At 51.1% G+C, this 57671-nt stretch carries 55 protein-coding genes and 1 other annotated feature (2 of these 56 cut by a window edge); of the genes, 35 read left to right on the top strand and 20 right to left on the bottom strand.

Features of this window, described 5'->3' with window-relative positions; translation table 11 throughout:
- Positions 1–169 carry the 3' portion of an arginase gene (gene rocF / locus ADU23_RS03650; protein WP_053372507.1) on the top strand. 734 nt of this gene lie to the left of the window's left edge, so only the last 169 of its 903 coding nucleotides appear in the window; the start codon falls outside the window, past its left edge; its stop codon occupies positions 167–169.
- Positions 170–218: 49 nt separating this feature from the next.
- Positions 219–1766: an L-glutamate gamma-semialdehyde dehydrogenase gene (gene pruA / locus ADU23_RS03645; RefSeq protein WP_053372506.1), complete on the top strand. Its 1548-nt coding sequence runs from the start codon at positions 219–221 to the stop codon at positions 1764–1766.
- 3 nt (positions 1767–1769) lie between these two features.
- On the opposite strand, the gene ADU23_RS03640 is transcribed toward pruA, so the two are convergent.
- Positions 1770–3122 carry an aminotransferase-like domain-containing protein gene (locus ADU23_RS03640; RefSeq protein ID WP_053372505.1) on the bottom strand — a complete coding sequence of 451 codons (1353 nt, stop codon included), beginning with the start codon at positions 3120–3122 and terminating at the stop codon, positions 1770–1772.
- Positions 3123–3235: 113 nt separating this feature from the next.
- On the opposite strand from ADU23_RS03640, the gene ADU23_RS03635 reads away from it, so the two are divergent.
- Entirely contained in the window at positions 3236–4213 is a 978-nt protein-coding gene (locus tag ADU23_RS03635; RefSeq protein ID WP_053372504.1) for a DMT family transporter, read from the top strand.
- 458 nt (positions 4214–4671) lie between these two features.
- On the opposite strand, the gene ADU23_RS03630 is transcribed toward ADU23_RS03635, so the two are convergent.
- Positions 4672–5574, bottom strand: a complete 903-nt coding sequence (locus ADU23_RS03630) for a LysR family transcriptional regulator (protein ID WP_053372503.1) — start codon at positions 5572–5574, stop codon at positions 4672–4674.
- A gap of 194 nt (positions 5575–5768) precedes the next feature.
- Between ADU23_RS03630 and ADU23_RS03625 the strand changes: the two genes are divergently transcribed.
- Together ADU23_RS03625 and ADU23_RS03620 are read left to right on the top strand one after the other, a co-directional pair.
- The gene (locus ADU23_RS03625) at positions 5769–6242 is read left to right on the top strand and encodes a DinB family protein (protein WP_053372502.1); all 474 of its coding nucleotides are present in this window, start codon (positions 5769–5771) and stop codon (positions 6240–6242) included.
- A gap of 147 nt (positions 6243–6389) precedes the next feature.
- A complete protein-coding gene (locus ADU23_RS03620; RefSeq protein WP_053372501.1) occupies positions 6390–7874 on the top strand; it encodes an amidase family protein in 1485 nt (494 codons plus the stop codon).
- Between the two features lie 64 nt (positions 7875–7938).
- On the opposite strand, the gene ADU23_RS03615 is transcribed toward ADU23_RS03620, so the two are convergent.
- Genes ADU23_RS03615 through ADU23_RS03610 form a run of 3 tightly spaced genes read right to left on the bottom strand, consistent with a single transcriptional unit; the run spans position 7939 to position 9697 of the window.
- Positions 7939–8583 (bottom strand): metal-dependent hydrolase, encoded by a 645-nt coding sequence (locus tag ADU23_RS03615; protein ID WP_053372500.1) that lies wholly within the window; start codon positions 8581–8583, stop codon positions 7939–7941.
- A gap of 48 nt (positions 8584–8631) precedes the next feature.
- Positions 8632–8793 carry a hypothetical protein gene (locus ADU23_RS32635; RefSeq protein ID WP_157265580.1) on the bottom strand — a complete coding sequence of 54 codons (162 nt, stop codon included), beginning with the start codon at positions 8791–8793 and terminating at the stop codon, positions 8632–8634.
- A 16-nt stretch (positions 8794–8809) separates the two neighbouring features.
- Positions 8810–9697: an AraC family transcriptional regulator gene (locus ADU23_RS03610; protein WP_053372499.1), complete on the bottom strand. Its 888-nt coding sequence runs from the start codon at positions 9695–9697 to the stop codon at positions 8810–8812.
- Positions 9698–9914: 217 nt separating this feature from the next.
- Here ADU23_RS03610 and ADU23_RS03605 point away from each other — a divergent pair, with 217 nt between their 5' ends.
- The 6 genes from ADU23_RS03605 to ADU23_RS03580 all read left to right on the top strand — a co-directional run bounded on the left by ADU23_RS03605 (position 9915) and on the right by ADU23_RS03580 (position 19075).
- Positions 9915–12575, top strand: coding sequence for a glycoside hydrolase family 78 protein (locus ADU23_RS03605; RefSeq protein ID WP_053372498.1), 2661 nt, complete (start codon positions 9915–9917; stop codon positions 12573–12575).
- A gap of 220 nt (positions 12576–12795) precedes the next feature.
- Positions 12796–13848: a LacI family DNA-binding transcriptional regulator gene (locus ADU23_RS03600; RefSeq protein ID WP_053372497.1), complete on the top strand. Its 1053-nt coding sequence runs from the start codon at positions 12796–12798 to the stop codon at positions 13846–13848.
- Positions 13849–13889: 41 nt separating this feature from the next.
- Positions 13890–14444, top strand: coding sequence for a glycerol-3-phosphate responsive antiterminator (locus ADU23_RS03595; protein WP_053377445.1), 555 nt, complete (start codon positions 13890–13892; stop codon positions 14442–14444).
- A 29-nt stretch (positions 14445–14473) separates the two neighbouring features.
- Positions 14474–15964, top strand: a complete 1491-nt coding sequence (glpK, locus tag ADU23_RS03590; RefSeq protein ID WP_053372496.1) for a glycerol kinase GlpK — start codon at positions 14474–14476, stop codon at positions 15962–15964.
- A gap of 187 nt (positions 15965–16151) precedes the next feature.
- Positions 16152–17837 (top strand): FAD-dependent oxidoreductase, encoded by a 1686-nt coding sequence (locus ADU23_RS03585; protein WP_053372495.1) that lies wholly within the window; start codon positions 16152–16154, stop codon positions 17835–17837.
- Between the two features lie 269 nt (positions 17838–18106).
- Positions 18107–19075, top strand: coding sequence for a cation diffusion facilitator family transporter (locus tag ADU23_RS03580; RefSeq protein WP_053372494.1), 969 nt, complete (start codon positions 18107–18109; stop codon positions 19073–19075).
- A 72-nt stretch (positions 19076–19147) separates the two neighbouring features.
- Here the strand turns inward: ADU23_RS03580 and ADU23_RS03575 are convergent, their stop codons facing one another.
- From ADU23_RS03575 to ADU23_RS03565, 3 genes are all read right to left on the bottom strand, one after another.
- The gene (locus ADU23_RS03575) at positions 19148–20269 is read right to left on the bottom strand and encodes an ABC transporter permease (RefSeq protein ID WP_053372493.1); all 1122 of its coding nucleotides are present in this window, start codon (positions 20267–20269) and stop codon (positions 19148–19150) included.
- Positions 20270–21199, bottom strand: a complete 930-nt coding sequence (locus ADU23_RS03570; RefSeq protein ID WP_053372492.1) for an ABC transporter ATP-binding protein — start codon at positions 21197–21199, stop codon at positions 20270–20272.
- A 444-nt stretch (positions 21200–21643) separates the two neighbouring features.
- Positions 21644–23698, bottom strand: a complete 2055-nt coding sequence (locus ADU23_RS03565) for a beta-galactosidase (protein ID WP_053372491.1) — start codon at positions 23696–23698, stop codon at positions 21644–21646.
- A 157-nt stretch (positions 23699–23855) separates the two neighbouring features.
- Here ADU23_RS03565 and ADU23_RS03560 point away from each other — a divergent pair, with 157 nt between their 5' ends.
- Complete coding sequence (locus ADU23_RS03560) at positions 23856–24710, top strand: helix-turn-helix transcriptional regulator (RefSeq protein ID WP_053372490.1); 855 nt, start codon at positions 23856–23858, stop codon at positions 24708–24710.
- Here the strand turns inward: ADU23_RS03560 and ADU23_RS03555 are convergent.
- A complete protein-coding gene (locus tag ADU23_RS03555; protein ID WP_053372489.1) occupies positions 24707–25579 on the bottom strand; it encodes a VOC family protein in 873 nt (290 codons plus the stop codon). The genes ADU23_RS03560 and ADU23_RS03555 overlap by 4 nt on opposite strands.
- A 223-nt stretch (positions 25580–25802) precedes the next feature.
- Here ADU23_RS03555 and ADU23_RS03550 point away from each other — a divergent pair, with 223 nt between their 5' ends.
- Together ADU23_RS03550 and ADU23_RS03545 are read left to right on the top strand one after the other, a co-directional pair.
- The gene (locus tag ADU23_RS03550) at positions 25803–26273 is read left to right on the top strand and encodes a hypothetical protein (RefSeq protein WP_053372488.1); all 471 of its coding nucleotides are present in this window, start codon (positions 25803–25805) and stop codon (positions 26271–26273) included.
- On the top strand, positions 26270–26896 hold the full coding sequence (locus ADU23_RS03545) for a hypothetical protein (protein WP_053372487.1): 627 nt from the start codon (positions 26270–26272) through the stop codon (positions 26894–26896). Before ADU23_RS03550 ends, ADU23_RS03545 begins: the two co-directional genes overlap by 4 nt.
- Before the next feature lie 52 nt (positions 26897–26948).
- On the opposite strand, the gene ADU23_RS03540 is transcribed toward ADU23_RS03545, so the two are convergent.
- Positions 26949–28133, bottom strand: coding sequence for an acyltransferase (locus ADU23_RS03540; RefSeq protein ID WP_053372486.1), 1185 nt, complete (start codon positions 28131–28133; stop codon positions 26949–26951).
- A gap of 239 nt (positions 28134–28372) precedes the next feature.
- On the opposite strand from ADU23_RS03540, the gene ADU23_RS03535 reads away from it, so the two are divergent.
- The 4 genes from ADU23_RS03535 (at position 28373) to ADU23_RS03520 (ending at position 32368) form a co-directional block, all read left to right on the top strand.
- Positions 28373–29317 (top strand): EamA family transporter, encoded by a 945-nt coding sequence (locus ADU23_RS03535; protein WP_053372485.1) that lies wholly within the window; start codon positions 28373–28375, stop codon positions 29315–29317.
- 184 nt (positions 29318–29501) lie between these two features.
- Complete coding sequence (locus tag ADU23_RS03530; protein ID WP_053372484.1) at positions 29502–30596, top strand: ArsR/SmtB family transcription factor; 1095 nt, start codon at positions 29502–29504, stop codon at positions 30594–30596.
- A 21-nt stretch (positions 30597–30617) separates the two neighbouring features.
- Complete coding sequence (locus tag ADU23_RS03525; protein WP_053372483.1) at positions 30618–31577, top strand: ABC transporter ATP-binding protein; 960 nt, start codon at positions 30618–30620, stop codon at positions 31575–31577.
- Positions 31574–32368: an ABC transporter permease gene (locus ADU23_RS03520; protein WP_053372482.1), complete on the top strand. Its 795-nt coding sequence runs from the start codon at positions 31574–31576 to the stop codon at positions 32366–32368. The genes ADU23_RS03525 and ADU23_RS03520 overlap by 4 nt, the downstream gene beginning before the upstream one ends.
- Before the next feature lie 100 nt (positions 32369–32468).
- Here ADU23_RS03520 and ADU23_RS33105 read toward each other — a convergent pair whose 3' ends face one another.
- From ADU23_RS33105 to ADU23_RS03515, 3 genes are all read right to left on the bottom strand, one after another.
- Positions 32469–32636 (bottom strand): hypothetical protein, encoded by a 168-nt coding sequence (locus ADU23_RS33105; RefSeq protein WP_176707739.1) that lies wholly within the window; start codon positions 32634–32636, stop codon positions 32469–32471.
- A gap of 59 nt (positions 32637–32695) precedes the next feature.
- Positions 32696–32857 carry a hypothetical protein gene (locus ADU23_RS33100; protein ID WP_176707738.1) on the bottom strand — a complete coding sequence of 54 codons (162 nt, stop codon included), beginning with the start codon at positions 32855–32857 and terminating at the stop codon, positions 32696–32698.
- A 99-nt stretch (positions 32858–32956) separates the two neighbouring features.
- Positions 32957–33817, bottom strand: coding sequence for an AraC family transcriptional regulator (locus ADU23_RS03515; protein ID WP_053372481.1), 861 nt, complete (start codon positions 33815–33817; stop codon positions 32957–32959).
- Between the two features lie 146 nt (positions 33818–33963).
- On the opposite strand from ADU23_RS03515, the gene ADU23_RS03510 reads away from it, so the two are divergent.
- The 15 genes from ADU23_RS03510 to ADU23_RS03440 all read left to right on the top strand — a co-directional run bounded on the left by ADU23_RS03510 (position 33964) and on the right by ADU23_RS03440 (position 51552).
- On the top strand, positions 33964–34794 hold the full coding sequence (locus ADU23_RS03510; protein ID WP_053372480.1) for an amidohydrolase family protein: 831 nt from the start codon (positions 33964–33966) through the stop codon (positions 34792–34794).
- On the top strand, positions 34791–36290 hold the full coding sequence (locus tag ADU23_RS03505; protein ID WP_053372479.1) for a tagaturonate reductase: 1500 nt from the start codon (positions 34791–34793) through the stop codon (positions 36288–36290). Before ADU23_RS03510 ends, ADU23_RS03505 begins: the two co-directional genes overlap by 4 nt.
- Complete coding sequence (locus tag ADU23_RS03500; RefSeq protein WP_053372478.1) at positions 36283–37782, top strand: UxaA family hydrolase; 1500 nt, start codon at positions 36283–36285, stop codon at positions 37780–37782. The genes ADU23_RS03505 and ADU23_RS03500 overlap by 8 nt, the downstream gene beginning before the upstream one ends.
- Before the next feature lie 22 nt (positions 37783–37804).
- Complete coding sequence (locus ADU23_RS03495; protein WP_053372477.1) at positions 37805–38749, top strand: aldo/keto reductase; 945 nt, start codon at positions 37805–37807, stop codon at positions 38747–38749.
- A gap of 15 nt (positions 38750–38764) precedes the next feature.
- Positions 38765–39778, top strand: coding sequence for a zinc-binding alcohol dehydrogenase family protein (locus tag ADU23_RS03490; protein ID WP_053372476.1), 1014 nt, complete (start codon positions 38765–38767; stop codon positions 39776–39778).
- 235 nt (positions 39779–40013) lie between these two features.
- Entirely contained in the window at positions 40014–41876 is a 1863-nt protein-coding gene (locus ADU23_RS03485; protein ID WP_053372475.1) for an ABC transporter ATP-binding protein, read from the top strand.
- Positions 41863–43572 carry an ABC transporter ATP-binding protein gene (locus tag ADU23_RS03480; RefSeq protein WP_053372474.1) on the top strand — a complete coding sequence of 570 codons (1710 nt, stop codon included), beginning with the start codon at positions 41863–41865 and terminating at the stop codon, positions 43570–43572. The genes ADU23_RS03485 and ADU23_RS03480 overlap by 14 nt, the downstream gene beginning before the upstream one ends.
- 71 nt (positions 43573–43643) lie before the next feature.
- Positions 43644–43924: a binding site (T-box leader), on the top strand.
- 146 nt (positions 43925–44070) lie between these two features.
- Positions 44071–45072, top strand: coding sequence for a tryptophan--tRNA ligase (gene trpS, locus ADU23_RS03475; protein WP_053372473.1), 1002 nt, complete (start codon positions 44071–44073; stop codon positions 45070–45072).
- Positions 45073–45365: 293 nt separating this feature from the next.
- Positions 45366–46319, top strand: coding sequence for an ABC transporter permease (locus tag ADU23_RS03470; RefSeq protein ID WP_053372472.1), 954 nt, complete (start codon positions 45366–45368; stop codon positions 46317–46319).
- Positions 46309–47250 (top strand): iron chelate uptake ABC transporter family permease subunit, encoded by a 942-nt coding sequence (locus tag ADU23_RS03465; protein ID WP_053372471.1) that lies wholly within the window; start codon positions 46309–46311, stop codon positions 47248–47250. Before ADU23_RS03470 ends, ADU23_RS03465 begins: the two co-directional genes overlap by 11 nt.
- The gene (locus ADU23_RS03460) at positions 47247–48005 is read left to right on the top strand and encodes an iron ABC transporter ATP-binding protein (RefSeq protein WP_053372470.1); all 759 of its coding nucleotides are present in this window, start codon (positions 47247–47249) and stop codon (positions 48003–48005) included. Before ADU23_RS03465 ends, ADU23_RS03460 begins: the two co-directional genes overlap by 4 nt.
- Positions 48006–48070: 65 nt before the next feature.
- Positions 48071–49051, top strand: a complete 981-nt coding sequence (locus ADU23_RS03455; protein WP_082310981.1) for a siderophore ABC transporter substrate-binding protein — start codon at positions 48071–48073, stop codon at positions 49049–49051.
- A gap of 153 nt (positions 49052–49204) precedes the next feature.
- A complete protein-coding gene (locus ADU23_RS03450; protein WP_053372469.1) occupies positions 49205–49957 on the top strand; it encodes an ABC transporter ATP-binding protein in 753 nt (250 codons plus the stop codon).
- Entirely contained in the window at positions 49945–50706 is a 762-nt protein-coding gene (locus ADU23_RS03445) for an ABC transporter permease (RefSeq protein WP_053372468.1), read from the top strand. The genes ADU23_RS03450 and ADU23_RS03445 overlap by 13 nt, the downstream gene beginning before the upstream one ends.
- Positions 50707–50712: 6 nt before the next feature.
- Complete coding sequence (locus ADU23_RS03440; RefSeq protein WP_053372467.1) at positions 50713–51552, top strand: MBL fold metallo-hydrolase; 840 nt, start codon at positions 50713–50715, stop codon at positions 51550–51552.
- A gap of 11 nt (positions 51553–51563) precedes the next feature.
- Here the strand turns inward: ADU23_RS03440 and ADU23_RS03435 are convergent, their stop codons facing one another.
- Positions 51564–51992, bottom strand: coding sequence for a DMT family transporter (locus ADU23_RS03435; RefSeq protein WP_053372466.1), 429 nt, complete (start codon positions 51990–51992; stop codon positions 51564–51566).
- A 27-nt stretch (positions 51993–52019) separates the two neighbouring features.
- A complete protein-coding gene (locus ADU23_RS03430) occupies positions 52020–52718 on the bottom strand; it encodes a Crp/Fnr family transcriptional regulator (RefSeq protein ID WP_053372465.1) in 699 nt (232 codons plus the stop codon).
- Between the two features lie 229 nt (positions 52719–52947).
- On the opposite strand from ADU23_RS03430, the gene ADU23_RS03425 reads away from it, so the two are divergent.
- On the top strand, positions 52948–53412 hold the full coding sequence (locus ADU23_RS03425) for a divergent PAP2 family protein (RefSeq protein WP_053372464.1): 465 nt from the start codon (positions 52948–52950) through the stop codon (positions 53410–53412).
- A 139-nt stretch (positions 53413–53551) separates the two neighbouring features.
- A complete protein-coding gene (locus ADU23_RS03420) occupies positions 53552–54346 on the top strand; it encodes an alpha/beta hydrolase (protein WP_053372463.1) in 795 nt (264 codons plus the stop codon).
- Between the two features lie 14 nt (positions 54347–54360).
- Here the strand turns inward: ADU23_RS03420 and ADU23_RS03415 are convergent, their stop codons facing one another.
- From ADU23_RS03415 to nirB, 5 genes are all read right to left on the bottom strand, one after another.
- Positions 54361–55314 carry a TRM11 family SAM-dependent methyltransferase gene (locus tag ADU23_RS03415; protein ID WP_157265578.1) on the bottom strand — a complete coding sequence of 318 codons (954 nt, stop codon included), beginning with the start codon at positions 55312–55314 and terminating at the stop codon, positions 54361–54363.
- Positions 55315–55418: 104 nt separating this feature from the next.
- A complete protein-coding gene (gene cobA / locus ADU23_RS03410) occupies positions 55419–56195 on the bottom strand; it encodes a uroporphyrinogen-III C-methyltransferase (RefSeq protein ID WP_053372462.1) in 777 nt (258 codons plus the stop codon).
- On the bottom strand, positions 56192–57058 hold the full coding sequence (locus tag ADU23_RS03405; RefSeq protein ID WP_053372461.1) for a formate/nitrite transporter family protein: 867 nt from the start codon (positions 57056–57058) through the stop codon (positions 56192–56194). The genes cobA and ADU23_RS03405 overlap by 4 nt, the downstream gene beginning before the upstream one ends.
- A 13-nt stretch (positions 57059–57071) precedes the next feature.
- Positions 57072–57386 (bottom strand): nitrite reductase small subunit NirD, encoded by a 315-nt coding sequence (gene nirD / locus ADU23_RS03400; RefSeq protein ID WP_053372460.1) that lies wholly within the window; start codon positions 57384–57386, stop codon positions 57072–57074.
- 20 nt (positions 57387–57406) lie between these two features.
- Positions 57407–57671, bottom strand: partial view of a nitrite reductase large subunit NirB gene (gene nirB, locus ADU23_RS03395; RefSeq protein WP_053372459.1) — the 3' end only. It continues 2177 nt past the right edge of the window; 265 of the gene's 2442 nt are visible here — the last part of the coding sequence; its start codon lies off the right edge, out of view; its stop codon occupies positions 57407–57409.

Here is a 57671-nt window from a genome sequence, read left to right as displayed (position 1 = left end):
CGGCTTAAGCTACCGGGAAGCGCATCTTGCCCTTGAGCTTCTCTATCAGTCCAATCTCGTTACATCGGCGGAAGTCGTGGAAGTAAATCCAAGTCTCGACCATCATGACCAGACGGCTAAGCTTGCCGTGGAATTGATAGGCTCGCTGCTGGGCGAGCAGATTTTGTGAGGACAACGAGCATTCAGCGTTGATTCGAATGGGCAGGAGGGATTAGGCTATGCGGGAGCCATTTCAGAACGAGCCATTTACCGATTTTTCGGTAACCGATCATATTCATGATTTTCAGGAAGCGCTGCGCAAGGTGGAGTCGGAGCTTGGCAAGGAATATACGCTGAAGATTGGTCCGGACCGCATCGAAACGATTCAAAAGCGCAAATCGATTAACCCTTCCGACGTGAAGCAGCTGGTTGGCATCGTATCGCAGGCGGACACGGGGCTTGCGCATAAAGCGATACTTGCCGCTGCGGCAGCCTTTGAGGATTGGAAGAAGGTAACGCCGCCTGCTAGGGCGAGGGTGCTGTATAAGGCTGCGGCGCTGCTGCGGCGGCGCAAGCATGAGTTCTCGGCGTGGCTCGTATACGAAGCAGGCAAAAGCTGGGCCGAGGCAGATGGAGATACGGCGGAGGCCATTGATTTCCTTGAGTATTATGGACGCGAAATGGAGCGGCTCTCGGAGCGCCAGCCGATTGTGGCGACAGCCGGCGAGGATAACGAGCTCGTTTACATTCCGCTCGGAGTTGGCATCATTATTCCGCCGTGGAATTTCCCGCTTGCGATATTGGCGGGCATGACGATGGCGGCGGTCGTTGCCGGCAATACGGTCGTGCTTAAGCCAGCGAGCGCGACGGCGGTCATCGCCGCCAAATTCGTTGAGCTGCTGGAGGATGCCGGGTTGCCCGATGGCGTCGTCAATTTCTTGCCAGGCGCCGGCAGCGAGGTGGGCGATTTTCTGGTAGAGCATCCGTTAACCCGCTTTATTTGTTTTACAGGCTCGCGAGAGGTTGGTTTGCGCATTAATGAGAAGGCCTCGTTCAGCCAGCAGGACCAGAAGTGGATTAAGCGCGTGGTCGCCGAGATGGGCGGCAAGGATACGATCATCGTTGACGAGGATGCGGATCTTGATCTGGCAGCCGATGCGATTACAGCATCCGCTTTCGGCTATGCCGGCCAAAAATGCTCCGCTTGCTCGCGTGCGGTCGTGCATGAGCTTGTCTATGACGAGGTAATCGAGAAGGTGGTCGAGCGGACGAAGAAGCTGAAGCTCGGGAAGGCAGACGAGCAAATCACCTACGTCGGTCCGGTTATCGATGAGCGGGCATACCTTAGCATTTTAAAATATATCGAGGTTGGGCGCAGCGAAGGCATCATTGTGCAAGGAGGGAGAATTGGAGACAGCAGCGGTTATTTCATTGAGCCTACGATCATCAAGGATGTCGCTCCGTATGCACGGATCGCGCAGGAGGAAATATTCGGCCCCGTGCTTGCGTTTATTAAGGCAGCCAACTTCGACGCGGCGCTTGATATCGCTAATAATACCGAATACGGATTGACGGGAGCAGTCATCTCGCGCAACCGCAGCAGATTGGAGCAAGCCCGCGAGCAGTTCCACGTCGGCAACCTTTATTTTAACCGCAAGTGCACAGGTGCCTTGGTCGGCGTTCACCCGTTCGGCGGCTTTAATATGTCCGGTACGGATTCGAAAGCCGGCGGGCGTGATTATTTGCTGCTCTTTACGCAGGCTAAGCTAGTATCGGAAAGGTTCTAAACGTTATTTGCGGGCGGATTGGATGAGTAAAGCGCCAATCCGTTCAATTCCTCTTTCTATATCTTCCTCGCTTACATTAGTCGCATTTAGCTTCAATATATTTTCCCTCTGGAAATTGCTCAAATAATCTCTATCCAATGAGAATAGATGAATCGATTCCTTCTTTAATTTTGCAATAATCTGCGGGACGGACAGCGTTTTATCCAGCAAAATATGCGTATGAATGGACGGATGTTTCGGGCGCTCATAGGTAAATGCCCCACCGCTGCGAGCGGCTTCCTTCACCAGCGCAGCATCAAGGAGCTTGGCCTTAGCCGTATAGCTGCTGCGGATTTTGGCGCGGTGACGGTCGAACATGCCGCTGCGCAAATAGATTTCGAGAGCGGCTTGCGACAGCATGGAGCTGTCGATGTCGTCCTGTTTTTTATACAGCCGAAACGATCCAGTGAGCAGATCAGGGATGACGGCAATGCCGATGCGCAGGCCGGGAAATATGATTTTGGAGTAGCTCTTCAAATAGATGACATGCGAGGAATCGTCATGGGCGTAGATCGGATCGGCCTTGCTGTCCTGCTCGAAATCGGCGAGGAAATCATCCTCCACGATGTATACGTCGTATTTGGCGGCAAGCCTCGCGAGCCGCTTCTTTTCTTTGTTCGTGTAAGAGCAGCCAAGCGGATTGTGAAAACGCGGCATCGTATAAAAAAACTTAATGTCCTCCGTACGAAAGATTTCCTCCAGCCTGCCAAAATCTATACCCGAGAACCGGCGTTCTATCCCGATAACCGGGATGCGACGCGTCTCCAAATATTCGATAAACAGATGATAGCCCGGCTGCTCGATCAGCACCTTCTGCTTGCCGCTTGGGAAGGGGATTGCGGCAAGCAACGAAAGGGCTTGTTGAACCCCGGACACCACAAATATATTCCGCTCCTCGGCGAACACTTGATAGCTCGTTAATTGCTTGCGGACGACATCGATAAGCGAAGTCATCCCTTTGGCAGTGCCATATACGAATAAGTCCTTCTGGTAAGTGTCGATCGCTTTATTGATGCAGTGCTGAAAATCCAAATAGGGGAATACATTCGGATCAGGTGCGGAATCGGCAAAGTTTAAAATTGGCGACGCTTCGCCTTGGACAGAATCCGTCCCTTTTACAACGTAATAGCCGCTCTTTGGCATCGCATAAATAAGATGGCGCTTCTCGAGCTCATCGAGCGCCTTAATGATCGTGCTCTTGCTGCAGCCGTACTGCTCCGCCAAAGAACGGATCGAAGGGAGCTTCTGCCCATCCTTATAAGGCTGCTTTAAAATCAGTTCTTCTAGCTCGTTCATAAGCTTTAAATAGATATACATCGGACAGGCTCCTCGCGAATCTGTATCGGTACAGATAGCCGTTTTCCTTATTGTAGCATGCACGGCGGGGAGATACGATATACGTAACATAAACATTCATTAGGAGGTGCGTCATGCCAGCAGCACAATTAGACGCCAAAACGAAGCGCTTCGCCTATTCGGCGATCGTTATTTATTCGGCCATAGTAGGGCTCTCTTTTCTATTTGGAAAATTAGCCTTAACGGTTGCAACTCCGCTCGATAGTCTCGCTCACCGCTTTACCGTTTCCCTTATCGCGGCAACTATTCCTGTCCTATTCGGGTGGGCGAAGCTCCAAATCACACCGCGGGATGTACTGGCTGTTCTTCCGCTTGCGGTCTTATACCCCTCGATGTTTTTTGCTTTTCAAGCCTTTGGCTTAAAATTCACATCCTCCGCGGAGGCTGGCATTATCCATGCTACTGTGCCGATCTTCACGATGATTGCGGCAGCGTATTTCTTGAAGGAGCGGACAACGAGGCTGCAGCAGCTTTCGACGCTTCTCTCTGTGGCAGGCGTCATCTTCATTTTTGTCATGAAAGGTACGTCGATTAATCTGGCAAATATGAAAGGGACGCTGCTTATTCTTTTGTCAGCCCTCGCGTTAGCCGGCTATAGCGTGTTAGCAAGGAAGCTTACTTCTCGGATGAAGGTAATGGCCATGACCTATGTGATGACGGTAATCGGCTTCCTTGTTTTCAACCTGATGGCGGTCGGCAAACATGTGGCAGAAGGGACGTTATCGCTTTATTTTGAACCGTTTGCAAGCCCTGTGTTCCTATTGTCGGTTTTATATTTGGGCGTGCTCTCCTCGCTCATTTCCAGCTTGCTCAGCAACTATGCTTTATCGAAGCTGGAGGCGTCCAAGGTTAGCGTGTTCAATCATCTTGCGACATTGGTTTCGATTATTGGAGGTTTCGTTTTCTTAAACGAGCAGCTTGCGTATTACCACATTATCGGGGCAGCTGTCATCATCGCGGGCGTGCTAGGCGCGAATGCGGGGACATGGGGAAGGAGGAAGGCGGCGCTTCCTCCCAAAGTATCTGATCAAGCGATGAATAAGAACGGATAACGATAGCCTATCTGAAAATAACGCTAAACCACCGGCGCGCAGGCTTCATAGCCAGCGCAGCGGGTAATAGATGGCTCACCGCCATTTCTCGTATTGTATATGCTTGTTGGCAAATTGATGTTTCAAGCACGGCAATGCTGGGAGAGCGCCGTTTGTGGCGAGTCGTATTATGTTGAGAGAGTGTCATGCGAGTGAGCAGAAGCAGTCTGTGATGTGATGGGAGTGTGCGGGGCGAGCAAAGTTTGTGGTGGGAGAGTATCGTGCCAAATAGAGTTAGCATTCCGGTTATCAAAAATCGGCTGCGTTTATCGTATTGCCCGGACTGTACATGGGGATGCTCCTGCTCCATCGTAGGAACATTTTTGTCTATATGCTGGCGTTTCCCCACAGTTTGTTTGAAGACAGGCGCATCAAACCAATTGTGGGGAACACCGCACTACAGTCAAGCTGCGTGTTATTTAAGAAGACTTCGCATGATGGATCGCGGACTCTATATAGGCTCTTAGAATCTTTATAAACGTGCGCATGGCATGTCCGATATATCGGTCGCTGCGATAGATGAGACAAATGTCTTGAGAAGGCGTAGGATTTTTTAGAGGCAGCACCTTGATGTCGGGATAAGGAAGATTATCGAGCAGCAGCCGCGGCAGAACACAGGCGCCAGCTCCGCTTTGCACCATCTGGAGGAGGGATGATAAGGTTGTCGTCACCATATGCGGACGCAGCGTAAAACCTTTATCCATGCAGAAGCGGTCGATCAGCTTGCGGCACTGATGGTCGGATGGGAACATGACGAGCTTCAAGGTGTCCAGTCTGCTCAAGGAGATGAAGCTCTCCGCGGCAAGGGGATCATTGATGCTGACCGCCAATGAGAACTCTTCATGAAACAAAGGAATGGACGTGAGACGATCATCGATAACAGGCCCGGTCGTTACGCCAACATCGATGCTCCTATCCAGAACTTGTTCGGTTACTTTGGTGGTTTCCAAAAGAGACAGCGAAATGGTGGGATAGGTTTGATGAAAGTTTAGCAGCAAGGCATTAAACATCAGATCCGCGTCACCGGGCAAGACACCGATCGATAACGATCCGCCTTGCATTTTTTTTAAATCCGCAATCGCATCGCTCGCTTGCTGCAGATGCCCGAACACGGCAGCGCCATGCTCATGAAGAATCGCTCCGGCTTCTGTGAGGACGATTGTTTTACCTACACGATCGAACAGCAAAACCTCTAATTCTTCCTCCAATTTCCTTATCTGCTGGCTGACGTTGGGCGCGCTGACGCCCATCTTATCGGCTGCTCTCGTGAAGTGAAGCTCCTCACAAATCGCCATAAAATACTGCAGCTGCCTTAACTCCATAACGCACACCTGCTTTCAATAGCATCGCTGATTGCCTTGCATCATTATTGTCACTTCATCCTCTTTTTCTGTCAATGAATAATCGTTAACTTACACTTAACGTTCCGGTAATGTGCACTGCATTGATGAAAATTTCCAGGAGATCTACACTTGGAACATATCAAGCGCGTCACATTATAAAGGAGGAAATCAACATGTCAGAAATGATGATCAAAACGGCTCAAACGGTTCGTCAATTGGTGCTTCAGCAGGTGCAGGCGATCCCTGAGGAACTGTTCGACATTCAGCCTGATGCCTATAACAACACGGTGCGCTGGAACGTTGGACACATGATTTATTGGATGGATGTCTACATGTCGCTTGGCTTCTCGCGACAATCGGCCATTCCCGCAGCTTACGCATCGTTTTTCAAATCCGGCACGGCGCCAGCGAACTGGACGGACACCCCTCCTTCGAAGGAAGAGCTAATCCAGCAGCTGTCCGATCAGCTTAGCTTTATATCTGAGTTGGCTCCAGACAGCTTGAAGGCAACTCTCACACCGCCGATTCAATTGGGACCGCTCACCTTCAACCGGGCGGGGGAGCTGTTGAACTTTGGATTAGTCCATGAAGGGATGCATCTTGCAACCTGTGGCTGCTTGCTTAAGGTCATCCAAAACAAGCAATAAAGCTTGCGTCGAAAAAAATCGCCATCCCCACCGCTCTAATAGAGGAAAGTTTGGCTATATCTATTTATTACGATGACACGCTTCCTGAAATTGGATATTATGGAGAGAAGAAAATGCTGGAAGCAGGGCGTGTGGGGGATGGTTCTAATGAAGGTAAATATGGAAGAGTGGATTATAGAGGCGGATATAGCGAGCATGCAAGCGGCAATGGAAGCAGGCTGGTTAAGCTCGGAAGAGCTTGTGAAGGTTTATCTGGGGCGTATTAAACGACATGATGGGGTGCTTCGCTCCATTTTGGAAGTCAACCCGGACGCGATTGAAATCGCAAGGGATTTGGACCAGGAACGAGTCGAGCGCGGAAGCAGGGGCAACCTGCATGGCATTCCGATTATTTTGAAGGACAATATAGATACCCATGACAACATGCACACGAGCGCAGGCTCAGTTGCTTTAGCGAACTCCTACGCCGCAGCGGATTCCTTCGTTGCATCGCAGCTGCGCGCCGCCGGAGCTGTTTTTCTCGGAAAAGCGAATATGACGGAGTGGGCCAATTTTATGTCCGGCTCGATGTGGGCGGGCTATAGCTCAAGAGGAGGGCTTGTGCTTAATCCATATGGGCCGGGAGAGCTGTTTATTGGCGGCTCCAGCTCGGGATCAGGCGCTGCGGCTGCCGCGAATTTAGCAGCGGCTGCGATTGGAACGGAAACCTCCGGCTCCATCATTAGCCCTGCAAGCCAAACGAATCTGGTGGGAATCAAGCCGACGATAGGACTCGTAAGCCGAACCGGCATTATTCCGATTACGAGCAGTCAAGATACGGCAGGACCGATGGCAAGAACGGTGACGGATGCTGCCATCGTGCTTGGGGCGCTAACGGGTGCGGATGAGCTGGATGAAGTAACGGTAGCGGGGGCGAAGCATGCTTACAAGGATTATACGCCTTTTTTGAATACGGATTATTTGAAGCAGGCAAGGATCGGAATTCCGCGTTTTTACTATAAGGATTTAGACGAGGCTAGGCTCGCCGTTATCGAAGAGGCCATCGGGGTCTTGAAGCAGGCAGGCGCCACCATTATTGACCCCGTTGAACTGCCGTGCGAGAAGGTCGAATGGGATTGGCATGTGCTGCGTTATGAATTCGAAAAATACATCAACGATTATCTAGGGAAGCTGGATGAATCGGTTCCCGTACATTCCTTGCAGGAGCTTATCGCCTATAATGCAGAGCATGCCGATATTGCTTTAAAATATGGTCAAGATACGCTCATATCGGCAGAGGAAACGAGCGGGACGCTGACCGAGCAGGAATATGTGGATAGTCTCATTAGAAATAGAGAGCTGGCGGGCAAAGGCGGGATCGATCACGCTTTGGAGGAGCATCAATTAGATGCGCTGCTGTTCCTTGGCAATGACGATGGCGATGATCTTGCCGCCAGGGCAGGTTATCCCGTCATTACGGTGCCAGGCGGATTTGCGGAAACCGGTATTATCGCAGAAGGCGGCTATACGACTAAAGGTCCGCAGGGCATATCCTTTATCGGCACAGCCTTCAGCGAGCCGACACTCATTAAGCTGGCTTACGGCTTCGAGCAAGCGACCAAGCATCGTTTTCCTCCAACAGACTTCAGTTGAAAAATAAAAGGCGCAAGCAGCAGGCATTATAGCCCGTCGCTTGCGCCTATTCTCTTATAAAAACCTACAGCCGGATTTTAAATGATTTTTTCGTCAGCGGATAAAGCCATTTCACACCGCTCGGCGTGAGCGTATCCGCTACGAGATGAGATAAATAACCGAGCATCGAGACGATTGCGATGCCGTCAATTTGCAGCTGATTCTCGAGTCCCCAGCCAATCGCGCCCCAAATCGGGACGGCCCATATCGTATGCGTCATGCCGCGATGCTTCAGCCACGGTACCCAAGCGGAAAACAGGCCGAAGCCGATCAGCCAGTTCATATGATAGTAATAGCCGGCGTACATAACGATGCATCCGACGGCGCTCGCGAGCACATTTCGGATGACGCCCTGCTTCGCCACGAGGCCAAGCAGGAAGACGGCCGCTGCTACGCCTATGTATAGCGGTGAAGGCGATTGGTCGGTGAAAAAATAATAACAAATGATGGCGGCAAGCAGGAAGCCCGACCATAGCGTAAGCTCGCGGATCAGCTTGGAAACCTTGCTGAGCTTGGAGCTGAGCATGCTAGGGCCGTCAAGGTCCGCGCTTAACGCGGAGAAGCCGGCTACGGCAATGTACAAAGCGGCATGCTCCAAAGTGAACGGGTAATAGATCGATGCGGCTGCGCCAACGGCTGCCCCGATCGCTAGATGAGTCTTTCCTGTCATAAATCCTCCTGTGACTGACGATGCGTGTGCATGAATGATGACAGCCTATTATAGTTGTTCTCGGTTTACCTGCTCATTGCGAACCATTTGCTCAAGCTTCTCTACAAGCCGGTCGTGAGCCGGGTCTTTTTTGCCAAAGCTTAGAAGCCGTTTGCGATTTTGTTTTTTGAGCAGCTCTAGCAGGTAGAGCTTTTCCTTTAACGTAAACATGCTGACGAAGAACCTCCTATCGATTTGACATATCGCCTGGGTCCGATTCTTTGCGATATACGCTTGGCGTCATTCCGGTGCATCTTTTAAACAAGGTGTTAAAAGAATGAATATCCTTGTAGCCGACCATCTCGGCAATCGTGCTGATTTTGAGCTGGGAGCCGCGAAGCAGCTCTTGGCTCTTTTGGATGCGTACATTTTGCAGGTAGCGGTGGAAGCTTTGGTTCGCATGCTGCCGGAAGAGACGCTGCAGATGCCGTTCGCTCCAGCCGCTTGCCTCAGCCAGCCTAGCTAGCGTCAGCTCCTGATCATAATGCTGCTCGAGATCATTTAACAGCTTGATAAAAACCGTTTGCCTCGGAGCGGGGGACGGGCGGGATTGCTCCATCGATCGCTGCAAAGCGATGATCAGCTGCAGCAGCAGGGAATGCAAGTAATCAGAGGAGCCCGTTTGCGGAAGCTCATATTCTCTGTGCAGGGCTAGAAAGAGCTTCTCGAACTGGTCATGCGTATCCATGCAGGAATAGTAGGGAGAATGTCCGCTTTCCATGTCACTCATAAACTGGACGATGCTGTAATCGGAGGCGAATGCACTAAGCTTATGCAGCAGCAGCGGAGAAAAGACACAATTGAATACGCTCAAAGGGCTCACTGCCTTATTTGCGGAGATTGGCCTGAACACATGCGAAGTGCCGATAGGAATGAAAAAAACCTGCCCCTTGCGAACCTTATGAACCTGATCCCCGATATGATGGTAGCCGGCTCCCTCTGCGATATAGACGCATTCAAGAAAATCGTGATCATGATAGGGGCTCGTAATGTTCTCTGTGGCGCGATTAACGTATAGCAGCTGATTTTTTTGGAAAAAGTGCTCTCCGCGGAACGTTTCTACGTGATGATTCATCGTTTGCGCTCCCAACGCAGATTTCTCTGCCTTTTGTGAAAATGTCCGGATTACCGCATCAAGTTGTCCGTTATACCTGCATTTTTATCGCTCTGCTTTTTTATAATTATAGAGGAAAGCGTAGAGGCAAGGAAGGCGAACACGCAATAAATATCGGCATTTTCGAGCGCAAGGCTATGGAAGCTTAATTCCGTTATACCTGAAGGAGGATAACTTAATGCTAGAGATTAGAGAACTGCGCTGCGAATATCAGAAAAATCCGATCGGAATCGGTGCGGCAGCACCACGTTTGGGCTGGAAGCTTCATTCAGAAGAGAGAGCGGTAAGCCAGTCTGCTTATGAGATTGAGCTTGCTTCGGATGATCGTTTTGCTGACGTGATCTGGCAATCGGGCCGCATGGAATCGGAGCAATCCACGCATGTGGAGCTAAAGTCGTTTACGGCTGAATCTTGTAAGCGTTATTACTACCGTGTCCGGGTATGGAATCAGCGGGGCGAGCAGTCTGCTTGGTCAGAGACGGCTTTCTGGGAGATGGGCATTCTAAGTCCTAAGGAATGGGTGGGGGAATGGATATCAGCGCCGCTTGACCTGCTGCAAGTTGAGTCCGAGCCATCCCCGATGCTGAGGAAAACCTTTGCTCTCACAGGCGCTGTGAAGGAAGCCCGCTTGTACGCGACTGCACTTGGGCTCTACGAGCTTGAGCTTAATGGACAACGGGTGGGCGACAGCTACTTTACGCCGGGCTGGACGAGTTACAGCCATACGCTGCAAACACAAACCTATGATATAACCGAGCTCCTTGCGCCAAGCGGAAATGCGATTGGCGCTTACCTCGGAAATGGCTGGTACAAAGGGAATTTGGCTTGGAGTGAGCAGCGCTGCTTGTACGGCGATCGTCTAGCTCTGCTGCTGCAAATACGTATCGTGTATGAGGATGGAAGGGAAGAGCTGATCGTAACCGACAATAGCTGGAAAGCGGCGATCAGTCAGGTTCAGCTTTCGGAAATCTATCATGGCGAAACGTATGACGCACGCCTGGAACGAGAGGGCTGGAGTACGGCAGATTATGATGACGGCGAAGGAGGCTGGCAGGCGGTAGAATTGCTGCAGCATGGGAAGCAAATGCTGACGCCGCAAATAAACGAGCCCGTACGCAAGCAGGAGAGGCTGAAGCCGATAGCGTTCTTTACGACGCCAAAAGGGGAGCGGGTGCTTGATTTTGGCCAAAATATGGTCGGATGGGTGCAATTTGCGCTGCAGGGAGAAGCGGGGGCTGAAGTAACGCTGCTGCATGCCGAGGTGCTCGACCATGAGGGTAATTTCTACACCGATAATTTGCGTGCGGCAAAGCAGACGATCAAGTATGTGCAAAAGGGCGCCGAGCGTGAAATGTATGAGCCGCGATTTACGTTTCAAGGCTTTCGGTACGTGCAGCTCATCGGATTTCCCGAGAAGCTGGAGCTGGACGATTTTACAGGCGTGGTGCTCCATTCCGATATGGAGGATACCGGCTTGTTCGAGTGCTCGGAGCCGCTGGTCAATCAGCTTCAGCGCAACATCAAATGGGGCTTGAAGGGCAATTTCCTCGACGTGCCGACCGACTGTCCGCAGCGGGATGAGCGGCTTGGGTGGACCGGAGATGCACAAATGTTCATCCAAACGGCGTCTTACTTATCGAATGTAGCGCCTTTTTTCGCCAAGTGGCTGCGGGATTTGGAGGCTGATCAAGGCGAAGACGGAAGTGTGCCTTTCGTTATTCCGCAGGTGCTTGGCGAGAACGACAGCTCCTCGGCGGCATGGGGGGATGCGGCAGTCATTTGCCCGTGGACCATTTATGTTTGTTACGGCGATAAGCGAATATTGGAGGAGCAGTATGACAGCATGAAGGCTTGGGTGTCCTACGTCCGGCGTCAGGGGGATAACGAGTTTTTGTGGAACACCGGTTTTCATTTTGGCGATTGGCTTGGGCTTGATGCCAAATCCGGCGATTACGTGGGAGCGACCGATCGGGACTTTATTGCGACAGCCTTTTACGCGTATTCGGTATCGCTTGTCCAGAAGACGGCAGCCGTGCTGAATGAGACAGAGGATGCGGCGACGTATCAGGAGCTTTATGCGCAAATTCTAGCCGCTCTGCGCGAGGAATTCGTGACCGCTACGGGCAGGCTGGCCGTGCCGACCCAAACGGCTCAAGTGCTTGCCCTCATGTTCGGGCTGCTGGATGAAACGGCAGAGAAGCGGGCGATTGCCAAGCTTGCCGAGCTGCTCGAGCAAAATAAGTTTCACCTGACGACAGGATTTGTTGGTACGCCGTATTTGAATCATGTGCTTAGCGCATTTGGCCAGAACGAGGCGGCTTATAAGCTGCTGCTGCAGCAAACTTATCCGTCATGGCTCTATCCGGTAACGAAGGGTGCAACGACGATATGGGAGCACTGGGACGGCATCAAGGAGGATGGCAGCTTCTGGAGCAAAAATATGAACTCCTTCAATCACTATGCGTATGGCGCCATTGGCGATTGGATGTACCGCACAGTCGCAGGCATTCAAACGGTTGAGTCGGCGCCTGGCTACAAGCAAATCTTGATTGCGCCGCAGCCGGGCGAGGGGCTTAGCTGGGCGGAGGGAAGCTTGCAAACGTTGTACGGGAAGGTCAGCTCCAAATGGGTGAAGTCGGAGGACGGAGCCATTACGCTAGATGTAACGATTCCGCCGAACACGGCTGCGGAGATTCGGTTGCCGGGGGCGTCTGCCGGGGCAAAGGTAACCGAGAGCGGAGGCTCGCTTAAGGGAGCTTTGGGCGTAACGGCTGTATCGGAAACGGAAGCTGGCGTTTCCATTCATGTCGGATCAGGCAGCTACCAGCTTGCATGGTAGGATGCACGTTTTTTACTTATGCACGTATGCATCGAAATAATGCATAAAAGGTCAAGCAAGGCTGCTCTACAGGTGCTGACACCTAAGGGCAGCCTTTTGCTTTTTGCGGTGAAATCGATAAATTGTTCTTGATTTTTAGTAAAAACAACGTATAATTTTACCCATAAAAGAGAAATCGCTTACATCACGTATTCCATGCCTTGCAGGAAGGAACGGTAGTATGGCTACGATTAAAGAAATTGCGCAAAAAGCAAATGTATCGATCGCAACGGTATCACGGGTGCTTAATTATGATCCGGGCATTTCGGTGGCTGATGAAACCCGCAAACGCATTTTCGAGGCAGCACAGCAATTAAATTACAAGACGCTGCGACAGCGCAGCGGCATTGCTGTCAAGGAGCGGTACCGGGTTGGGCTTCTGAACTGGTATTCCGATCAGGAGGAAATGCTTGATCCGTATTATTTGGCGATCAGGCTCGGCATTGAACGTGAATGCTTCCAACGGAAGATGGATTTGGTTAAATTGTATATGCAGCCCAAAGGGAATTCGGACAGCAAGGACTGGCCCGGCGAGTCGCTCGACGGCATGATTGCGATTGGGCGGTTCGAGAAGGAGGATTTGGATCGTTTTCCGATCGGCCTTAGCAGCATCGTCTTCGTCGATTCCTCTCCTGACGACAACCGCTTTGATTCCGTAGTCATTGATTTGCGCAAGTCCGTTTCCGAGGTGGTCGATTATCTGATTGGCTTAGGCCATGAAACGATCGGTTATATCGGCGGGCATAATAAGGTGAACAATAAGCGTGTGCGGGATGAGCGCGAGAAAGTATTTATGGACCAGTTGGCTGCCCATGGGCTGTTCGATCCGGAGCTGGTGTATACGGGCAACCATTTATATTCCGAGGACGGCTATAAGCTGATGAAGAAGGCTTTGTCGGGAAATAAGGTGCCAACGGCCTTTTTTATTGAAAATGATTCCATGGCAGTGGGCGCGCTGCGGGCGCTGCATGAAGCGAAGTTGCAGATCCCGCATGATATTTCGATCATTGGGTACAACGACATCGCCATAGCTGAGTTTTTGCAGCCGCCGCTCACAACCGTTAAGGTTCATATGGAGCATATGGGCGAAACCGCGGTTGAGCTGCTGGCCGATCGCTTGGTCGCCAAGCGGGAAATTGCCAAAAAAATCGTATTGCCTACCCGTTTGAAAATACGCGAGAGCAGCGGGGCGCCAGCCAAGAAGAACGGTGCGGCACCTATTAACCACGAATAAGTTAAGTTATCCGAATACGCGCGGAGGTGGCAGGCTTGTCTTTGTTGCTGAACGGTCAGAACGTATTGCCGGCTGTGCATAAGCTGAAGGATGTGGAGGCGGTGCTTGCTTCGCCTTATGCTTTTATGGTGCTGCTCGGAGGACATTTGGGGCAGTTGAAAAATATAGTTGATCTGGCGAGGCAGCATGACAAAAAGGTACTGCTGCACGCGGATCTGATTGACGGACTTAAAAATGACGAATACGCAGCCGAGTTTCTCTGCCAGTCCATTCGACCCGCGGGCCTTATATCCACTCGCTCCAGCGTCATTGGCCGCACGAAGCAGAACGGGCTGATTGCCATTCAACGGCTGTTCCTTATCGATTCGGATGCGCTGGAGAGAAGCTATACGGGTCTGGACAAAAATCGCCCTGATTTCATCGAGGTGCTGCCGGGCGTCATACCGGATATCATCAGCGAGGTTAAGAGGCGGAGCGGCATTCCGATTATTGCGGGTGGGCTTATACGGACGCAGGAGCATGTAAAGCAGGCGCTCGAAGCCGGCGCAACGGCGATCACGACATCGCGGAAAGAGCTGTGGAAGGCTGCGGATTAGCCCTTTGGCATGTGAAGGAGGAGGTTAAAATGGATAAATATATACTATCGCTCGATCAGGGCACGACAAGCACGCGCGCGCTGCTCGTGGATCGAAGCGGGACTATTATAGATATGGAACGGGAAGAGCTTCCTCTGCATTACCCGCACGCAGGCTGGGTTGAAGCGGACGCTATGTTTATATGGGAATCAACGAAGAAGGTGATGGCGGAGCTTCTGGAAAGGTCTGGCGTAACGGCTGAGCAAATCGCTGGAATCGGAATTACGAATCAACGGGAGACGACGGTTGTCTGGGATAAGAAGACCGGTCACCCCATTCACCATGCGATTGTATGGCAGTCGCGCCAAACCGCAGACATCTGCGAAGCGCTGAAGCAAGGCGGATATGAGCAGCTGTTTCACTCGAAAACGGGACTGCTGATCGATGCTTATTTTTCAGGGACAAAGGTGAACTGGCTGCTGGACCATGTCGATGGCGCCCGTGAGCGAGCGGAGAAGGGCGAGCTGCTGTTTGGCACGATTGATACTTGGCTCATATGGAATTTAACCGGCGGGCTGGTGCATGTAACGGATGTCTCGAATGCATCGCGGACGCTGATGTTCAACATTCATGAGCGGAGCTGGGATGATGAGCTTTTGCATATTTTGAACATTCCAAAAGCGATGCTGCCAGAGGTACGCTCTTCCTCCGAGGTGTATGGCCGGCTTGATACCGGGCTGCTGGGGGGCGCAATACCGGTAGCGGGAGCGGCGGGCGACCAGCAAGCGGCGTTATTCGGGCAAAATGCGTACGATGAGGGAAACACAAAAAATACCTATGGAACGGGCTGCTTTATGCTCATGAACACGGGTGTTAAAGCAATCGTATCCGAGAGAGGGTTGCTCACCACCATTGCATGGGAGGTGGACGGCAAGCTCGAATATGCGCTCGAAGGCAGCGTATTTGTTGCGGGAGCTGCAATCCAGTGGCTCCGCGATGGGCTTGAGCTTATCGAATCGGCATCCGAGACCGAAGGTCTGGCGGAGCAGGTCGAATCGACGGATGGCGTCTACGTCGTTCCGGCATTCGTAGGACTTGGCACGCCTTATTGGAACAGCGATGTCAGAGGCGCGGTATTTGGTCTGACGCGCGGAACGTCGAAGGCGCATTTTATCCGCGCCGTGCTCGAATCTTTGGCTTACCAGACGAAGGATGTCCTATCGGCTATGGAGGAAGAATCGGGATTGCCGCTGCAATCGCTGTCCGTAGACGGGGGAGCGACGCTGAATAATTTGCTTATGCAATTCCAAAGCGACTTGCTGGGCGTACCGGTAGAGAGACCGGTAGTCAATGAATCGACGGCGCTTGGAGCCGCTTATTTGGCGGGTCTTGCTGTCGGCTTCTGGGAAAACCGCGAGGAGCTTGCCAAGCTGCGGAAGGTGGATCGGTTGTTTGAGCCATCGATGGCGGATGAGACACGTGAGGATTTATATAAGGGCTGGCACCGCGCGGTCAAAGCGGCCATGGCTTTTGCGCAATAATGATGTTATAATGTCGATAAGTTAATAACGGTTGGAGACTAGGAGAAACCACGAAGACCGCTTCCAAACCCTTTTTTAAGGGCTAGGAAGCGGTTTGAGTGGTTTTTTTGTTTATATTTGTTAAATGAGGAGTAACCAGACCAATTTGGCAGAACATTATATGGATAGAGAATCGGAGGAAATCATAATGAACAATCATAAGGGCAAGGAAATTTTTGCAGCGCAAAATCGTGAGCAGGTGCTGGCGGACATGCAGTCTTCACCCATTGATGTGCTGGTTATTGGCGGCGGCATCACGGGAGCGGGTATTGCGCTTGATGCTGCTGCGCGCGGGATGAAAGTGGCGCTGGTTGAAATGCAGGACTTTGCGGCGGGCACATCGAGCCGTTCCACGAAGCTTGTGCACGGAGGCTTGCGCTACTTAAAGCAATTTGAAGTAGGCGTCGTCGCCGAGGTGGGCAAGGAGCGGGCCATCGTATACGAGAATGGACCGCATGTGACTACGCCCGAATGGATGCTGCTACCGCTGTACAAAGGAGGCACCTTCGGCAAGTTCTCGACTTCGATCGGGCTGCGTGTTTATGACTTTTTGGCGGGAGTCAAAAGAAAAGAGCGCCGCATGATGCTGAGCGCTGCGGATACGCTGGCGAAGGAGCCGCTTTTGAAACGCGAAGGCTTGAAGGGCGGCGGCTATTATGTGGAATATCGGACGGATGATGCGCGGCTGACGATTGAAGTGATGAAGAAAGCGGTGGAAACCGGCGCTTTGTCTGTCAATTATGCGAAGGTGGAGACGCTGCGCTACGACAAGTCTGGCAATATAACAGGCGCACTCGTTAAAGATACGATCAGCGGTACAGAATATGAGATTAAAGCGGCCAAAATCATCAATGCAACCGGCCCTTGGGTCGATGATATACGTGAAATGGACGGTTCCAAAAAAGGGAAAACGCTCCGTTTGACGAAGGGCGTCCATCTTGTGTTCGACAAGAGCCGTTTCCCGCTGCGTCAAGCGGTTTACTTTGATACGCCGGATGGACGCATGGTGTTCGCGATTCCACGCGCCGGCAAAACTTATTTTGGCACAACCGATACCAATTACAAAGGCAACACCGTAAATCCCGTTATGACGCTGGAGGACCGTATCTATTTGCTGAATGCCGTCAACTTTATGTTCCCGAAGCTGAAGCTTATTGAAGCGGATGTGGAATCGAGCTGGGCAGGACTGCGCCCGCTCATCCAGCAGGAAGGCAAGTCGCCGTCGGAAATATCGCGCAGAGACGAAATTTTTGTATCGCAGTCCGGCCTCATTTCAATCGCAGGGGGAAAGCTGACCGGCTACCGCAAGATGGCTGAAACGGTCGTTGACAAAGTAGTCGAGCTGCTGGGGCAGGAGGGCAGTGCCGCTCGCTTTGCCAAAAGCGCAACAAAATCGATACCGATGTCGGGCGGAGACTTAGGCGGATCGGCTGGCTTTGAACTATTTTTGCAAAAGAAAACGGCTGAAGGCGCTCATTATGGCTTTACGAAGGAAGAGTCGGCTTATTTGGCACAGCGTTACGGCTCCAACGTGGATCAGCTGTTCGCGATGGCTCAAGGGACGGCGGAATGGGCGGCTGCCTATGGGCTGCCGCTTGTGCTGGCGGTGCAGCTCCGTTATTCGCTTGAAGCAGAAATGACGGTGAAGCCGGTGGACTTCTTTATCCGCCGGACAGGTGATTTGTTCTTCCGCATTGGCTATGTTCAGCAGTGGAAATGGCAGGTCATTGCCGCGATGGCGAATCGGCTTCATTGGAGCGAGGAGCAGCGGGCTGCTTATACAGCGGAGCTGGAAGAGAAGCTGGTTGAAGCGGTAGAGCCGCTGAGGAGCTAAAGGTATATTTTGAAATCGAGAATTTAATGGTCGAGTGAGTGTGAAAAGAGGCGCGGAGATGCGTCTCTTTTTGTTTTGGTGCGCACGGGTTGAAGCGAAAATTTGTGTGTAAATATGCTGTTGCAATTTTAACCAGTTGTACATATAATCAATATATGAGCAACTATTCATATGTTATTGATCGTTATCCATCCAGCGGAATGGAATAGAGCTTATGAAATAATTGGTTATGACACAGACTAGTAGGGTTAAATGAGGAGGCTGCACCAATGAGCAACAACGCAAATGACAAGAAAGAAGATCAACATTCCCACGGCCACCACCATGGTCACTCACATAGCCATCATGGTCATCATGGTCACTCACATGCTCCAAATAATAAAGCAGGCTTGCTGATCGCACTTATTATTACTGCGGGTATTATGGTACTGGAGTTTGTCGGGGGGTTAGTGACGAATTCTTTGGCGCTGCTGTCCGATTCCGGGCATATGCTGAGCGACAGCGCGGCGTTAGCGCTAAGTTTACTGGCAATGTGGTTCGCGGTGCGTCCGAAGTCCCCGAATCGAACCTATGGCTTTCATCGTTTTGAAATATTAGCCGCGTTGCTGAATGACGTTACGTTATTTGTCATCGCGGCTTTCATCATCGCCGAAGCGATCAAACGTTTCGGAGAGCCGCCAACCGTGGCGAGCGGTACGATGATGATTATCGCGGGCATTGGTTTGCTGGCTAACATCGCAAGCGCGTGGTTCCTTATGCGCAAAGGCGACGTTAAGGACAACTTGAATGTACGAAGCGCTTATCTACATGTCCTTGGGGATGCGCTTGGCTCGGTTGGTGCGATTATAGCTGGTATTTTAATGTCTTTGTTCTCCTGGTATATCGCCGATCCGATCATAAGCGTAGTCGTTGCGATTCTTATTTTGAAAAGCGCATGGGGAATCATTAAATCTACCGTTCATATTTTGATGGAGGGAACGCCGGCTAACGTGGATGCTGGACAGGTCGAGGAGACACTGCTCCGCATCGATGGGGTAAAAGAGGTGCATGATCTCCATATTTGGACGATTACGTCCGGGCTGGACGCTTTAAGCTGCCACCTTGTTGTCGAAGACAACGTGGATTGCCAGAAGGTGCTGCAGGAAGCGATTCAGCAAATCGCGGCTGATTTTCACATCGAGCATACTACGTTCCAAATCGAAAAATCGGAGCTGAAGCATTCCGCATTTAAGGTGTAAATATGCAAAAACAGCAGGTCGCGCGATGCGTTGGTGAAGCATCGCTGCCTGCTGTTTTTTTTGCGCGAGAGTCTACCTTGTAGCGGCAATTGATTTGGCTTTGTATACCTGCGAGCCGACTAAGAAGGAAACGACGCCCCATAACATCATAATGCCAATACCGATCCAGAAGGAGCTTGAGGCTACGCCGGAGGCGTAAATGAGGCCGTCACGCATGCCATCCACAAAGTAGGTGAGCGGAAGCATCTGCGTAACCGGCTGCAGCCAGGTTGGGAGCGTTTCGAGTGGGAAAAACACGCCGCTTAAGAACATCATGAGCATGCTTGCAATGTTGGCCATCCCCATGTAAGCCTCCATCGACTTGCTGAACGAGGAGAATAAATACCCCATTGCATTAAACACCAATCCGCCTGCAAAAAAAGCAACAACCAAGCTGAACACGTTAATATGAAGGTTCGCGCCAAATCCGAATACGCCGATCAACGACAAAATGACGATTTGGATAATTCCGAGCACGAGCCGCACGACCATGCCGGCCAGCCCGTAGAGACCCATTTTGGCAGGAGTCATGCGAAGCCGCTTCATTAAGCCTTTTCTGCGCATCTCGACAAGATCAACCATACCGAACAGTCCGCCTTGGGCAACGGATAGTCCGATCATGCCGGTGAGCAGGAAGTCCGCATAATTTAAATCGTCTGCGCCCGAGGAGACGGAGCTTTTCGTTAAGCTAAACGTAGGTGTTGCTCCGGCAGCCGACCAGTTCGCCTGCTGAATAAATTGATCTAAAATGCCGGCTATTGCTTGTGTCGTTGCCCCTTGTTCATCCGCCTTGTTCACAATGAGCTGCATCGTGGCGGCGCCTTCTGACTCAGGTAAAATAATTAGGGCGTCAATATCTTGCTTCTCCACGAGCGTATTGCCGGCTTCTTTCGTTACGGGCTGCTCCTCTTTGAACTCTAGTACAGGTATTTGCCGCAGCTGTTCCAGCAGCATGCTTGAGGTTGCGTTAGGCTGTGGATCAACAACTGCGATTTTGGCTTTAAAGCTGTCTCCCGAGCCGCCTCCGAAAATAATCATAAATAACACCATCAAAATAACGGGGAAAAAGATATTCCAAAACCATACTTGTTTCTCGCGGAACATCATCTTAATCTGCGCGGTGAACATTTTGGAAAATTGCTTGGCGCTGTTCATTTAATCCCTCCATTCCTTGCCGGTGAAGGCGATGAATACATCTTCGAGGCTCATTTCGCGAATCGAAATTTGCTCGACCCGGAAGCCTCGGTCTTTCGTGAAGCCGAACAGCTCATAGAGCGTTTCTTCGGGCTGCGTCGTCCAAAGCTGGAGCGAAGCGCCCTCGCGATTCGTCCGCACGACTGTAGGCTGGAGGGTCGCTACCTTTTCGGTTTCGATCGCGGCGTCGGCGCCGTCAAGAAAGGTGAGCCGTACCTCGCGTTCCTTCGTAAGCCGATCGATTAGGGCGGCAGGCGTATCGAGCGTGACGATTTTTCCTTGGTCGACGATGCAGACACGGTCGCTTAGCTTCTCCGCCTCTTCCATGTAATGCGTCGTCAAAATGGTCGTTTTGCCAAGCTCCTTCAGCTTGAGAATGATGTCCCATATGTTGCGCCTTGCCTGCGGATCAAGTCCGGTTGTCGGCTCATCAAGGAAAATGATCGTCGGATCATTAATCATCGCAAGCCCGATTGCAAGCCGCTGCTTTTGTCCGCCGGACAGCTTTTTGACATGCTTATCTCGCTGGTCCGTAAGGTTAATCATTTCGAGCACGTCTGATGCCGGCCTTGATTTCGGATAGAAGGTCGCAAACAAATCCAAATTTTCTTCTACCGTCAATAGATCGAACAACGCGCTGGATTGGGGCTGCACGCCGATGGACACTTTGATTTGCTCGCTATTCCTGGTCCAATTTAAAGCGCCAAACGTGATTTGGCCCGCGTCCGGCGATTGCAGCCCTTCAATCATTTCAAGCGTAGTCGTCTTGCCTGCGCCGTTTGGTCCTATAATGGTGAACACCTCGCCGGCTTCTACCGTGAAGCTGATGTCTTCTACCGCGTGGACTGAGCCATAGGTTTTCTTCAAATTACGCACTTCCAAAACGGGCATTATGTAACCTCCTTAACGTTTTTTGAAGCAAAATTGCTTTGTTAAACAAATTGGCATTGGATGCAAAGCTGAATTTGGAAGAGGAGCTTTAGAAGTGAGGGAGCGAAGGCGCTGGCAGTTTGGTTCCGTGCTTCTTATGAGCTGCTACCGTCATTTTAACCGTATCCATTTTATGAGAGTACCGCCTGCAGCATGCTTTTCATCTCAGTCTGGAGGCGGAGTGGGCGGGTGACGCTCGAATGCTGGTACAAGAGCAAAAGGAGGGAGGGGGAATGTTGGGCGGCGGAAGGATGAAGCGCAATTTGCCGCAGTTTGAGCGTGATCGGAGATGATAAGGCTAATAATAGCCTTATTTGTGCCATTTTGTTAGTTTGGAGAAAATAGAGCGAGCTGCACAATCCCAAAAGAAGCCGGGCTCTATGCGAGCCCGGCTTCGGAAATGCTTTAGCTTAATACTACAACGCCATAGCCTTCAAGCGTTACGGTGCCGCTTAGCCGGTTGCCGGTGAGAAGGTCGGTTTTCGCTTCGCTGAGCGTAATCGTCGCAGGCTGCTCGCTGTAGTTGAGCAGGAAGTGGAGCGCTCCTGCTTCATCCTCGCGGATGGCTAGCTCAACCTCGGCCGGAAGCGTCATCCAGCCGGCTGACGGTGATACGAGGCCAAGCCGATCGATGATTTGGTTGGCTGAGGCTTCGTTAAATACGGCGCCGAAGTACCAGGCCTGCCCTTCGCCGAACTTGTTTTTCGTTACGGCTGGCTTGCCTGCATAATAGTCGGAGGCGTAATGGGCGACAACCTGGGCAGAGTCGCTCTCTACGCAGAGGACATCGTTGAAGGAGTCCGCACCGGTCAAAGCTTCGCTGCCGCCGCTCCATTTCATCGAAGTCGCTTCGCGCGTGCCTTTGACCATCGTAAACTCTTCAACGGAAATGCCGCACAGTCCCGCAGCCGCTCCCGGGAACGGGCGCATGTAGCAGTGGCCATGTTCATCTTTGTAGCCGGTTCGGCAGCCAAAAATAACAATGCCGCCCTCGCGCGTATATTGTTCAAGAAGCGCAGCCGTCTCATCGCGCATAATGGCTGGATGCGGGTAGACGAGCACCTTGTAGCGCCGCAAATCGTCGATCGTAGTGCCGCTGCGCATGTACAACGTATCGTTAGGGATATGGCGGCGGTTCAGCGCCTTAAACCATGCTTTGCCGCTTTGCCACGCGAATGGGCCATGCCAAATATCGTATTCGCCATCCCATTCATTATCGTAGTCGCGAAGCAGCGCGATCTCCGCTTTAAAAGAAGTAGCTGCGATGCGGTTCCCTGCTTGCGCAAGCTCGGCACCGATCTGACCGGCCTCGCGGACGCGGCGGTTCGGCTTATTGTGGTAATCGTTGATGCCATGCCAGTAGATTTCGTTGCCGAACGTCGCGGTCCGCCAGCGGAAGTAGAGCACCATATTCGCGCCGTGAGCGATCGATTGATAAGTCCAAAGGCGCATTTGCCCAGGCTTAGGCGAAGGCATATCCATCCGGTTAACCCAACCGCCCGGGCCTGACTGCTGCTCCATAATGGCGAAGTTCGGCGAGATCGAGCGAACCGCTCCAAGCGTCTGGCTCCAGCCTCTGTCTGCAAGCGGATTTACCTCATCTTTATCGTAATAGATGGTGGAGAACTGCGGATACGAGTCATAGCTGAAAAAGTCGAGCAGCTCATCATTCATCCGGTGGCTGTCCAAATGCCCGAACAGGCCGTTCGTCGTAACCCAGTGATTAGGGGCGGTCTCACGCAAAATATCTCCCTGTACTTTAGCGTATGAAATCGTGTTATCCGATATAAAACGTTTCTCGTCCAGCGCTTGATGCGGATTGGGCTGCTTCTGCGCTGGCGTTGGACGGGGCAGGAAAACTTGCTCCCAGTCCGAATAAGTTTGGCTCCAGAAGACGGTGCCCCACGCTTCGTTAAGCCGCTCCAGCGAGCCGTATTTCTCCTGCAGCCAAGCGCGGAACGCATCATGATCGGCAGGCGCATAAAACTCGCTGATCTCGCAGTTGAATTCATTGTCGATCTGCCAGCCGATAACGGCGGGATGATTTTTGTAGTGTTCAGCCATTTGGCGCGTAATGGTCGCAGACAGCTCGCGGTATTTTTGACTGCTGTAGTTATAATGGCGGCGCAGGCCATGGTGCAACGTTACGCCGTCCTGCGTGACGTTCAGCACCTCAGGATATTTATGGGTCAGCCAAGCCGGCGGTGTAGCAGTCGGCGTACCGACGATCACCTTCAGTCCGTGCTTATGGGCTAAATCCAGCGCGCGATCGAACAGGTCGAACGAAAAAACGCCCTCCTGCGGCTCAAAAATCGACCAAGCAAATTCCGCTACGCGAACGATCGAGAAACCAAGCTCGCGCATCCGGCGGAAGTCATCCTCCCACAAGGTTTCTGGCCAATGCTCCGGGTAATAACAGACGCCAAGGCGAAACTCTTTTAACGCTTCGGTATGCTTCACAACATGCTCCTCCTAGTGTTCGAATTTATATTTATGCTAATATATTGCGAAAGAATAGTCTCGATTTCTATTTTAAAATCAATCATATTAACCGTAAATGACAATATCCTGCGATTCATGATACAATATTGCGAACTTGAAGAAAGGGGCGGGAGCGATGCTTAAGCACTATATCGTACCGAAACCGGCTTTTTCGCAGTATGTCTGTTATCCCGACCTATTCGGAAGGTACTATTCGTTTCCGCAGCATGCCGAGCGCAGAGAGCAAGGGCAGCTGAATGATTATAATTTGCATCTGATTTTTGAAGGAAGCGGTTATGTGATGAATGGAAGCAGCGGCGAGCGGCTGGAGCTAAAAGCGGGTGACGGCTTTTTGTTCCCGAAGCATGCCTTTCAGCAGTACGGCTCAAGCACGGATGATCCGTGGGATGTGCGGTGGATACATTTTGAGACGAATATTCCGCTGCCGATGTTAAGGGAGGCCGATGATTCTGGAGGGTGGCTGTTCACGTTCTCCAACCGCGAGCGGTTCGAGGTGCTGACGGAGGAAATGTATGCGCTGTGCAGCCCGTTCGAGACGAGCAATGAACCGCGCCTGTCTGCGCTGCTTTATGAAATATTAGTGGAGCTGGTGCAGCATTCGGTAAGGCTGGAAGGTTCTGCGGTACTGGAGAAGCAAAATGGGATCCGGGCAGCAGCCGATCAAATCCGGCATCGATGCAAGGAGCCGTGGAGCTTGGAGCGAATGGCGGAGCTTGCGGGCTACAGTCCTTATCACTTTCTTAGACTGTTCCAGCAGGTAATGGGGAAAACGCCGAATCACTATGTCACGGAATGCCGCATCGATGCAGCGAAGCTGCTGCTGGCGACTACGGCTTTATCCGTGACAGAGGTTGCGGCGATGTGCGGCTTCGCACAAGCGAGTTATTTTATACGTGTGTTCCGATCATCCGAGGGCGTTTCTCCGAAAATGTACCGTACCATCTATGGACAAAGCGCGACGCTTCATTAATCGGCTTTGACGGCTGCATGGATCGTTATGCCGGATGGATCTTGGATCACATATGCGTTTCCAAGCGCAGTAGCCTGAACCCCTTCGCTGCGCAGATGCGCAAGCCATGCTTCACGGGAAGAAGTTGTCGGAAATACGATTGTATAATAAGACAAGCCTACCGTATTAGCCGGCGGCAGCACAGCGCCAACGCCTGCCCAAATGTTCATTCCGATATGGTGATGGTAGCCGCCTGCCGATACGAATACAGCGGACATTTGCGCATAGTCGCCAACCACATCAAAGCCAAGCTTGCCTTCATAGAAAGCGCGCGAGCTCCGCAGATCGCCAACATGAAGATGGATATGCCCAATGACGGTGCCTTGCGGCAGGCCGCTCCATTCCAGCCCTTCGCTTGCGGCGAGCAAGCTTTCGATGTTAAGCGGATCGGTTGCCATTACATAATTGCCTCCGGCATCGCGCTTCCACTCCGAACGCGGACGGTCCGCATAAATTTCGATGCCGTTGTTGTCCGGATCTGCAATGTAGAGCGCCTCGCTAACCAGATGATCGGCCTGCCCAATATGAATGCCCGTCTGAATCAAGTTGCGCAAAGCAAGCGACAGGGAGGGGCGGTCCGGCAGCAATAGGGCAAAATGGTACAACCCTGCATGGGATCTTCTTTGCGGCGCAACTGCATTCGGAACCTCCTCGAGAATGAGCAGCGTATGCTTCCCATCGGCAGTAAAAGCAGCCGAGCGCTTCTCCTCGTCATGCGCCAGCACCTTTAACCCGACAACTTCCTCATAAAACCGAATCGACCGATCCAATTGGCTAACCTTGAGCTTTACTTCGCCGAGCGAAATATGCGGGTCCAAAATCGTTGACATCGTAATTCCTCCTCTATATCTGGTTGAGAAGCAGCCATGCTACAAACGCGCAAACCTCTAATGCAGCTCCTAATGTTTATATCTTGTACAAAATACTGGAAAATACTTCGTTTCATGCTCATACTATAGAAAGTCGTCATTTATCGTAGCATATATTTAAAATTAAATAAAGTAACTAATTAAAAGTAATCAACTTATACGTTTGCATGAACAGGAGGGCGGTATGAGAAAAGCTTTGTTTTTGGCGGAATGGATGCTGCTTGTTGGGATAGGAGGGATGGCGCTTATTATGGTGCTGCCGGTCTCTGGCCTATTCGACCGTGATACGGAGCTTAGCGCAGCTAAGAAAAAGGGCTACTATTACGAAGTGAATGCGGATAAGCAAACCTATTTTAATAAAAAGGTAAGCGTTGATGGTGTTGTATATGGCGAGGGTGAGCTGGTCGTCTATATGACAGCGAAGGGATTATTTGCGATTCCAAATTTACCTCAGCATATTCAGGTGAAAACCGATTCCGGCCAGGTGTTTGATCATCGCAGCTCCAGCGCATCAAGCAACATCTATCAATCAAGCGGACAATTTACGTTCAAAAATGTGCCGCCAGGCATCAAATCCATTACGGTGTTTAAAGAAGCCTACGGCGAGTCCCTCTCTTTTCACATATCGTTTGGGGGAGGGAACGGAAACGAATGAATGCGTCCAACAAACGTTTGCTTGGTCATTGGATTAGGTGGATGCTCATCCTTTTGTCCAGCTGTATCGTCTTTATAGCTATGTTCTCGCAAAGCTCTATTCACTTGGAGAAAGTCGTGCGAAACGCTATGAACGTGGCAGAGGTGCCGAACGCGCCTATCGCGATCAGAACAAAGATCGGTCAAAGCTATGAGCTTCTGAATATCGTCGACCGCAAAAATGCCATTTATCATCAATTATTCGTAAACCGCACGCTCGGACTATTATGGAATTACCGCGGGGGCAGCTTTGGCATGAAGCTGGAGCCGCAAGTGCTGCTTAGCTTTCAGGGCGGGATGTCTACGTTTGGAAAGCATCGCCATTATTATTATGTTGGACAATTCAACGATCCTAAAATAAGCCGGCTGCATGTGGTATGGTGGGACGGCTACGAGCAGGACGCAGCCATCAGTGACGGCGTATACCAAGCAGCACGCTCTATTCGAATCTCAGAGGAGTCGCAGCAAAATTTTTCCGCTATGAATAAGCTTTTCGCATATGACGCGAATGATCGGTTGCTCTACGAGCTTAGCGACGAGAATCGGGAAATCAGATCGGATACGGTGACTGAGGAAGCCTCCTGAAAAAAAAAAAGAGCCGTCCGCGCATAATGAAGCGGTGGAACGGCTCTTCTTATTAGGCTTGTATGCTTGGCTGGCTTGGCGCCGCAGGCTGCTTCTTCTTGGATGGAAGCGGACCAAACAGCAGCCAGTGCCACTTGAACGGGGCGCAAAGCGATACGATTGCCCACGGGACGAGCAGGGCGATCATGAACCCGCCTGCCGCCCAAACATGATACAGAAGGGGTTCGCCGCTAACGTTTATTTTGCGGTATAGAAACAAGATGACGGGATGAACCAAGTAAATGCCAAATGATGTGGCTCCGATATGCAGTAGCGCTCTGACCGCCCATTTGTTCCATGATGTATAGATCCAGAAGGAAACTTGAAGCAGCACAATGCCCGCAGTCACGCAGCGCAGCTCGTCTACCAGCTCCAATAGATCCGTATTTATTATCGATATTTTATGTACCCGGCTCTCGTAATAAAAATAGACCATAACCAAGCTCGACGATAAAAACAACAGCCATAACGCAATCGTTGCGATTATTTTTTGCGGCGTAATATTTTTTCTTGTGAGGTTGATCCACTCAGCCAGCTTCAAGTAATAAATGCCGATAAACGCGCCAGCCGTAAAGTAAAACATATAAGTAAACGAATAGCTGCCCGGGCTCTTGAGATGAAGCAGCGCGATTAGCTTATAAATAAATAGCCATTGCACTAGCAGACCGATCCAGACGATATGTTTGCCGAGCGACGGAAAACGTTTGACGGCAAACAGCATGAGCGGCGCAAGCGCATAAAATTGAATGATAATAACGACGAAATAAAGATGAGTGTACGTTTTGCCGATGACCAGCATCTTGAGAAATTTAGTCGTCGTAAAGTAGCCGATAAAGGTTTGGACATCGGTGAAGCCGAACTGGGCCAGCCTCGTAAAACCAAAATATAAAAAAGAGAATATGAGAAACGGAAGCAATATTTTGGACATTCTTTTTTTGTAAAATTGACCGATGGTTTTTGCCGTGAAGGGTTTGTCGTAATAGTTGTAAAAAAGCACGAAGCCGCTTAAAAAAATGAACACGGGAACCGCAAACTTAGTAAAGTTGTTTAAAAAAATGTAAAGCGGATAAAGCGTAGCTTGGTGATCGTAGCCCGCTACGATCGATGATGTAGCGTGAATCATGATGACCGCGAAAATGCCGAAGGCCCGGACGATGTCCAGCTCGGGTAAATACGGTCTTTTTGCAGCGTGTGCCATTAAAATCCCCTTGTTTTTTATAGGATGCTAGCATGGTTATCAAGGCTATAAAAAGTCCTCTATCGATATTATAAGGTCAGTGCTAATTTCAGCCAATACTTTTATTTTTTTGCAAGATCTTCCCGCTGCAGGTAAGCCATATTTCGTACAGACAAAATGGATTCGACTTGATATGATAGGTCCAACTAAATGTTTATCGTCCCTTTGGGATGGATCAAGGAAAGGGGCTTCTTGCTCTTATGTGGCTTACTTATTCGGTGTTCGCTGCGCTATTGTTTGGCGTGCGGGGCATTCTGTATCATTGGACGAGTCAAAAGCCGCTCAACCGTAATTTATTGCTCTTCGGAACATTCAGCATGGGTTCAATTATAAACGGCATTTGTGCGCTGGTTTTCTCGTCGAACTGGACGATGGCGGCGCTTATCGGGATACAAATGGGATTGTTCTCCTTCGGCGGCAATGCAAGCATGTTTAAAGGTTTTGCGGTGGGCAAAGCTTCGCTCGTCGCGATTTTAACGGCGCTGCCTTCGGTCGTTGTGGTCATCGTTGCTTTTGGACTGTGGAACGAGAGGCTTCATGCGATGCAGCTTATTGGGTTTGTCGTCATTATAAGCGGCGTGCTGCTGGTCCGGATGTCGAACGACATCTCGCTTCGGAATTTGCAAGGGGCGCAGTGGGGCTTGCTTGCGATGCTGCTCTTCGCGGCAAATGACTTGTCAGGCAAATGGTCAACGATGATGGAGGCGGATTTGTTTCCGACGATGTTTTTTGTATTCGTGACGGGGGCTGTCTGCTTTGGCTTATGGTGGCTTCGGGATTGGCAGCGCGCGCGGGGCCGGCGGGTGGTGGCGCTTCAAACGACAAACTTAGCAGTCGGCGAAGTGCGTGTGTCGCAGCATGCTGCCGGTTATAGCGATGGCGGCCTTCCCGTCGCATGGAGCGGCAAAAGGACCTATCTCGTCGGCCTCGCGATCGGGATCACAAACGGCGTTGGCTTGATGCTCATCGTAACGGCATTCTCCTTAGGCAAAGCCGGACTCGTATCCGCGGTTGCCGCCTTAAATGTGTTGATCGTGCTTCTATACACGCGCTTCTTCGTTAAGGAGAAGTTTAAACGGGTGGAGGTTATCGGCATCTCGCTTGCATTCGCCGGTATTCTGCTATTGCGCTTGTTTGGGACTTAATCGTTAAAAGGTGAAAAAGCTTTGCAGCGGCTTTCAATAGAAGCCGTTGCGAAGCTTTTTTCTTTTATGGGGGATATTGACAAATGATCCATGTTCATTTAAATTGTGTTAAATGGATATTAAATGTTTTTCATAAAAAATTAAATTTTAGTTTAATAACCACTTAACTAGAAGGGCGTTGAACATGTTGGATTGGGAAGAAATCGTTGAACGGTTACGTTTTTCGTATCATGAGCAAATCGAGTTTATGTCAGCGGTGACCATTGTTGCCCAATTTGAGCATATTAAGGAGTTTGCGCGTGAGGTTCATTTTTCGATAGATGATGAGCTTACCGACATGGTCGAGGCTGCAAATGCCAGTTTAAGCAAACATGTGAGAGGAGAAATGGCTGTCTTTTTCTCCGAAAACATGTTTAAGGGGAAGCTGGACTATGTCATGGTTCATGTGTACTTAAGGCATCGGGAGCAGCTTGGCACCCCTGAAGATTATTTGGCTAGCTACCGCGCCATGCCGGCAAACGAATTGGTCAGCCATCTGGCTGCCGCCATCTATAGCGATGAGAAGATGGAATGGACGATGGGACATGACTGGAGCGAGATTTCAAAGGATGGGGAGCTGCTCTACAAGCTGGCAGCGGCTAGCGAGCTTTCGGACCATGCCGAGCATGAAACGCTGCTTGAGCATATTCGCTATCCCGAGGAATACAAGCAGCGCACTTTATTTTTACTGGAACAATTTTATCGTTATGCGTATTTGCCCATACGCGATAGGCTGCGGGAGCTTGGCGAGGCTGGAGCGGAAAAGTATAAGGCTTTGTTTAAAGAGAAGCCGGAGCAGGCAATCCGCGATGTTGCCAAAATGGATGCGGAGCTAATCGATAAGGAAACGGATATTCATGTCAGCTACTTCGCTCAGGTACGGGTAAGCATCCATCGTGATGATCAAGCGGGTCAAGCTCATTTGGTCGTGCTTGGGGTCAACAATGACGCGTTTGCATGGCAGCGCGAGGATCAGGAGACGATTGAACGTTTTTTGAAGGTGATCGCCGACAAGCGCAGGCTGGAAATGATCGAGCTGCTCCACAGCAAAAACTACTATGGCAATGAGCTTGCCCAGGCGCTTGGCTTAACGCCTGCCGCGATCAGCTATCATACGAATATGCTGTTCGATCTTAATCTCATTCATTTGATTAAATCAGACAACCGTATCTACTATGAGCTGGACAAAGAGAAAATCGCTTATTACTGGGAGCAAACGAAGCGGGTATTATTGCCATGACGCAAAGGGGAGTGTGCTGAATTGCAGGAGTATGTATATGAGCTGAAGGGCGTAAGCCAGATTTATAAGAAAGGCAAAACCTCCGTGACAGCCAATGACGACATCTCGCTCACCATTCAAGAAGGTGAAATCTTAGGCGTGCTTGGACCTAACGGAGCGGGCAAATCGACGTTGATTAAGCAAAAGGTCGGCCAATTGAAGCCGACGAGAGGTCAGGTTCTCTTTTGCGGAGAGGATGTGTTTAAGCATACGCGTACGATAGCCAGCATGGTCGCCTATTACGCGCAAGAGCCGCATGTGCTGTCGGCGCTTAAAGTCCACGAGGCGCTTGCTTTTACAGGCAGGTTAAGGGGCATGCAGGCACGGGAAGCGGATAAACAAGCGATAGAGCTGCTCGAGCAATTCGATATGGCCGAGTGGAGGGGGAAGCCGCTTAAGCAGCTGTCCGGCGGGCAGAAACGATTGATCGGAATTGGCACGGCGCTAATTGGGCGTTCACCCGTCCTTATATTCGATGAGCCGACCAATGAGCTTGATCCCAAAAAAAGGCGGCTCGTTTGGAATCTGATTAAGGAGCGCAACCGCGAGGGCGCGACCATTATTTTGGTCACGCATAATGTGCTGGAGGCGGAGCAGGTTGTGGACCGGGCGGCTGTCATTAACCATGGCAGGCTGCTGGCGATTGACCATGTCGCAACGCTTAAGCAAAAGGTGGATCAGCGGCTGAAATTTGAGCTGACGGCAGGAAACGGGCGCCGGGCTGAAGCCGCTGCCGCTCTCGCTCCATTTGGCATCGTGCAGGAGCACGGGGAGAACAGACTGCTGCTGCTTGTTGAGAAGCAGGAAGCAAGCCATGCGCTGGCCTATATTATCGAGCATACGGAGCTGCCGATTATTGAATATGCGGTCGTTCCGCCAAGCCTGGAGGACGTCTATTTTCACATCGACGATATGGCAAGAAAGGAGGCGGTTATTTCATGAGCAGCGCTCCAATGCAATTAAGGATTAAGCGGCCGGCATCGCTCTTTGGGGCGAAGCGGCTGCTCACGGAGCTGGACATTTTATTCCGCATTCAATTTGCGCTTATTCGCGACAGCTGGATCATCGTCGTGCTTGTCGCAACGATATTTCCGCTGACGACGATACTGTTTATGCGGTTCTTTATCGCCGACCCCTCACCTGAGATGATGGTCCAAATCATTGCCGGCAATATGATATTTGGTGTCATTATTATGGGACTAAACAGCATTGGGCAAGAAATTTCGATGCAAAAGCATCAAGGACATTTTACGTTTTACGCATCGCTGCCCATCCTGAAAATAAACTTCGTAGCCGCTAATTTGCTCCGCGGGCTGATGAGCACGATACCGTCCTTCGTGCTGCTTGGCGTCATCGGCTACTGGATATATGGCGTGGATCTGCATTTATCTTGGGGATTGCCTCTCGTTATGCTGCTGTCTCTCACTAGCGTTGTTGGGCTTGGCGTCTGTATCGGCTTCTGGTCGCCGAATCAGCAACTGACCAACATGCTGGCGCAGCTGCTGATGATGGTCGTAACCTTCCTCTCTCCCGTCATGGTGGAGCGGGACCAGCTGCCTGAGGTGCTGCAATGGATCTCTTATATTTTTCCGACTACCTATGCCGCTGATGCGATGCGCATCGTGTTGCTTCATGGCTGGACGCAAGCAGTCATGCTGGATTGTTTAGTGATGCTTCTATATACGTTCATTACATTATTTATCGTTAATCGGCTGGTTAGCTGGCGGGTTTAAGGAGAATCTGAAGCTTAACAACAATAAGGGCTGCTCCTATGGAATGTACCAATCCATAGGAGCAGCCTCTATTGCGTAAAACAGCTATTGCCTGGGCTCATTACTGCTGGCCTGGACGGATGCGGACGACGCCGACTTCCGATGCGTTGATGGCGAATGCATTGCCGCCTTGATTGATGGTTGCGCTAGCGCCTTGTTTTACGTTAACGAAGGTTTTGCCGTTGTTCTTTTTTACCCAGTTGCCTTGCTTGGCATGTTTAAGTCCCATTTTCTCACCCCCTTCAAGAGTGCTGCCGGACGATGCCGGAGCGGAATGAAGAGCGGGCGCTAGCCTTTTTTGCCTTTTTTGAAAATTTGTACGGTTGCTGCGTTGCTGGCAAGCACGTTGCCTTGCTCAGCGCTTGCTTCAGAAGATTGATAAATATTAATAATTAGATATTTGTTTTTTCCTACTTGGTACTTTATCGTTTTTACGCTTGATCGAACCATCTGCAAAACCCTCCCCCGCCAGCCATTCTAACTTGCTAGATATTATATGAGAGAATCAGACAGGCAGTATCCGCGAATGATAACCGGCAAATCTATCATTTACTCGTTCCTTTTGTAATGCGAGGGCGTCGTGCCCGTTAGTTTCTTGAACATGCGGTGAAAATGCGGAAGGCTCTCGAAGCCGCACTGCTCGGCGATGCCCGCGATATTGGCATCGCTCTCGACAAGCAGCTCCTTGGCGCGAATAATTCGTTTGGTCGTGACGTATTCCGTCACGTTCATCCCGGTTAGCTTCTTGAAGACGCGCGAGAAGTGGGCAGGAGTGACGGAAGCGCGCTTCGCCAGCTGCGACAAGCCAAGGGGACTGCTCGGATGCCCATCGATATAGGCTAGCGTAGCCGTCATCCAGCCGGGTGCCGTGGTGGATAAGGTCTGCTCTTCTTCTGACGGGTTAAGCGTGCGCCCGAGCAGCAGCAGAATTTGCTGCAGATGAAGCAGAACGGCTTGTCTGTAGCCTGGCAGCTTGTCTGACTCCTCGGCATGAATATGATCGATGAATGCGATAATTTGCTGTTTATCGGCAGCTTCCGCTGCGAGCAGCTTGTAGGCTTTGCGGCGCTTGGCCTGCTCGAAGCAGCGTAAGTAGGAGAAGGAATCGCCAAGCGGCGGGCTGTGCACGAGCGAAGCGTTAAAGAACAAAGCGGTTGACGTCTTCGGATCTTCCGGATCGGGAAAGGAGCGGTGGATGGTGTTGCCGGGAATGAGAAAAATATCGCCGGGGGCGGCGTCATAGATCGTTTGGTCGATAAAAAAGGTGCCTCTACCGCTATAAATATAGACCAGCTCATACCAGTCATGAAAATGGTCAGGCAGTTCGTTTTGCGCGCTTTTAGTATCCTTATAGACGCATTCGAATGGAAAAGGGGTCATGGCATCGAATCTTTTGCGATACGGATTCATCGCTTCACCTCATTCGGCAGTTTGTCAGCCTGATTGTAGCAAATATCAAAATAGAGTACAAATATGCGAGTATTGATTATTTCAGAGATCAATATTGTTTTTTATAATAAAGAGGAACCTAATCTGCTAGAAAAGAGGCGGAAGCGATGAGAGTGGATGCGCATCAGCATTATTGGAGCATCGAACGAGGGGACTATGGCTGGATTACGCCGGATATTTCGGTGCTGTGCCGTGATTTTTTGCCGCAGCATCTGGAGTATCATTTACATAAACATAAGCTGGACGGATCCATTGTTGTACAGGCGGCGGCAACGCATGCGGAGAGCGATTATTTGCTGGCATTAAGCGAGGCTTCCGATACGATATTAGGCGTCGTCACATGGCTGGATCTTGCTGACCCGGACTATCGCAACCATTATGAACGGTTCGCGCAGCATCCGAAGTTTGTTGGCTTCCGGGTTATGATTCAGGAGATGGCTGACGCGAATGCGATTCTTGCGCCAAGCTTTGTGGAAGCGCTCGCTTTTTTCGCGGAGAAGCGTGTGCCCGTTGATTTGCTTGTCGTATCGCATCAGCTGGAGCCCTTGGTCAAGCTGCTGGATCAGGTGCCTGGCCTGCATGCAGTCATTGACCATATGGCTAAGCCGCGCATTAAGGACGGGATTTTGGAGCCGTGGAAAAGCCAAATGATCCAAATCGCCGCCCATCCTCACATTTATTGCAAGCTTTCGGGCATGGTGACCGAGGCGGATCATTCTAGCTGGAAGCCTTCTGATTTCAAGCCCTATATCGAGCATGTGCTTGCGGCGTTCGGGACAGACCGTGTCATGTATGGAAGCGATTGGCCGGTGAGCCTGCTGGCAGCCAGCTACGACGATGTTGTTGCGGTGCTGGCAGAAGCGCTGCCAAGCACATGGACCGAAGCGGAGCGGGAGAAGCTGTTCGGATTAAACGCAAAGGAGTTCTACCGCATATGACGACAACATTAAACGAAAGCCAGCTCGATGAGGAACAACGACGGTTATACGAGGCAGCGAAGCAGGCTAAGATTACGGTGCTGCAAATAGGCGAGGGCAATTTTTTGCGCGGCTTCTTTGACTGGATGCTGCATGAATGCCGAAAGCAAGGCTTATACGAGGGCAGCATCGCGGTTACGCAGCCGCGGCCTGGCGGCAAGCCGAAGATCGATGCGCTCGCAGGGCAGGATGGATTATATACGCTGGTCATTCGCGGCTTGGAAAATGGGGAGCGCGTGGAGCGGACGGATGTGATATCGGTATTTAGCAGCGTATTTGACCCTTATTCGGATTGGGAGAAGTATCTCGCTTTAGCCGAGAATGCCGACCTGCAGGTCGTCGTATCCAATACGACGGAGGCGGGACTTGTATACCGGCCCGAGGAGCTTGTGGAAGGGCAGCCGATTCAGTCGTTTCCCGGCAAGCTGACGCAGCTGCTGTATCGCAGATTCACGTATTTTAACGGTGATCCTGAGCGCGGCTTGGTTTGTTTGCCTTGTGAGCTGCTTGAGCGCAACGGCGATGAGCTTCGCAGCTGTGTACTCCGCTATAGCGAGGATTGGGGTTATCCCGACGCATTCAAAGCGTGGGTCATGACGCATAACCGCTTTTTAAACTCGCTGGTGGACCGTATCGTTACGGGTTATCCGGATGAAGCGCAGGCTGCGAGCTGGTTCGGCGAATGGGGCTATTCCGATCCGATGCTGAGCACGGCGGAGCCTTACCATCTGTGGGCGATCGAGGCGGAGCCGGAGCTTGAGAAGCTGCTGCCGCTGCGCGCGGCAGGTCTTAACGTGCATTGGGTGGATGATTTGTCGCCCTTCCAGCTGAGAAAGGTAAGGATTTTGAACGGGGCGCATACGCTCATGACGCCGCTTGGGCTGCTGCAGGATTTGGAGCAGGTGCGGGAGGCGATGGAGCATGCGGCGCTTGGGCCGCTTGTGAGGACGACGGTAGAGACGGAAATTATTCCAACGCTCGCGGTTGACGAAGCAGAGCTGCGGACTTATGCAAATGATGTGTATGAGCGTTTCTTGAATCCGTTCATCCGCCACAGGCTCGCAGATATTGCGATGAACAGCTTAAGTAAATTTAAGGTGCGGCTGCTGCCATCCTTGCTTCATTATGCGAAAGCTGGCAAGGCTGCGCCAAGCGGCTTAGCCCAAGGCTTCGCCGGTTTGCTGCGCTATTACAAGGTGGTACGGGCCGAAGGCGGCTTTGAAGGGAAAACGCTAAGCGGTGCTTCATATACAGTACGGGATGATGCCGGCATGCTGGAGATCATTGCGGCGGTTTGGACGGAGGCGGCGGAACAGCGGTGGACGCATGAGCAGACGACGCGCAAGCTGCTTGGTTTAACGGACATATGGGGACGCGATCTGGCGGCTGAATGGCCGGCTTTGGCGTCAGCCGTGGCTGAGAATATAGCGGAAATGGAGCGATGCGCGAATGAATAGCTGGGTCAGGCTGCATGAGGAGGATCATGTTGTCATCGCGCTGCAGCCTTTTGCCAAAGGGGACCAGCTGACGCTTGAGGAAGGAGAGCCGCTTACGCTGCAAGCTGAAGTGCCGAAGGGGCATAAGGTGCTTACGCGGGCAGTTCGCAAGGGCGAGCATGTGCTGAAATTTGGCTATTCTATCGGTGTAGCGAAGGAAGATATCGAGCCTGGAAGCTGGGTGCATACGCATAACATGGGTACGGGCTTGAAGGGCTTTGTGGATTATGCCTACGAGAAGGCTGTTCCCATACAGGCGAAGGCGACATCGCCCGATGCAGAGCGTACCTTTCAAGGCTTCGTTCGAGAAAATGGCGACGTCGGCATCCGCAACGAAATTTGGATTATCAATACGGTGGGCTGCATTAACAAAACCTGCGAGATCGTAGCCAGAAAAGCGCATGCTCTCTATGAGGGGCGAGTTGACGGCGTATATCATTTTGCGCATCCGTTCGGCTGTTCCCAGCTCGGGGATGACCTTGTGCATACGCAGAAGCTGCTTGCCTCGCTCGTGAACCATCCGAATGCAGCAGGGGTGCTCGTCATTGGCCTTGGCTGCGAGAATAATCAGATTGATGCGTTCAAGCGGGCGATTGGCGAGCATAGCCCGGAGCGGGTAAAGTTTCTGAAATCGCAGGAAGCGGAGGACGAGATCGAGGATGCGCTGGGGCTTGTTGAAGAGCTGGTCAACTACGCCGAGCAGTTCGTACGTGAGCCGGTGCCGGTGTCGAAGCTGAAGCTTGGCTTGAAGTGCGGAGGCTCGGACGGCTTGTCCGGCATAACGGCGAACCCGCTCGTAGGCGCGGTGTCTGATCGTTTGATCGAGGCGGGCGGAACGGCGATTTTGACCGAGGTGCCGGAAATGTTCGGAGCGGAGACGATTCTGATGAGCCGTGCCGCAAACGAGCAGGTTTTTGGTAAAATCGTTCATTTGATCAACGATTTCAAGCAATATTTTATAAAGCATGATCAAGAAATTTATGAAAATCCTTCACCCGGCAATAAGGCGGGTGGCATTAGCACGCTGGAGGAAAAATCGCTCGGCTGCACACAGAAGGGCGGCCATGCGATCGTGCGGGACGTTGTGCCTTACGGGGAGCGCATTACGAGCAGCGGCCTTAATCTGCTGGAGGCGCCGGGCAATGATCTTGTGTCGGTAACGGCGCTGTCAGCGGGAGGGGCGCATATCGTGCTGTTCACGACGGGAAGGGGAACGCCGTTTGGCGGACCGGTGCCGACGGTGAAGATTGCGACGAACAGCGAGCTTGCCGGGCGGAAGAAAAACTGGATTGATTTTAACGCAGGGCAGCTTCTTGAGGGCAAAAGCATGGAGACGCTGACTGACGAGTTATGGGAGCAGCTGATCAGCCTTGCTTCAGGCGGGACGCAGACCAACAATGAGCGCAACGGCTTTAAGGAAATTGCGATCTTTAAGGACGGCGTTATTTTGTAGGCGCACATAAGGAGTGGTAAAGATGAAATATCGCAAGCTTGGCAAGACGGGCCTTGAAGTGTCGGCGCTTAGCTTCGGGGCATCGTCGCTTGGATCGGTGTTTAGGGAGACGAATGACGCGGAAAGCGTACGGACCGTGCATACGGCGGTCGATATGGGCATCAATCTGATCGATGTGTCGCCGTATTACGGCTTAACGAAGGCGGAGACCGTGCTCGGGAAGGCGATAGCGGAGATGACGAGAGATCGGTTTATTTTGACGACGAAGGCAGGACGTTATGGCGCGGACCAGTTCGACTTTTCGGAGAAGCGCATTATGGGCAGTTTAGATGAGAGCCTGCAGCGATTGCAGACGGACTATATCGATATTTTGTTTTTGCATGATATTGAATTTGTGCCCTTCGAGGAGGTTGCGGAGGGGGCGTTCCTCGCGCTTGATAAGCTGAAGCAGCAGGGCAAAATACGTTTTGCCGGCATATCGGGGCTTCCGCTTGCGGTGTTCGAAAAAACGCTGGCTTACACGGAGCTGGATGCCGTGCTATCTTATTGCCACTACTCGCTCAATGACACGTCTTTACTGGATATTGTACCGCTGCTTGAGCAGAAGCAGGTTGGTCTTGTGAGCGCATCGCCGTTATCGATGGGGCTGCTGGGCAACCGGCCGCTGGCGGATTGGCATCCCGCAGGCGCTGATATTCGGGCGTTATGCCAAGAAGCAGCCATGCACTGCGCGGCCAAAGGAGAGGATATCGCCAAGCTGGCGGTGCAATTCGCCACGGCGAACGATCGCATACCAACGACGCTCGTCAGTACGGCTAATCCGGACAACATTCGCAAAAATATCGAATGGACCGATGAGCCGCTGGATCAGGAGCTGCTCGCCGAGGTGCTTGCGATTCTTGCGCCCATTCATAACCGCAGCTGGGAAAGCGGAAGAGAAGAATACAATACGAGCGTCATCGGATAAGGGGAGACATGCTGGGTGAGAGCAATCGTATGTGAGCAAATCGATCAGCTGAGGTTAGTGGAGCAGGAGGAGCCGGTATTATTGCCAGGGATGGCTGTCGTTCGGATTCGCAGAGTGGGCATATGCGGAACCGATCTGCATGCGTATAAGGGAAATCAGCCCTTCTTCTCGTATCCGCGCGTGCTTGGCCATGAGCTGGCAGGAATCGTCGAGCAGGCTGATGATCCGCAGGGCAAGGTCAAAGCAGGCGATCAAGTGAGCGTTATTCCTTATATGCACTGCGGCAATTGTATCGCTTGCCGGGGCGGAAAAACGAATTGCTGCATGGATATGCGGGTGCTTGGCGTTCATATCGACGGCGGCATGCGCGAGCTTATTGCCGTGCCCGTGACGCATCTGCTCGTTGCCAATGAGCTGACGTTTGATCAAGCAGCGGTGCTGGAGCCGCTCAGCATCGGAGCGCATGCGGTTCGCCGCTCCGGTATACAAGCCGGAGAAACGGCGCTCGTCATTGGCTCGGGACCGATCGGGCTCGGCGTCATGGCGTTCGCCAAGCATCGCGGAGCGCGGGTAATCGCCATGGACATTCAGGAAGAGCGGCTGGCGTTCTGCAAGCGATGGGCAGGCGTCGATGAGACGGTGCATGCGCTGCAAGGCGCCAAGGAGCGGCTGGCTGAATTAACGAATGGCGAGTATCCGGCAGTCGTATTCGATGCTACGGGCAACGCACGGTCGATGACCGATGCGTTTGGCCTCGTCTCCCACGGAGGCAAGCTCGTTTATGTAGGCCTCGTCAAAGCGGAGCTTTCCTTCAGCGACCCGGAGTTCCACAAACGGGAAATGACGCTAATGGGCAGCCGCAACGCGACGATTGAAGATTTCTCCGCCGTCCTGGAAGCTTTGCAAAGCGGCAGCGTCGATGTAGGCAGCTACATCACGCACCGTGTGCCGTTTGCGGAGATGATCCAGCATTTTGACCATTGGCTGAAGCCGGAAGCGAAGGTCATTAAAGCGATAGTGGAATTATAACCAAGTCATTCCGACTATGATAGAGAGTCCGACTAAAAGGCGTTCCAGCCTGAAGCCGGACTTTCTCTGCGTTTATGGCCCGCTCGCCGAAAATGCGGCGGGTTGGTAGAAAACGTTTATACTCATTTCGTACCGTTGACAAAAGAAGGAACCGGAATTATGATGGTAAGCCAACTGCCAAAAATTAGGCTGTAACAAAGGGGAGTCAGAACGTTAAATAAGGGGGGGAACAACGTTGGGGAAGACAGAGAACCAAGCGGAAGCGGACAGGATATCGTTGCAGTCAAGCAAACGCCTGCGCAAGCAAGAGGACAAAACAAAGCAAAAGGCCGAGTTGGATGAATCGAAGCGCTCCTATGTATGGGCACTCAAGTTTCTGTTGCCTTACAAGAAGCAAATAGCGGCGCTTGCAGCATGCGGAACGATGGCGGTCACGGGAGAGACGCTGACGCCAAAAATGATTCAATATGTGATCGATCATGTCGTGGTCAACAAGGACACCTCGCTTTTTATCGGTATTTTAGCAGCGCTTACCGTCATTAATCTACTCATGCTCATCGCCAAAAACTATCGCAACCTGCTGCAGCGGACGATCGGGGAGCTTGCCTCACGCGATATGCAGACTGCGATCTTCAAGCATCTGCGCAAGCTCGGCTTCGCTCACTACGAGCGGCATCCTGCGGGGGAGACGCTGTCGATGTTCAACTCCGAGGTGGCATCCGTTCAGAAAATATATCGCAACGTCCTGCCAAGCGTCATCGAAAATTTACTGTTCATTATGGTAGCGATCGCCCTGCTGCTTAGCATCAGCGGCTGGCTATGCCTGATTATGCTGCCGACATTCGGATTGTATTACTTATTTGGTCCCTATTTCGAGCGCAAAGCGGCGCTTTACGGACGCCAGTCTGGCCAAGAGCGCATCGCCTATAACCAATCGGTATACGAAAGCATTTCCGGCCTGCGCGAGTTCCGCGCCTTTGGCTCGCAGCCTTGGTATCACGAGCGAACGCTGGGCAAGCACAAAAATTGGTCGCATGTCTACTTGCTTAGCGCAACCTATAGCTTCGGCAGAGGAAGCTTTCGGCGGTTCACGTTTTATTTGGGCGCGATTGCACTCTTTATTACTGGCTATTATTCCTTGCAAAATAATTGGATATCACTAGGCGGCTTTATCGCCTTTACCCTCTTGTATATGACAACGATGTTCCGCCTCACGCTGCTCGTTACGCAGCTCACCGAGCAGAAGCTTATTATCCACCAGACGATTCCGCTGTTTCGGTTCATGCATAAGCCTATCGAAATCGATGATCCCGCCGATCCCATTACGCTTGATGAAGTACGCGGCGGTCTTGTGTTTGACAATGTTTATTTCCAATATCCCGAGCAGCCTCCGGTCATTAACGGCTTCACGCTGACGATTAAGCCGGGCGAGAAGGTGGCCTTTGTAGGCGCGAGCGGCAATGGCAAGACGACGATGTTCAAAATGATCGGCCGGTTTTATGATCCGACCTCCGGCATCATCAGGCTGGACGGCGTGCCGATTCACCAAATGACGCTGGAGCGGCTGCGGGAATCGATCGGTTATGTTTTTCAAGAGACTTACTTATTTGGCTCCTCGGTGAAAGAAAACATCCGCTTCGGCAAGCCGGAGGCGAGCGATGAAGAGGTAGTCGCCGCTGCGAAAGCGGCTTACGCGCATGATTTCATCATGCAGCTGCCGGAAGGCTACGACACGCTCGTCGGCGAGCGGGGGATGAAGCTGTCCGGCGGCCAGAAGCAGCGCATCTCGATTGCGCGCATGTTCGTGAAACAGCCGGCCATTATCTTGCTCGATGAGGCAACGTCCTCGCTCGATAATGTAAGCGAATACGAGGTGCAGCGCGCGCTTGATGAGGTGCTCGTGAACCGGACGACGATCGCGATTGCGCATCGGCTGTCAACGGTGAAGCATTTTGACAAAATTGTCGTGATCCACGAGGGCCGCGTTGCGGAAGCTGGAAGCTACGAGGAGCTGATCGCTCGCAAAGGGCTGCTGTATGAGCTGGAAGTGGGCCAATCCGAAGCAGCAGAAGGGAGAGTGGCACATGAAGTATCTTAAAATCTTTTGGTCGAACTCGGTTATGCTTAAAGGCACTTATCTGATCGTGCTGCTCTATCTCGCGCTGGAATCGGTGTCCAACTACACGCTTGTTTATGTGCAAAAAATATTAATCGATGATGTGTTCAGCAAAGGGAAATACGAGCTGCTTCCCATCGTCATCGGCGTGTTTGCGGCAGCGGGTATCGTCTACTCTCTCATGTTCACCATGACGAGCCGCAGCCTTGTCCGCAATGAATTCGCGGTCAGCCGCTCCTTGCTCACGCGCATGCTGAATAAGCTTGAAGGCATTCCCATCGAGCGGTTTCAAAATGAGCGAACCGGCAAATACGTCTATTCGTTCACGCAGGATTTGTATATTTCGGCGAGCGTAATCGGATGGCAAATCCCGCGCGGCATTCAAGAGACGCTGAACCTATGCATCCTGATGGCGATTATTGGTTTCTCTAGCCCGATTCTGCTGCTCATGATCGTGGCGCTTTGCACCATTTATGTGCTGATTGGCTACTATTTTACTCCTAAGCTTAAGGCACAGGCGAGAAAAGTAGCGGAGAAGCGTACCGCATTGCTCATCCAGATTGAGGAAGGCGTCGCGTCCACGCGAGAGGTTGTCGCCTATCACCGGCTGAAGTGGGAAGAGAAGCTTTACAATAAGATGTTCGCGGAATACTTTGAGCAGGTGATGGCGGAGGGCAAGCTCGTCAACCGGCAAATCCGCTTCAGCGACCCGATGAAATGGGGCATTGGCATTTTGGTGCTTGGTTACTGCGGCTTTCAGCTGATCAACGATCAGATGTCGATTGGAACGTTCGTCATTTTGTTTCAGTTTTCCACGCAATTGTCAGACTCGTTCTATAATTTGTTCCAGTTCTTCATGGGCATGTCGTCGCAGCTTGCGAATGTGGACAGGGTGCAGCAGATTTTGGAGCTGGAGCAGCATGACGAAGGCCGGCAGAGCATGAACCTGCCAATAGAGCGCTTAACGTTCAGCGATGCTAGCTTTCGTTATTCGCCGGAGCTTCCTGAGGTCATTCGGGGTTTTACGGCAGAGCTGCCAATCGGCAGAAAGATTGCTTTCGTCGGTACGAGCGGCGGGGGCAAGTCAACGATTGCCCAGTTGCTCGTCCGTTTCTATGATCCATCGCTTGGAACGATGAAGCTGAACGATATTGCTGCGCAGGCGTACAACCGCGAGCAGTGGGCAAATAAGGTATCGATCGTTTTTCAGGACCCTTATATGTTCTCGGACACGATTCGGGAAAATTTAATGCTCGGCAGACACGGCGTTACGGAGGCGGATATCGAGGAAGCCTGCCGCATCGCGCAAATCCATGAATTTATTTTGGCGCTGCCTGAGGGTTACGATACGAATATCGGCGAGCGGGGCATCAAGCTCTCCGGCGGACAACGCCAGCGCATAGCGATTGCGCGTGCGATGGTTAGCGATCCGGAAATTTTGGTGCTGGATGAGGCTACGTCAGCGCTGGATTTGGAGACGGAGCGTCAGCTGCTGGCTGCGCTTGAGGCAAGAAGGGAAGGGCTGACGACGATCATGATCGCGCACCGCCTCTCCACGATCGAGAACGCCGACGTCATATTCGTCATGGACCAGGGAGCGTTAGCGGAGACCGGTACGCATAACGAGCTGCTTGCCAGCGGCAAAGTCTATCAGCAGCTCCTGATGGCGCAGCACTAGCGGTCATGAAGGTGGAACGATTTAGAGATTGACAGCGCTATTTGGGTGAGATACATTAAACATTACATAATCTAACAATGAAGATGAAGGGTAAGTAGACATGCGTCTAGGACTTGCAGAGAGCCGGTGGTTGCTGTGAACCGGCGTCCCGCGTATGATTGAATGGCCTTCGGAGTTGCTTTGCCGAATCACCATTTGGATGTAGTAGGCAAAGCCGGGGTTCCTGCCGTTATCACGGGAGCAGTATCGAGCCGAATGTTGGTGTCCGTACTGTCCAAGAGAATTGCGATGCTTTGAATGATGAGGCAGCTGCGATTAAATAAGGTGGTACCACGATAACTTCGTCCTTTACGGATGAAGTTTTTTTGTGTGATTTGAAGGGGGTGATGGCCATGGAGGATGGCTGGTGGCGGCGATTGAAAGAAGGAATGCTTCTGCTCAAAAATCGATTTGCTAGACAGTTATTAAGCACTGTCTCATTAATTAGGAGGGCTTTATATGATGAAACAAAGAATGCTTACAGGAGATCGTGTCACCGGCAAGCTGCATCTTGGCCATTACGCCGGAAGCTTGAAAAATCGGGTAGAGCTTCAAGACAACTATGAAACCTTTGTCCTGCTTGCCGATGTTCAAGCATTGACCACCCATTTTGATAAACCGGAATTAATACGAGGCCATCTTCGAGAGGTAGCGCTCGATTATTTGGCTGTTGGCATTAAGCCTGAATCGGCTACGATCTTTGTGCAATCGATGGTGCCGGAAATTGCCGAATTGACCGTGCTGTTCTCGATGTTCGTCACGGTAAACCTGCTGCGGCATAACCCAACGATTAAATCAGAATCCAAAAACAGCGGATTGGATGAGATGTACTATGGATTCCTTGGTTATCCGGTAAGCCAGGCAGCGGACATCACGTTCTGTAAAGCGAGCATTGTTCCGGTAGGAGACGACCAGCTTCCGCATTTGGAGCTGACCCGAAAAATCGTCCGCCGGTTCAACGAATTGTATAAGCCTGTATTTGTTGAGCCGCAGGCGATAGTAGGCGATTTCCCGAGGCTGCTCGGGACAGATGGCAATGCGAAGATGAGCAAGAGCCTAGGAAATGCGATTGAGCTGGACTCATCGCCTGACGAGATTGCCTTTAAAATACGCAGGGCCGTTACGGATCCGGCTCGCATCCACAAAAACGATCCCGGGCATCCCGATATTTGTCCGATCTATGCCTATCACCGGGCTTTCCGGCCGGAGGGGGCACTGGAAATACGCGAAGGCTGCGAGAGAGGAGCAATCGGGTGTTCGGGGTGCAAGCGGCTTATCGCTTCGGCCATTGAGCAGCTTCTGGAGCCCATGCAGGAACGGCGAGCTTATTATGCCGATAGGCCAAAGCTGATTGATGATATTTTAATGGACGGAACCAAGCATGCGCAAAACATTGCTAGAGAAACGATGATTGAGGTTCGGGACGCCATGAGCCTCAATTACTTCATGAATAAGGATTGATTCTGCAGCAAACAAAAACCAGTCTGACACGGCCTTCGTGTTTGGACTGGTTTTTTTTCTTGATGAGTGGAGCGTTTTCCGTTCACGAGCCCGTCACACTTTTAAACTGTGCAGGAAAGTCCATCACCCGATATAGAAAAGTCCATTCCGATCATTTTAAAATCGTGTAACATAGGAAATGTTGCTGATAATGGTTATCACTTAGAGAGTGGTGGTAGAATGCAGCATATTTTTTTGCAAATAAATGAGAATGATTATCTTTGATAATTTCTATGATGATTTGGGGAATTCGTGTGAAGCTATGGTATCTCTTAGTCGTGCTTATTGCGTTATCGATCACGTCCCTGTTTATCGGGGTTAAGGACATATCGCCGCTCGATCTGTTCTCTTTAACGGAGGAGCAGCGGCAGGTATTGTCCATTAGCCGTATTCCGCGGCTCGTCAGCATTATTATAGCTGGCGTCGGAATGAGCGTCACGGGATTGATCATGCAGCAGCTCAGCCGCAACAAGTTCGTATCGCCTACGACTGGGGGGACGGACGATTCCGCTAGACTTGGCATACTCGTTGCTTTGATGGTATTCCCGTCAGCCAGCACGATGGAGAAGATGCTGCTTGCATTCGCATTTGCGTTAGCCGGCACCTATGTGTTTATGAAAATTCTCGATCGGCTGAAATTTAAAGATACGATCTTTATACCGCTGGTAGGGCTCATGTTCGGCAATGTCATTAATGCGGTGACGACGTTTTTCGCCTATAAGAACGATCTTATCCAAAATATTTCTTCATGGCTGCAAGGCAGCTTCTCTCTTGTCATGAGCGGACGTTATGAGCTGATGTATGTGAGCTTGCCGCTGCTCGTCATTGCGTATCTTTATGCGAATAAGTTTACGATTGCCGGGCTAGGGGAGGAGTTCTCTTCCAATCTAGGAATGAATCATAAGCTGGTTGTGAATATCGGCCTTGTCATTGTAGCGCTGATTTCGGTGATCGTTATTTTGACCGTAGGCACGCTGCCATTCCTTGGCCTCATTATTCCGAATATCGTGACGCTGTATATGGGTGACCATTTGAAACGAAACCTGTCCCATACAGCGGTGGTTGGCGCGATATTCGTACTGGTATGCGACATCATCGGCCGCTTGATTATCTTTCCGTATGAGATTCCAATCGGCTTAACGATCGGCATCATCGGAAGCGTTATTTTTCTTTACTTGTTGATGAGGAGAAAGGCATATGAAGCTTAAACTAAGTGTGCTTGCGGTGCTGGCCGTTGCATTAATAGCCGTATTTCTTTTCATTCATCTTGGCCCTAATTGGGATTATGCCCTGCCAAGAAGACTGAAGAAGGTGCTGGCGATTGTCATTACCGGGGGCGCAATTGCTTACTCCACCATGATCTTTCAGACAATTACGAACAATCGGATACTAACGCCAAGCATTATCGGCCTTGATTCGCTTTATATGCTCATTCAGACGTTCGTCGTCTTTGCTTTTGGCTCTATGAGTCTTCCAAGCACAAACAAGCATCTTAATTTCTTTATATCCGTTGCTTTGATGATCGCATTCGTTGCGGTGCTGTATAAGCTGTTGTTCAAAAAGGAAGGCAGAAATTTATATTTCCTTCTGCTGATCGGACTGGTGCTGGGCACTTTGTTCGGCAGTATGTCAACGTTCATGCAGGTGCTGATCGATCCGAATGAATTTCTAATCGTTCAAGGGAAAATGTTCGCAAGCTTCAACAATGTCAATACGGACCTGCTCGTCATCTCGATCATCATTATCGCTTTAATTGCTATTTATGCCACGCGGCTAAGCAAATATCTAGATGTGATGTCGCTTGGCAAGGAGCATGCGGTCAACCTGGGTATTCCTTACGATTATGTCGTCAAAAGAATGCTGGTCATCGTTGCGATTCTGATCGCCGTATCCACCGCGCTGGTCGGTCCGATTACCTTTCTTGGCCTGCTCGTCGTCAATGTAGCCTATCCATTCATGCGCACCTATCGCCATAGCTACCTGATACCGGGAGCAATGCTGATTAGCATTATTGCGCTTGTCGGCGGACAACTAATCGTGGAGCGGGTGTTCTCGTTCGAGACGACGATAAGCGTCATTATCAACTTCATCGGCGGAGCGTACTTTTTATATTTGCTGCTAAGGGAGAAGAAAGCATGATTGAGGTTAAAAAGGTTTCCAAAACATATGGCGGCAAGCCTGTTATCGAGCAGGTGTCCGTAACCATTTCGAAGGGGAAGATCACTTCGTTCATCGGCCCTAACGGAGCAGGCAAGAGCACGCTTCTCTCGATGATCAGCCGCCTGCTAACGAAGGACAGCGGGCAGGTGCTCATCGAGGGCAAGGAAGTCGGCTCATGGAAAAGCGCCGAGCTCGCCAAAAAAATATCGATTCTCAAGCAGTCGAATCATATTAACCTTCGCCTCACGGTGCGTGAGCTTGTAAGCTTCGGAAGGTTCCCGTATTCCCAAGGCAAGCTGACGGCGGAGGATTGGAAGCAAGTTGACGAAGCGATCGTATATATGGATCTGCAAGAAATGCAGGGCAAGTATCTTGACGAGCTAAGCGGAGGGCAGAAGCAGCGCGCGTTCATCGCGATGGTCATCGCACAGAATACCGAATACATTTTGCTGGACGAACCGCTTAATAATTTGGATATGAAGCACTCCGTTCAAATAATGAAGGTGCTGAGGCGCCTAGTAGAGGAGCTTGGCAAGACGGTCGTGATCGTTATCCATGACATAAACTTTGCATCTTGTTATTCCGATTACATCGTGGCGTTGAAGGATGGAAAGGTCGTTAAGGAAGGCGCTACCGAGACGATCATCGACAGCGCCGTGCTTAAGGACATTTACGATATGGACATTCCGATCGAGCTGATTAACGGCAATCGCATCGGTGTTTATTTTACTTAATCAAAGAAAGACTTGCCAAAGGTTATTCAAACATTAATATAACAAATGATCTAGGGGTGATTGAAGTGAAAAAATCTTTACCTGTATTGGCTATTCTAGTAATCTTCGCTATGGTGATCGCGGCGTGCGGCGCCAATAATAGCGGAAAGAACGGAGCGACTAACGCGCCTTCGAACGAAGCGCCTGCGGCTGCGGACGCGGCAGCGCCTACGGAAGTAACCGTTAAGCATCAGCTAGGCGAAACGGTTGTTCCTGTAAATCCGGCTAAGGTTGTTGTTTTCGACTTCGGCACATTGGATACGCTTGATAAACTGGGCGTAGAGGTGGCAGCATTGCCGCAAGCAAGCGTACCTGCTTACCTTGAGAAATACAAAGACGCTAAATACGTCAACGCGGGCAGCTTGAAGGAGCCTGACTTCGAGAAAGTGAACGAGCTTGCGCCTGATCTGATCATCATCTCCGGCCGCCAATCGGACGCGTACGACGAGCTTAGCAAAATTGCGCCAACCATCTTTATGGGCGTAGACAATAAAAACTTTATGCCATCTTTTACCGAAAACGTGAAGACGCTTGGCCAAATTTTCAACAAATCGGCAGAAGCGGAAGCAGAGCTTGCAACGATCAACGATTCCATTAAAGCCTTGAACGAAAAAGCGGCAGCAGGCGGCAAAAAAGGACTTATTATTTTGGCTAACGAAGGCGCAATCAGCGCATACGGCAAAGCTTCGCGTTTTGGCATCATTCATGATGTATTTGGCGTAGCGGCAGCGGATGAGAACATTGAAGTATCAACGCACGGCCAGCCGGTAACCTATGAATATGTAGCGGAGAAAGATGCGGACTATCTATTTGTTATTGACCGCAACAAAGTGGTAGCAGGCGAAGGCAATGCCCATGATTCGGTTGAAAATGAGCTCGTGAAAAACACGAAAGCCTACAAAGAAGGCAACATCGTGTACCTGAACCCTGATTTCTGGTATCTGTCGGGCGGCGGCCTTATCTCGGTAGACGCGATGGTTAAAGAAATCGACGGCGCTTTGAAGTAACAGCAATAAGCATAGTATCACAGTAAAGGCTGATGGCCTGCTTCCGCAACAGCGGCAGCGGGTCTTCGGCTTTTTTGGCCTATTTCGTTATACTCTTTTTCGATTAGCTGCAATACAGCTATAATGTAAGGAAAGCAGAAGGGAGGGGAATCCGTGAATCCGGTTTTAGAGCTGCAGGATGTGAACAAAAATCGCCATGACGCAGAGGGCGTTCCCTTATTCTCGAGGGTGTCGGCACAAATCATAGAGCCATCTATCGTTGCTTTGCTTGGCGTGTCCGGCCAAGGGAAAAGTACGCTGCTCCGTATGATTGCCTCATTGGATAAGGTGGATGAAGGGAAAATCCTTTTACATAACGTTTCACAGCGCGAGATGGACCCAAGGCAGTGGCGGATGAAGGTGTGTTATGTCGCGCAGCAATCCGTGATGCTCCAAGGGAGCATCGAACAAAATTTGAGGACGGTCAGCCAACTGCACCGCATTCCGTATGAGGATAAGCTAGTTCAGCATCTGCTGCCGCGGCTAGGACTAGAGCACTTGGAGCTTAGCAAAAATGCGGACCGTCTGTCTGGCGGGGAGAAGCAGCGGGTATCGCTGCTCCGCTCTTTGCTGCTGCATCCGTCAGTGCTGCTGCTCGATGAAATTACAGCTTCGCTGGATAGGGGCAGCAAGGAAAAGGTAGAGCAGGTGCTGCAGGAGTGGTGCCATCAGGAAGGGACAACGATCATTATGGTCACCCATGATTTTGAACAGGCAAGGCAAATGAGCAAGACGGTATGGTTCATGGGCGAGGGGACGCTGCTGGAAAACAGCGAAACCGCAGCTTTTTTCGAGAATCCATCGACCGAGCTCGCCCGAAGCTACATCCAGTCTCCCTTGCTAAAGGAGCAGCCATGTCCATTTTAGCATTAAGCTTTACACTGCTCTTCGTGATGATTACGATGCTTGTATCCGTATGGCAAAAGCTTGGGCTTGAGCGGGATATCGCGGTGGGCACGATTCGCTCTGCCTTGCAGCTGCTGCTTGTTGGTTACGTGCTGCAGTTTATTTTTAATACGAGCAACCCGCTCTTTATAACGTTGATTCTTTTGCTGATGATTATAGTCGCTTCGTATAATGCGGGGAAACGGGGCGAAGGGCTGCGGGGCATCATTTGGAAAATCGCCATCGCCATCACCTCCACGGAGCTGCTTATGATGGGGCTGCTGCTAGGCTTCCGAATCATTGAGGCAACGCCCCAATATATCATCCCGATTAGCGGCATGACGATTGGCAATGCGATGGTCGTATCGGGACTTCTTCTGAATCAAATGAGAAGAGAGGTCGGCGCCTCGCGAGGCGAGATCGAGACGATGCTGTCGCTTGGGGCTACGGCTAGGCAAGCGATTCAGGATGTCATGAAGCGTTCGGTGAAATCGAGCATGATTCCGACGATCGACGGCATGAAGACGGTGGGACTCGTGCAGCTTCCGGGCATGATGACGGGAATGATTATCGCTGGCGCAAACCCAATCGAAGCGGTAAGATACCAAATTTTAATCGTATTCGCATTCGCGAGCTCGGCAGCCGTGACGAGCATTATTTTGAGCCTATTAAGCTACCGCCAATGGTTTACGAAAGATCTGCGCATTCAAAATATAGAGCAAAAAGGATGATGACACGTGAGCGTATATAACAGCGGAAATGCATTAGAGAAACAAATTGCCAGCACCGTGCTGCCTGAGCAGTCATTGGCGCTATGGGCATTGGGGCAAGAGGGGTTTCTAGTCAAATGGAACAATAAAACGGTGCTATTCGATCCCTACTTGACCAATGGGGAATCAGACCCGAGCGGACAGTGGATTCGCACGTTTGAATCGCCGCTTCAGCCATCGCAATGCTTGGATGTCGATTATGTTGTCTGCTCGCATCATCATGGCGATCATATGGACAAGCTGACCTTGCAGGCGATCGGGCAATCTGACAAAACCCGCTTCATTGTGCCGAAGGCTCATCTGTCTTTAATGAAGGAATGGGGCCTGCGCGATGATCAGTTGATTGGAATATCCCACGAACAGTCGCTTGAGCTGGATGGAGGAATTCGCCTTGAAGCTTTTGCAGCCAAGCATGAGCAGTTTGAACAGGACGAGGCGGGCGAGCATAAGTTTCTGGGTTACGTAGCTTATTTCGAATCCATTCATCTCTATCATGCCGGCGATACGATCGGATTTCCTGAGCTTGTGACATGGCTGAAAAGCAGGAAGATCGACATTGCGTTACTGCCCATCAACGGACGTGATTTCAGCCGCAATGAGCAGGGGATCGTTGGCAACTGCAATTACCGGGAAGCGGTAGAGATCGCGGTGCAAATCGATGCGGATATGGTCATTCCGATGCATTTTGGCATGTTTTCGATCAACGATGAGAACCCTGCTTATTTCGTTGATTATATTCACCGTCATTATCCGGCTAAGAAGTTCCATATGTTCGCTCCCGGCGAGCGGTTTATTTATATGAAATAATCGACTTGGCTTTATTTGAGCTTGAACACGACAACGCCGGTAATCATGATGCCAATGCCGATCAGCTTGTTGGCGGATAAAGGCACTTTATCAACGCCGAACAGCCCGAGGCTGTCGATGATCAAAGCGACAAGCAGCTGTGTAATAAGCAGCAGCGCCACTGAATAAGCGGGACCAAGCGTCGAGATGCCTTTCATGACGCTGAACACGATCATAACGCCAAACGCGCCTCCGAGCCAGTACAGCTTGTTTACGGTGTACAGCTTGGATAGGCAGCCGTCCTTCACCATAAGCAAAACGATAAGCGACAGCAAAAAGCCGGTTCCATGCACCCAAGTGTTCGTAAACCAGAAGCCGGCTTTGTCGCTGAGCCTAGTGTTAAAAATGCCTTGTATGCTGACCAGAACGCCGGCAAGCAGCGAATAAATAATGCCTATCATAGCTCTTCCCTCCAAGTGGATCATCCATTAACGGTAAAGATTGCCGCTGGCAAGCTCTTTAAGTCGAGTCTCGTTGCGAATAAAGATGGCGCCGCGCTTTCGTTCAATGATGCCGGCAGCAGCAAGCTGCGTAATGACACGGTTCAGATGGCGGTAGCTGGTACCAAGCAGCTCGGCAACGTCCGTCAGCTTATCCGTCCTCATCTCTACAAGCGAAGGGGAAAGGGGATCCTCTGACATAATCGAAATCAAGTAGCTTGCCAGGCGATTTTCTACCGGATAAAGCAGATTGAGGCTGGATACATACGAAACCGTATGCAATTTGTTGCTGATTTGCTTAATGATGAACGTAAGGAAACGCGGATCTTGAAAGGCGGTTTCGCGCAGCGCTTCTTTTTTTATCGCGATAAAATGGGTTTCGCCTACGGATTCAACCATGCAGCGAACTGGAAAGCCCGTCATAAGCTCCATATCCCCAATGATCGCAAGCGGTTCATTGAAGCGGAGCAGCACGGATTTTCCATTAGGAAGCGTCGTGTACACTTTGATTTTTCCTTTTACCAAGAGGAATAAATGATCAAGCTGATCACCGGGCGAGCAGATCGCTTCTCCATTCTCGTAAGCCACAATATTCATCATCCCTATGGTTGCCGCGTCAAAAATGGCATTAAGCTGATTTTCGGCTGCATATCGGGCAAGGCGCTCTTCGTTATGAATCGCTTTCATGGTCCCTCCATCGACTGTTGAGCAGTAACGCGACTGCCAGTTATTATACTTATTTTTTATTTTAGAAACAGATAGCGAATGTGAAAAGGACATATGTCCCATTCTAAAATATAAGTTATCCTTAACTTGCTATTCGGCTTGTTTTCCTGCGCTGCGATCCAAGGACTCATGAATTTGCATCTGCAGGGCAAAATAGAGGAGGAGAGTAATGACTGGAGGTTGAATTTCTGTGGCCAATAGAGGACTTATAACAGCGATTGCTGCGGTAGGTGCAGCGCAGCTGCTGAAGCTGCCATTGCATTATGCAAAAACGGGCAGATGGGAAATACGACAAATGTTTGGGTCAGGCGGCATGCCCAGCTCGCATTCGAGCGGGGTATCGGCGCTGGCAGCATACACAGCAACCAAATACGGAATAAAGACGCCTGAATTTGCGATATCGGCTTTGTTCGGCATTATCGTAATGTATGACGCGATGAATATTCGCAGGCATGCAGGTCAAATAGCCATGCAGGTAAATGATTTGGATGTGGATGTAGAGAAGCTTGCGGGCAAGCATCCCGGCATTTATCATACGCGACGGCGCGAACGGCTTAAAGAAAGCTTAGGGCATGAACCGCAGGAGGTTGCCGCAGGCTCGCTGCTTGGTGTTTTGTTAGGGCTTGTTGGAGCTTTAACCGCACCTAGAAGATAAAGAAGCGCTGGACAATAGGCTGGATGGGGTTTAAGCGGTCAAACGCCTAGCCCTTTTTTTAGTTTGCTTGCCAAATCGTTAGTTATATAATGGTGAAAGATGACATTTTATATGCAGCGATATGAGGGGGATTATGCAGATGACGGAGCAATTATTATGGATGCACGGAGCGCCGTATGCAGATGGAAATGCGGATGAGGATTGCCCTGCCATTACGCCTTATCTTGTAGAGGGAGATAACGCTCCCGCCATTATCATTTGTCCTGGGGGCGGTTATGGGGCAAGGGCGAGTCATGAAGGGGAGCCTATCGCGCAGTGGTTGAACGGACTTGGTATATCTGCCTTCGTACTGCGATACAGGGTGGCTCCCTATCAATACCCTTGCGCGCTGCTGGATGTACAAAGGGCGATTCGCATGGTTCGATTCAAAGCGGATTCCTTCCGCATTAATCCGAAAAAGGTCGGCGTGCTTGGTTTCTCGGCTGGCGGACATTTGGCGTCCAATGCGGGGACATGCTATGACAAAGGAAATGGGAGCGCGGAGGATGTTATTGAACGGATGTCATGCCGTCCTGATCTTCTTGTACTATGCTATCCCGTTATAACGCTGACTGATCCTTTCACGCATAAAGGCTCAAGAGATAACTTGTTAGGCAAGGAACCGGGAGTATTGCAAGGGGAGCGGCTTAGCAGCGAGCTAAATGTAACCGAAGATACGCCGCCGACTTTTTTATGGCATACGTCGGATGATGCAGCCGTTCCCGTCGAGAATAGCCTGATGTTCGCCGCTGCGCTCAGCAAGCATAAAGTGAGCTTTGACCTCCACGTATATGAGAAGGGGCGCCATGGGCTGGGACTAGCCGAGAGCGAGGAGCATACGAATGGCTGGACGGCTGCATGTGCTTCCTGGCTTGCGTTAAATGGGTTCAACTAAAAGGCTGAACCCGCTTATGCGCAAACGATAATTTGTCTAATAAAGCTGCCCTTTCTGGTCGTGCAGCGATCTAGGATAGCGAAGCCTGCGCTTTCAATCAGCTCGTCCATCGGATCTGCCGTTATGATAACGGCTTTGGCTGCGATGCGGCGAGCATTTCTTAGTAGGGAAAGCTGATCCTCTGGCGTCGTGCGAGAGAAATGGTTGTAAGGCATATCTAAGATCGCTGCGTCATAGTGGCTGGTAATATCGGCAATATCGCCGCATACTACATCCGTTTTAAAATTAAAATGCGCTAAGTTTTCCAGCGTACCGCGAATAACAAAAGGATTGATGTCGCGGCCGACGATGTCGATGCCCATCGATAGGGCTTCAACGAGCACCGTGCCAATGCCGCAGCAGGGGTCGATCACGGTCTTGCCGCTTGGAATCGGGACAGCGATATTTGCTACCGCACGGGCTACCCGCGTGCTCAGCGCTATCGAGTAGCTGCGCGGCTTCGTCATTTGCGTAAGCCAAACGGCTTTGCTCTTGATGTAGTTCCCGAAATACCAGCGTCCGCCCCAGTTCAAAATGCCGAATGTGTAATCGGGATTGTGCACATCAGCCTCACCTTCAATATAAACGCCGATTTCGCGTTCGATGACACGCTTGTCGTCGAAATCGATCTTATCCTCCGGCGCCAAATCACTCATTTTAATAAAAATAACTTTAAACGTCGAATCGCCTAATTCGATTTGCTTCACTTGCTCCAATATATCCTCAAGGCGTTCTCCTTGGTAAATCGTTTCAAGCCGTTCTCTCATAAAGGGACTGCGGTCCGGATGAACAGCAATTTCGCTCATCAAGAGGCCGGAATCCGTTTGTTTGTCAAAAAAAGACCGCATCTCTAAATGACAAAGCTCTGTCTCCTCTAACCGATAGCCATAGGTATAAATAAATAACGGCGCTTGCTTCTTCATTTCCAAATTGTAGTCGCATCCTTTGCCATAACGTACTGAAACCTTCATTATACGTGAAATGGCGCGTAAATGCCTGTCGCTCGGAAATGGAGGGACCGCCGCTCGTTTTTTTAGCTGATTAGCGCAGCCGCATGCTGCTCGGCTTGCAAGAGCTGCTCTCGCACAGAAACGACTTCTCCGATAATAATAAGCGCTGGATTGCTTAGCTTCATGGACAGGGCTAGCGTATGAATATCGGCTAACGTACCGATGATCGTTCGCTGGCTCGGGGTCGTGCCGCGTTCGATAAGCGCGACGGGAGTGGAGGAGGCTTTGCCGTGCTTTAGCAGCTCCTCTCGAATTGCGGGAAGCTCGCTGACGCCCATATAGATCGCTAACGTATCCACGCTATGCGCGAGCAAATCCCAGCGGATGGCCATCTTATCGCCATGGCAGCGGCTGCCGGTCACACAAGCAAAGGATGCGGCATAATCGCGATGGGTAACGGAGATGCCCGCAGCTGCAGCAGCGCCGATTGCCGAGGTGATGCCAGGCACTATTTCGTACGAGATGCCTTGCGCGGCGAGAGCCAGCGCTTCTTCCGCGCCTCTGCCAAAGACGAGCGGGTCGCCGCCCTTTAGGCGGACGACGGTTTTGCCTTGGCTGGCATAATGGACGAGCGCTTCATTAATAAGCTGCTGCGACATGGCATGCGAGCCAGGCGCTTTGCCGCAGTATACAAGCTCTGCATACGAGCTGGCGTAGCCAAGCAGCTCCTTGTTGATGAGACGGTCATACAAGATAACGTCAGCTTGCTCAATGCGCCGCATCGCTTTGATCGTAATAAGCTCGGGGTCGCCAGGGCCTGCGCCAACAATAAAGACCTTGCCGGATGCGCTCTCTCTCATAGGCTGCTCCTTTTGGCTGATTTTGCCGCCTTCATGTCCAATAACGATTTCGCTTGCTCCGAAGAAACCTCAATGAGAGGGGATTTTGAATGAGACAAGTAGAGCAGTACGCCAGTAAACAATGCGCCGCCGACAAAGTTGCCGAGAAGGACCGGAATTTGGTTCCACAGCCACCAGTCCGCCATCGTTACATCGGCGCCAAGCAGCATGCCTGCCGGAATGACGAACATATTGACGACGGCATGCTCGAAGCCTTGAGCGAAGAACGTCAGGATCGGCAGCCACATCGCTGCTATTTTGCCGGCGGTAGATTTGGATGTAAATGCAAGTACGACTCCGAGCGTTACCATCCAGTTGCAGAGCACAGCCTTAATGGTAACGAGGATGATGCCGTCAAAGCCCATTTTTTGATAACCGAGTGTTTTGGCTTCGCTAATTTGAATAAGCATTTGAGCAAGCGGATTGCCCATATCCGTTCCCATCTTCGTTACGGTCAAGCCGTACAGAATCGCGTAAAGCATACAGCCGAGCAAATGGCCAACAATCGCCCAGCCGTAGCTTGCAAGCATACGGGAAATCGTCGTTTTGCGCTTGATGACCGATAAGGGGATCAATGCAAAGCTGCCGGTCACAAGCTCGAGGCCAAGCAGAACGATCATTACGAAGCCTACGGGAAAGATAAGGGCGCCTACCAGATTGATAGAGGTTTGGCTGACAGCCGTGAAGGCGAGTGTTGTAGCAAAAGCTAAAATAGCGCCTCCTAAAAAACCACGAATAACCATTTGAAAGGCGTTTAGCTTCGCTTTGGCCTCTCCTGCGTCAATCATGGCTTCTAATACTTCCGCAGGTTTTACGTATGCCATTTTGTTATCCCCCTTAGATGTTCAAAAAGATTGACCCGCTCTCGCGGTCGATTTCGGTCTCGAAGGTTGTTACGCAGCCATCGTCAGGCTCGTGCACGCGGCCGCTGCGCAAATCGACCTTCCAATCATGGAGAGGGCAGTGTACGGCAGTGCCGCACACCATCCCTTCCGATAGCAGCCCGCCTTTGTGCGGGCATTTATTTTCCACGGCGAGCACGCTCCCGTCGGTCAATCGGAATACAGCAATTTCGATATCGTTTACTTGGATGCGGCGGGAGCCGAGAACGTCGATATCGCTGAGATTAGCTACAAGCAGCTTGGTTGTCATGAAAGTTGTCCTCCTTTTAGTTATCGATTTGCCGTCACCGGGGTGGAGAGCTGCTCGAAATTTTTGCGCAGTTCGTCAGATTCGACGATTTTTTTCCAAGGATCGCTCGTTAGGCTTAACGTTTTCTCGATGCGGGACTTCAGCGCGAGACGATCTTCAGGGTTTTGAAGCGCGTTCTTCACATAACCCAGTCCAACGCGTTCGATCCACTGAGCTGTACGTTCATTCCACTGCGCATTCTCGCGGTAAAGCTGCAAGTAAGCGGAGGACCATTCCATGACCTCT

Source organism: Paenibacillus sp. FJAT-27812, from assembly GCF_001273905.1.
In the GTDB taxonomy this organism is placed as follows: domain Bacteria; phylum Bacillota; class Bacilli; order Paenibacillales; family Paenibacillaceae; genus Pristimantibacillus.
This window is presented reverse-complemented; position numbering and strand designations above follow the sequence as displayed.

Excerpts from the sequence above, each read along its gene's own strand:
- pruA (WP_053372506.1), top strand. The coding sequence starts at position 219 with ATGCGGGAGCCATTTCAGAACGAGCCATTTACCGATTTTTCGGTAACC.
- ADU23_RS03640 (WP_053372505.1), bottom strand. The coding sequence starts at position 3,122 with ATGTATATCTATTTAAAGCTTATGAACGAGCTAGAAGAACTGATTTTA.
- ADU23_RS03635 (WP_053372504.1), top strand. The coding sequence starts at position 3,236 with ATGCCAGCAGCACAATTAGACGCCAAAACGAAGCGCTTCGCCTATTCG.
- ADU23_RS03630 (WP_053372503.1), bottom strand. The coding sequence starts at position 5,574 with ATGGAGTTAAGGCAGCTGCAGTATTTTATGGCGATTTGTGAGGAGCTT.
- ADU23_RS03625 (WP_053372502.1), top strand. The coding sequence starts at position 5,769 with ATGTCAGAAATGATGATCAAAACGGCTCAAACGGTTCGTCAATTGGTG.
- ADU23_RS03620 (WP_053372501.1), top strand. The coding sequence starts at position 6,390 with ATGAAGGTAAATATGGAAGAGTGGATTATAGAGGCGGATATAGCGAGC.
- ADU23_RS03615 (WP_053372500.1), bottom strand. The coding sequence starts at position 8,583 with ATGACAGGAAAGACTCATCTAGCGATCGGGGCAGCCGTTGGCGCAGCC.
- ADU23_RS32635 (WP_157265580.1), bottom strand. The coding sequence starts at position 8,793 with ATGTTTACGTTAAAGGAAAAGCTCTACCTGCTAGAGCTGCTCAAAAAA.
- ADU23_RS03610 (WP_053372499.1), bottom strand. The coding sequence starts at position 9,697 with ATGAATCATCACGTAGAAACGTTCCGCGGAGAGCACTTTTTCCAAAAA.
- ADU23_RS03605 (WP_053372498.1), top strand. The coding sequence starts at position 9,915 with ATGCTAGAGATTAGAGAACTGCGCTGCGAATATCAGAAAAATCCGATC.
- ADU23_RS03600 (WP_053372497.1), top strand. The coding sequence starts at position 12,796 with ATGGCTACGATTAAAGAAATTGCGCAAAAAGCAAATGTATCGATCGCA.
- glpK (WP_053372496.1), top strand. The coding sequence starts at position 14,474 with ATGGATAAATATATACTATCGCTCGATCAGGGCACGACAAGCACGCGC.
- ADU23_RS03585 (WP_053372495.1), top strand. The coding sequence starts at position 16,152 with ATGAACAATCATAAGGGCAAGGAAATTTTTGCAGCGCAAAATCGTGAG.
- ADU23_RS03580 (WP_053372494.1), top strand. The coding sequence starts at position 18,107 with ATGAGCAACAACGCAAATGACAAGAAAGAAGATCAACATTCCCACGGC.
- ADU23_RS03575 (WP_053372493.1), bottom strand. The coding sequence starts at position 20,269 with ATGAACAGCGCCAAGCAATTTTCCAAAATGTTCACCGCGCAGATTAAG.
- ADU23_RS03570 (WP_053372492.1), bottom strand. The coding sequence starts at position 21,199 with ATGCCCGTTTTGGAAGTGCGTAATTTGAAGAAAACCTATGGCTCAGTC.
- ADU23_RS03560 (WP_053372490.1), top strand. The coding sequence starts at position 23,856 with ATGCTTAAGCACTATATCGTACCGAAACCGGCTTTTTCGCAGTATGTC.
- ADU23_RS03555 (WP_053372489.1), bottom strand. The coding sequence starts at position 25,579 with ATGTCAACGATTTTGGACCCGCATATTTCGCTCGGCGAAGTAAAGCTC.
- ADU23_RS03550 (WP_053372488.1), top strand. The coding sequence starts at position 25,803 with ATGAGAAAAGCTTTGTTTTTGGCGGAATGGATGCTGCTTGTTGGGATA.
- ADU23_RS03545 (WP_053372487.1), top strand. The coding sequence starts at position 26,270 with ATGAATGCGTCCAACAAACGTTTGCTTGGTCATTGGATTAGGTGGATG.
- ADU23_RS03540 (WP_053372486.1), bottom strand. The coding sequence starts at position 28,133 with ATGGCACACGCTGCAAAAAGACCGTATTTACCCGAGCTGGACATCGTC.
- ADU23_RS03535 (WP_053372485.1), top strand. The coding sequence starts at position 28,373 with ATGTGGCTTACTTATTCGGTGTTCGCTGCGCTATTGTTTGGCGTGCGG.
- ADU23_RS03530 (WP_053372484.1), top strand. The coding sequence starts at position 29,502 with ATGTTGGATTGGGAAGAAATCGTTGAACGGTTACGTTTTTCGTATCAT.
- ADU23_RS03520 (WP_053372482.1), top strand. The coding sequence starts at position 31,574 with ATGAGCAGCGCTCCAATGCAATTAAGGATTAAGCGGCCGGCATCGCTC.
- ADU23_RS33105 (WP_176707739.1), bottom strand. The coding sequence starts at position 32,636 with ATGGGACTTAAACATGCCAAGCAAGGCAACTGGGTAAAAAAGAACAAC.
- ADU23_RS33100 (WP_176707738.1), bottom strand. The coding sequence starts at position 32,857 with ATGGTTCGATCAAGCGTAAAAACGATAAAGTACCAAGTAGGAAAAAAC.
- ADU23_RS03515 (WP_053372481.1), bottom strand. The coding sequence starts at position 33,817 with ATGAATCCGTATCGCAAAAGATTCGATGCCATGACCCCTTTTCCATTC.
- ADU23_RS03510 (WP_053372480.1), top strand. The coding sequence starts at position 33,964 with ATGAGAGTGGATGCGCATCAGCATTATTGGAGCATCGAACGAGGGGAC.
- ADU23_RS03505 (WP_053372479.1), top strand. The coding sequence starts at position 34,791 with ATGACGACAACATTAAACGAAAGCCAGCTCGATGAGGAACAACGACGG.
- ADU23_RS03500 (WP_053372478.1), top strand. The coding sequence starts at position 36,283 with ATGAATAGCTGGGTCAGGCTGCATGAGGAGGATCATGTTGTCATCGCG.
- ADU23_RS03495 (WP_053372477.1), top strand. The coding sequence starts at position 37,805 with ATGAAATATCGCAAGCTTGGCAAGACGGGCCTTGAAGTGTCGGCGCTT.
- ADU23_RS03480 (WP_053372474.1), top strand. The coding sequence starts at position 41,863 with ATGAAGTATCTTAAAATCTTTTGGTCGAACTCGGTTATGCTTAAAGGC.
- trpS (WP_053372473.1), top strand. The coding sequence starts at position 44,071 with ATGATGAAACAAAGAATGCTTACAGGAGATCGTGTCACCGGCAAGCTG.
- ADU23_RS03465 (WP_053372471.1), top strand. The coding sequence starts at position 46,309 with ATGAAGCTTAAACTAAGTGTGCTTGCGGTGCTGGCCGTTGCATTAATA.
- ADU23_RS03460 (WP_053372470.1), top strand. The coding sequence starts at position 47,247 with ATGATTGAGGTTAAAAAGGTTTCCAAAACATATGGCGGCAAGCCTGTT.
- ADU23_RS03445 (WP_053372468.1), top strand. The coding sequence starts at position 49,945 with ATGTCCATTTTAGCATTAAGCTTTACACTGCTCTTCGTGATGATTACG.
- ADU23_RS03435 (WP_053372466.1), bottom strand. The coding sequence starts at position 51,992 with ATGATAGGCATTATTTATTCGCTGCTTGCCGGCGTTCTGGTCAGCATA.
- ADU23_RS03430 (WP_053372465.1), bottom strand. The coding sequence starts at position 52,718 with ATGAAAGCGATTCATAACGAAGAGCGCCTTGCCCGATATGCAGCCGAA.
- ADU23_RS03420 (WP_053372463.1), top strand. The coding sequence starts at position 53,552 with ATGACGGAGCAATTATTATGGATGCACGGAGCGCCGTATGCAGATGGA.
- cobA (WP_053372462.1), bottom strand. The coding sequence starts at position 56,195 with ATGAGAGAGAGCGCATCCGGCAAGGTCTTTATTGTTGGCGCAGGCCCT.
- ADU23_RS03405 (WP_053372461.1), bottom strand. The coding sequence starts at position 57,058 with ATGGCATACGTAAAACCTGCGGAAGTATTAGAAGCCATGATTGACGCA.
- nirD (WP_053372460.1), bottom strand. The coding sequence starts at position 57,386 with ATGACAACCAAGCTGCTTGTAGCTAATCTCAGCGATATCGACGTTCTC.